This is a genomic window from Leucobacter sp. PH1c, assembly GCF_000633415.1.
GTDB lineage: Bacteria > Actinomycetota > Actinomycetes > Actinomycetales > Microbacteriaceae > Leucobacter.
Map to the genome: position 1 here is coordinate 1 of NZ_AYMV01000010.1, position 57,671 is coordinate 57,671.

General features: G+C 71.8%; 46 protein-coding genes (1 of these 46 running past the window's edge). 26 read left to right on the forward strand and 20 right to left on the reverse strand.

Going from position 1 to position 57,671, the window contains the following annotated elements:
• Positions 1-43: 43 nt before the first annotated feature.
• Together U874_RS0103255 and ppk2 are read right to left on the reverse strand one after the other, a co-directional pair.
• Positions 44-721: a chlorite dismutase family protein gene (locus tag U874_RS0103255; protein WP_025133117.1), complete on the reverse strand. Its 678-nt coding sequence runs from the start codon at positions 719-721 to the stop codon at positions 44-46.
• A 70-nt stretch (positions 722-791) separates the two neighbouring features.
• Positions 792-1,760: a polyphosphate kinase 2 gene (ppk2, locus tag U874_RS0103260; protein WP_025133118.1), complete on the reverse strand. Its 969-nt coding sequence runs from the start codon at positions 1,758-1,760 to the stop codon at positions 792-794.
• A gap of 135 nt (positions 1,761-1,895) precedes the next feature.
• On the opposite strand from ppk2, the gene U874_RS15635 reads away from it, so the two are divergent.
• Positions 1,896-3,410, forward strand: a complete 1,515-nt coding sequence (locus U874_RS15635) for a helix-turn-helix transcriptional regulator (protein ID WP_025133119.1) — start codon at positions 1,896-1,898, stop codon at positions 3,408-3,410.
• A gap of 302 nt (positions 3,411-3,712) precedes the next feature.
• Here U874_RS15635 and U874_RS0103270 read toward each other — a convergent pair whose 3' ends face one another.
• From U874_RS0103270 to U874_RS0103315, 10 genes are all read right to left on the reverse strand, one after another.
• On the reverse strand, positions 3,713-4,027 hold the full coding sequence (locus U874_RS0103270) for a metal-sensitive transcriptional regulator (RefSeq protein ID WP_025133120.1): 315 nt from the start codon (positions 4,025-4,027) through the stop codon (positions 3,713-3,715).
• A gap of 119 nt (positions 4,028-4,146) precedes the next feature.
• A complete protein-coding gene (gene rarD, locus U874_RS0103275) occupies positions 4,147-5,070 on the reverse strand; it encodes an EamA family transporter RarD (RefSeq protein WP_025133121.1) in 924 nt (307 codons plus the stop codon).
• A gap of 6 nt (positions 5,071-5,076) precedes the next feature.
• A complete protein-coding gene (locus tag U874_RS0103280) occupies positions 5,077-5,529 on the reverse strand; it encodes a GNAT family N-acetyltransferase (RefSeq protein WP_025133122.1) in 453 nt (150 codons plus the stop codon).
• Positions 5,530-5,598: 69 nt separating this feature from the next.
• Positions 5,599-6,507, reverse strand: coding sequence for an ROK family protein (locus U874_RS0103285; RefSeq protein WP_025133123.1), 909 nt, complete (start codon positions 6,505-6,507; stop codon positions 5,599-5,601).
• On the reverse strand, positions 6,504-8,030 hold the full coding sequence (locus U874_RS0103290) for a glycoside hydrolase family 3 protein (protein WP_025133124.1): 1,527 nt from the start codon (positions 8,028-8,030) through the stop codon (positions 6,504-6,506). Before U874_RS0103290 ends, U874_RS0103285 begins: the two co-directional genes overlap by 4 nt.
• The gene (locus tag U874_RS0103295) at positions 8,027-8,929 is read right to left on the reverse strand and encodes a carbohydrate ABC transporter permease (protein ID WP_025133125.1); all 903 of its coding nucleotides are present in this window, start codon (positions 8,927-8,929) and stop codon (positions 8,027-8,029) included. The genes U874_RS0103290 and U874_RS0103295 overlap by 4 nt, the downstream gene beginning before the upstream one ends.
• Positions 8,926-9,846 carry a carbohydrate ABC transporter permease gene (locus U874_RS0103300; RefSeq protein ID WP_025133126.1) on the reverse strand — a complete coding sequence of 307 codons (921 nt, stop codon included), beginning with the start codon at positions 9,844-9,846 and terminating at the stop codon, positions 8,926-8,928. The genes U874_RS0103295 and U874_RS0103300 overlap by 4 nt, the downstream gene beginning before the upstream one ends.
• Positions 9,847-9,908: 62 nt before the next feature.
• Positions 9,909-11,255 carry an extracellular solute-binding protein gene (locus tag U874_RS0103305; protein ID WP_025133127.1) on the reverse strand — a complete coding sequence of 449 codons (1,347 nt, stop codon included), beginning with the start codon at positions 11,253-11,255 and terminating at the stop codon, positions 9,909-9,911.
• An 80-nt stretch (positions 11,256-11,335) separates the two neighbouring features.
• Positions 11,336-12,508 carry an ROK family transcriptional regulator gene (locus U874_RS0103310; protein WP_025133128.1) on the reverse strand — a complete coding sequence of 391 codons (1,173 nt, stop codon included), beginning with the start codon at positions 12,506-12,508 and terminating at the stop codon, positions 11,336-11,338.
• A 92-nt stretch (positions 12,509-12,600) separates the two neighbouring features.
• Positions 12,601-13,692 carry an ABC transporter ATP-binding protein gene (locus tag U874_RS0103315; protein ID WP_025133129.1) on the reverse strand — a complete coding sequence of 364 codons (1,092 nt, stop codon included), beginning with the start codon at positions 13,690-13,692 and terminating at the stop codon, positions 12,601-12,603.
• 200 nt (positions 13,693-13,892) lie between these two features.
• Here U874_RS0103315 and U874_RS15885 point away from each other — a divergent pair, with 200 nt between their 5' ends.
• From U874_RS15885 to U874_RS0103335, 4 genes are all read left to right on the forward strand, one after another.
• Positions 13,893-16,466: a LuxR family transcriptional regulator gene (locus U874_RS15885; RefSeq protein ID WP_025133130.1), complete on the forward strand. Its 2,574-nt coding sequence runs from the start codon at positions 13,893-13,895 to the stop codon at positions 16,464-16,466.
• 130 nt (positions 16,467-16,596) lie between these two features.
• A complete protein-coding gene (gene nagB, locus U874_RS0103325) occupies positions 16,597-17,388 on the forward strand; it encodes a glucosamine-6-phosphate deaminase (RefSeq protein ID WP_025133131.1) in 792 nt (263 codons plus the stop codon).
• Between the two features lie 6 nt (positions 17,389-17,394).
• Positions 17,395-18,627, forward strand: coding sequence for an N-acetylglucosamine-6-phosphate deacetylase (locus U874_RS0103330; protein WP_025133132.1), 1,233 nt, complete (start codon positions 17,395-17,397; stop codon positions 18,625-18,627).
• A gap of 127 nt (positions 18,628-18,754) precedes the next feature.
• A complete protein-coding gene (locus U874_RS0103335; protein ID WP_025133133.1) occupies positions 18,755-19,969 on the forward strand; it encodes an NADP-dependent isocitrate dehydrogenase in 1,215 nt (404 codons plus the stop codon).
• Between the two features lie 324 nt (positions 19,970-20,293).
• Here the strand turns inward: U874_RS0103335 and U874_RS0103340 are convergent, their stop codons facing one another.
• Positions 20,294-21,292, reverse strand: coding sequence for a LacI family DNA-binding transcriptional regulator (locus tag U874_RS0103340; protein WP_232755856.1), 999 nt, complete (start codon positions 21,290-21,292; stop codon positions 20,294-20,296).
• Positions 21,293-21,492: 200 nt separating this feature from the next.
• Between U874_RS0103340 and U874_RS0103345 the strand changes: the two genes are divergently transcribed.
• The 6 genes from U874_RS0103345 (at position 21,493) to U874_RS0103370 (ending at position 27,973) form a co-directional block, all read left to right on the forward strand.
• Entirely contained in the window at positions 21,493-23,172 is a 1,680-nt protein-coding gene (locus U874_RS0103345; protein ID WP_232755857.1) for an ABC transporter substrate-binding protein, read from the forward strand.
• Between the two features lie 29 nt (positions 23,173-23,201).
• Positions 23,202-24,152, forward strand: a complete 951-nt coding sequence (locus tag U874_RS0103350; protein ID WP_025133136.1) for an ABC transporter permease — start codon at positions 23,202-23,204, stop codon at positions 24,150-24,152.
• Positions 24,149-25,084, forward strand: a complete 936-nt coding sequence (locus tag U874_RS0103355) for an ABC transporter permease (RefSeq protein WP_025133137.1) — start codon at positions 24,149-24,151, stop codon at positions 25,082-25,084. The genes U874_RS0103350 and U874_RS0103355 overlap by 4 nt, the downstream gene beginning before the upstream one ends.
• Positions 25,084-25,932 carry an ABC transporter ATP-binding protein gene (locus tag U874_RS0103360; RefSeq protein ID WP_025133138.1) on the forward strand — a complete coding sequence of 283 codons (849 nt, stop codon included), beginning with the start codon at positions 25,084-25,086 and terminating at the stop codon, positions 25,930-25,932. Before U874_RS0103355 ends, U874_RS0103360 begins: the two co-directional genes overlap by 1 nt.
• Complete coding sequence (locus U874_RS0103365; RefSeq protein ID WP_025133139.1) at positions 25,929-26,801, forward strand: ABC transporter ATP-binding protein; 873 nt, start codon at positions 25,929-25,931, stop codon at positions 26,799-26,801. The genes U874_RS0103360 and U874_RS0103365 overlap by 4 nt, the downstream gene beginning before the upstream one ends.
• A gap of 107 nt (positions 26,802-26,908) precedes the next feature.
• Complete coding sequence (locus U874_RS0103370) at positions 26,909-27,973, forward strand: C45 family peptidase (RefSeq protein WP_029987542.1); 1,065 nt, start codon at positions 26,909-26,911, stop codon at positions 27,971-27,973.
• Between the two features lie 84 nt (positions 27,974-28,057).
• Here U874_RS0103370 and U874_RS0103375 read toward each other — a convergent pair whose 3' ends face one another.
• Complete coding sequence (locus tag U874_RS0103375) at positions 28,058-29,791, reverse strand: amidohydrolase (RefSeq protein WP_081809873.1); 1,734 nt, start codon at positions 29,789-29,791, stop codon at positions 28,058-28,060.
• Positions 29,792-29,810: 19 nt separating this feature from the next.
• On the reverse strand, positions 29,811-31,061 hold the full coding sequence (locus U874_RS0103380) for an MFS transporter (protein WP_025133140.1): 1,251 nt from the start codon (positions 31,059-31,061) through the stop codon (positions 29,811-29,813).
• 135 nt (positions 31,062-31,196) lie between these two features.
• Between U874_RS0103380 and U874_RS0103385 the strand changes: the two genes are divergently transcribed.
• Entirely contained in the window at positions 31,197-32,156 is a 960-nt protein-coding gene (locus tag U874_RS0103385; protein ID WP_025133141.1) for a LacI family DNA-binding transcriptional regulator, read from the forward strand.
• Positions 32,157-32,195: 39 nt separating this feature from the next.
• Here the strand turns inward: U874_RS0103385 and U874_RS0103390 are convergent, their stop codons facing one another.
• Together U874_RS0103390 and U874_RS0103395 are read right to left on the reverse strand one after the other, a co-directional pair.
• Positions 32,196-33,260, reverse strand: a complete 1,065-nt coding sequence (locus tag U874_RS0103390) for an LLM class flavin-dependent oxidoreductase (protein WP_025133142.1) — start codon at positions 33,258-33,260, stop codon at positions 32,196-32,198.
• 48 nt (positions 33,261-33,308) lie between these two features.
• Positions 33,309-33,674, reverse strand: coding sequence for a DUF2568 domain-containing protein (locus U874_RS0103395; RefSeq protein WP_025133143.1), 366 nt, complete (start codon positions 33,672-33,674; stop codon positions 33,309-33,311).
• A gap of 89 nt (positions 33,675-33,763) precedes the next feature.
• Here U874_RS0103395 and U874_RS0103400 point away from each other — a divergent pair, with 89 nt between their 5' ends.
• The 7 genes from U874_RS0103400 to U874_RS0103430 all read left to right on the forward strand — a co-directional run bounded on the left by U874_RS0103400 (position 33,764) and on the right by U874_RS0103430 (position 43,290).
• Complete coding sequence (locus U874_RS0103400) at positions 33,764-35,038, forward strand: amidohydrolase family protein (protein WP_025133144.1); 1,275 nt, start codon at positions 33,764-33,766, stop codon at positions 35,036-35,038.
• Positions 35,039-35,108: 70 nt separating this feature from the next.
• Positions 35,109-36,686 carry an ABC transporter substrate-binding protein gene (locus tag U874_RS0103405; RefSeq protein WP_025133145.1) on the forward strand — a complete coding sequence of 526 codons (1,578 nt, stop codon included), beginning with the start codon at positions 35,109-35,111 and terminating at the stop codon, positions 36,684-36,686.
• Positions 36,687-36,748: 62 nt separating this feature from the next.
• Positions 36,749-37,876, forward strand: coding sequence for an ABC transporter permease (locus U874_RS0103410; RefSeq protein ID WP_232755858.1), 1,128 nt, complete (start codon positions 36,749-36,751; stop codon positions 37,874-37,876).
• Positions 37,873-40,446, forward strand: coding sequence for an ATP-binding cassette domain-containing protein (locus U874_RS0103415; protein WP_051582783.1), 2,574 nt, complete (start codon positions 37,873-37,875; stop codon positions 40,444-40,446). Before U874_RS0103410 ends, U874_RS0103415 begins: the two co-directional genes overlap by 4 nt.
• 70 nt (positions 40,447-40,516) lie before the next feature.
• Positions 40,517-41,077, forward strand: coding sequence for a hypothetical protein (locus U874_RS0103420; protein WP_025133147.1), 561 nt, complete (start codon positions 40,517-40,519; stop codon positions 41,075-41,077).
• A gap of 27 nt (positions 41,078-41,104) precedes the next feature.
• Complete coding sequence (locus tag U874_RS0103425; protein WP_232755859.1) at positions 41,105-42,673, forward strand: flotillin family protein; 1,569 nt, start codon at positions 41,105-41,107, stop codon at positions 42,671-42,673.
• 5 nt (positions 42,674-42,678) lie between these two features.
• A complete protein-coding gene (locus tag U874_RS0103430; RefSeq protein WP_232755860.1) occupies positions 42,679-43,290 on the forward strand; it encodes a PH domain-containing protein in 612 nt (203 codons plus the stop codon).
• Between the two features lie 96 nt (positions 43,291-43,386).
• On the opposite strand, the gene U874_RS0103435 is transcribed toward U874_RS0103430, so the two are convergent.
• On the reverse strand, positions 43,387-43,941 hold the full coding sequence (locus tag U874_RS0103435) for a YqaJ viral recombinase family protein (protein ID WP_036057734.1): 555 nt from the start codon (positions 43,939-43,941) through the stop codon (positions 43,387-43,389).
• Positions 43,942-44,259: 318 nt separating this feature from the next.
• On the opposite strand from U874_RS0103435, the gene U874_RS0103440 reads away from it, so the two are divergent.
• The gene (locus U874_RS0103440) at positions 44,260-44,994 is read left to right on the forward strand and encodes a response regulator transcription factor (protein WP_025133151.1); all 735 of its coding nucleotides are present in this window, start codon (positions 44,260-44,262) and stop codon (positions 44,992-44,994) included.
• Positions 44,995-45,162: 168 nt separating this feature from the next.
• The gene (locus U874_RS0103445; RefSeq protein WP_025133152.1) at positions 45,163-47,598 is read left to right on the forward strand and encodes an HAD-IC family P-type ATPase; all 2,436 of its coding nucleotides are present in this window, start codon (positions 45,163-45,165) and stop codon (positions 47,596-47,598) included.
• An 11-nt stretch (positions 47,599-47,609) separates the two neighbouring features.
• On the opposite strand, the gene U874_RS0103450 is transcribed toward U874_RS0103445, so the two are convergent.
• Complete coding sequence (locus tag U874_RS0103450; RefSeq protein ID WP_025133153.1) at positions 47,610-48,230, reverse strand: GyrI-like domain-containing protein; 621 nt, start codon at positions 48,228-48,230, stop codon at positions 47,610-47,612.
• Between the two features lie 296 nt (positions 48,231-48,526).
• Between U874_RS0103450 and rplJ the strand changes: the two genes are divergently transcribed.
• Both rplJ and rplL read left to right on the forward strand, forming a co-directional pair.
• The gene (gene rplJ, locus U874_RS0103455; RefSeq protein WP_025133154.1) at positions 48,527-49,036 is read left to right on the forward strand and encodes a 50S ribosomal protein L10; all 510 of its coding nucleotides are present in this window, start codon (positions 48,527-48,529) and stop codon (positions 49,034-49,036) included.
• Between the two features lie 80 nt (positions 49,037-49,116).
• Entirely contained in the window at positions 49,117-49,497 is a 381-nt protein-coding gene (gene rplL, locus U874_RS0103460) for a 50S ribosomal protein L7/L12 (protein WP_025133155.1), read from the forward strand.
• Positions 49,498-49,650: 153 nt separating this feature from the next.
• Here the strand turns inward: rplL and U874_RS0103465 are convergent, their stop codons facing one another.
• The gene (locus tag U874_RS0103465) at positions 49,651-52,041 is read right to left on the reverse strand and encodes a glycosyltransferase family 2 protein (RefSeq protein ID WP_369802345.1); all 2,391 of its coding nucleotides are present in this window, start codon (positions 52,039-52,041) and stop codon (positions 49,651-49,653) included.
• 180 nt (positions 52,042-52,221) lie between these two features.
• Here U874_RS0103465 and U874_RS0103470 point away from each other — a divergent pair, with 180 nt between their 5' ends.
• The 3 genes from U874_RS0103470 to U874_RS0103480 form a co-directional block, all read left to right on the forward strand.
• Complete coding sequence (locus U874_RS0103470; RefSeq protein ID WP_025133156.1) at positions 52,222-53,766, forward strand: chitinase; 1,545 nt, start codon at positions 52,222-52,224, stop codon at positions 53,764-53,766.
• A 148-nt stretch (positions 53,767-53,914) separates the two neighbouring features.
• Positions 53,915-55,651: an ABC transporter ATP-binding protein gene (locus U874_RS0103475; protein WP_025133157.1), complete on the forward strand. Its 1,737-nt coding sequence runs from the start codon at positions 53,915-53,917 to the stop codon at positions 55,649-55,651.
• A protein-coding gene (locus U874_RS0103480; protein ID WP_025133158.1) for an ABC transporter ATP-binding protein crosses the window boundary here: on the forward strand, positions 55,651-57,671 show its 5' portion. It continues 58 nt past the right edge of the window; the window shows 2,021 of its 2,079 coding nt (coding positions 1-2,021); the start codon lies at positions 55,651-55,653; its stop codon lies beyond the right edge, outside the window. Before U874_RS0103475 ends, U874_RS0103480 begins: the two co-directional genes overlap by 1 nt.

Here is a 57,671-nt window from a genome sequence, read left to right on the forward strand (position 1 = left end):
AGTGTCCGCCCGCCGCCCGTTTCGCTTCGTCGACCGGTGCGCGCTACTGGAGCACCTCGACGATCTCGGCGGGCTCGATGCTCCGCCCGGTGTAGCGCGGGTGCACGGCGGCGATGGCCGCGGTCGCGGAGCCGAGCTGGCGCACGATGCGAATGAGCTCGAGCGGATCATCGGACTCGGCGGTCACGAGCCAGTCCGCCTCCGACAGCCCGGCCGCCTCGAACACGCGCAGGGTCGCGTCGGGCGAGCTCAGCGCCGTCAGCCGGGCCTCGTCGGGGATCTCCGCGGTGGCGCAGGCGAGCCAGTCGGCCGGGGCGCCCGGCTCGGCAGCGCGCGCGGCGACGGCGCTCGGGCCGATCTCGGCGCCGATCGCGCTCCAGGCCCGGATCAGTGGGCGGAGCAGTGCGCAGCGCCGCAGCTGACGGAGCCCCCACTGCAGGTCCTCGATTTCGGTGCCCTGGAGCCGCACCATGAGGTCCGCATCGGAGCGGAGGCCGCTCACGTCGTACCAGCCCTGCACGCGCACGTCCTCGTCGGCGAGCGACGCCGTGACGTCCTCGAGCTCCTGGACGATCGCGGGGACGTCGCGCCCGTCGAGCACGACGGGGTGCGACGAGCTCAGCCGGAACACGGCGAGCAGCGTGTAGCTGACTTCCTCGGGGCCCGCGGAGTGGGCCGGGGGTGCGGACGGGGGGCGCGGGGTCTCGGCTGCGTCGCTCATAGACTCATCGTCGCGCCCCCGGTGCGCGAGCGCAAGGGGCAGCGCACGCGGGAGCGCGACGGAGCGCCGCTCAGGACGCGATGACGGGGAAGCCGTTGCTCGGCGTCTCGCCATCGTCGTAGACCGTCGCGGGCGAGCCGATCACGAGCGGGTCGGGGGTGCCGACGACCTCGAGATCCTTGCCCGGGTAATCGAAGCGCGCGAGCACCCAGCGGATCGCCTCGAGGCGGGCGCGCTTCTTGTCGTTCGACTTCACGACAGTCCACGGCGTCTGCGGGGTGTCGGTGTAGAAGAACATCGCCTGCTTGGCGGCCGTGTACTCGTCCCACTTGTCGAGGCTCGCGAGGTCCGTGGGCGACAGCTTCCACTGCTTCACGGGGTCCTGCGAGCGCGACATGAAGCGCTCGTGCTGCTCCGCTTTGCCCACGGAGAACCAGAACTTCACGAGGTGGATCCCGGAGTTCACGAGCATCCGCTCGAACTCGGGGGCCGCGCGCGTGAAGTCGAGGTACTCCTGCGGCGAGCAGTAGCCCATGACCCGCTCGACCCCGGCGCGGTTGTACCAGGAGCGGTCGAAGAGCACGATCTCGCCCGCGGCGGGGAGGTGCTGCACGTAGCGCTGGAAGTACCACTGCGTGCGCTCGCGCTCTGTCGGGATCTCCAGGGCGACGACGCGCGCGCCGCGGGGGTTCAGATGCTCGGTGAAGCGCTTGATCGCGCCGCCCTTGCCCGCGGCGTCACGGCCCTCGAAGAGGATCACGATCCGCTCGCCGCTCTCCTTGACCCAGGCCTGGAGTTTCAGCAGCTCGATCTGCAGGATCCGCTTCTGCTCCTCGTAGTCCTTGCGCGAGATCTTGCTCGCGTAGGGGTAGCCCTGCCGCCAGGGGGCGTCCGGGCTGTTGTTCGCGGGGCGGCCCTTCCCGAGGAGCTCGCCGATCTCATCGATCTCGGGAGTGATGTCGACCTGGCCGGGGGAGGCGAGCTCGAAGCCCTCCTCGGCGGCATCGGTGTGGGCGGGGGGACGGGGTGCTGCTCCCATGTGGGATCCTTCCGATCGCGTACCGTGTGGCCTCGGGTACTCCCAGTCTACGCGCTGGCCCCCTTCGCGGCTGTGTCCTCAGGGCGAGGTCGCTAGGCTGGAACCCGGGGGAACATATCAAGTGTTGGGGCGGACGTGGAGACAAATTCAGGGTATCGACAGCTCGCTGACGCGGTCAGGGAGTTCGAAGCGGCGTGCGCGCAGGACACGATCGATGAGGCGCTGTGCTACTTCGATCTGTACGCGCTCGAAGTCTGGTTCGGGAGCACGCCGAGCCGGCTGCGCGGGCTGCTCGGCGATCTGATCCGGCGCGGAGCACCGCGCTCGAGCGTGGTGGGCGGGGTGTACGCGTTCCTCCTGGGCGACCCCGTCGAGACGCCGCTCACGGCGGCCAGGCAGAACCAGGAGGTACTCCCCGAGGCGGAGCCCTTCGCCCGGATGTTCGAGCACCGGCTGCGCGGGCAGACGCGCGAGGCCGTGCGCGCCGGTGAGGAGATCGTCGCCAAGCGGCTCGAGCCGAACGCGGTGTTCGACCGGCGCGGCGGCTGGGATCTGTTCCTCTCCGTGCAGCTCGGCACGACGGCCATGCTCGCGGGCGACGTCGCCCAGGCGCTCGGCCACTTCACCGAGGCCTGGATGCACCCACCGGCGCCCGTGCTCCGCTGCCTCCTCCGCGAGGCCTACGCGAAGGCCGCGCTCATCGAGGCCTGCGACGGCGACCCCGTGATCGCCCGGCGCTGCGCCGAGCGTGCCGCCGAGATCTCCCGCACGACGAGCTGGCTCGAGCCGGGGATCGACGCGATCCTGGGGCTCGCCTCCGCGCTGCTCGAGGCGGAGCCGGATGCGGCCCGCGCGCGGCTCGACGCGATCCCGCTCGGTCAGGTCGGCGAGATGTGGCCCTTCGGGGCGATCGCGACCAACCGAATCCTCGTGGCGCAGGGCGAGGAGGCCGAGGCGCAGCGGCGGCTCGAGATGTTCGACGGGATGTCGCTGCCCCGCACCGCGGGCGTCGGCTACCCCGGCAGCATGGTCGCGCTGCTCCGGGCGGGGAACATGCTCGCGCGCGACAACGCGCACGAGGCGGAGCGGCTCATCTCGACCGCGGATCCCGAGCTGCCCCGGACGCAGCTCGGAGAGGCGCTCGTGAGCCTCAAGGTGGGCCAGCCGCGCCGCGCGCTCCAGCAGCTCCTGCGCATGCCCGAGATGGAGGCGGGGCTGCGCCGCGTCGCCGTGCTGCGGCACGCGCTGCTCGCCGCGACGCACCTCCGCCTCGAGCAGCGCACGGAGTGCGAGGCCGTGCTCGTGCGCGCGATGCGGCTGCCCGGCCGCTTTACCGCTGAGGACGCCGAGCAGTTCGTGCCCGACGTGCGCCGGATCGCGGAGGGTGCGATCCCGGAGTGGCCCGAGACGGACCCCGCGGCGCTGTCCTCCTTCGCCCGGGCGACGGCCGGCGCCGGCCGCCACCTCACGGAGCGCGAGCTCGAGGTGCTCGCGCTGCTCGCCGGGGGGAGCAGCCGGGAGGAGATCGCGGCGGCGCAGTTCATCTCGATGAACACCCTGAAGACGCAGCTGCGCTCGGTCTATCGGAAACTCGGGGTCTCGCAGCGCAGCGCGGCGGTGCTCGAAGCCGAGCGGCGCGGCCTGATCTGAGCTCGTCCGCCACGGGTGAACGGCGGGTGAAACGGAGGGTGATTTGGCCCGCTCGGCAGGGGGCTTCCCCCCTCGCGCTCGGTAGTGTGAGAGTGGCTCGTCAGGCGACCCGGAGACGGGACGCGGACCGGCGCCACCTCACCGCGGGATGCAGCCCGCGCGGGTGGGCGCTCTCGGGGGAGAGCGCGTTACAAGCACACGGGGGTCGCCTCGTGCGCGTGCAGCAGTGCCGCGCACGAGGCGTTCACGCCCGTGAGGCGCCGCGGTGGGGACCGCGGCGCCTCACGTGTGGCGTGCTCCGCTCAGCGGACGAGGCGCGCGATCGCGGCCGACGCCTCTTCGAGCTTCTCAGCGGCGACCTCGCCGCCATCCGCCGCAGCCGATGCAACGCAGTGCCGCAGGTGGTCGTCGAGCAGCGCGAGCGCCACGCGCTCGAGCGCCTTGGTCGCAGCGGACACCTGCGTCAGGATGTCGATGCAGTACGCGTCCTCCTCCACCATGCGGTGGACGCCGCGGACCTGACCCTCCGCGCGGCGCAGCCGCTTCAGCAGGTCGTCCTTGTGGCCAATGTACCCGTGGGTCTCGTGCTCGCACGCTTCGGCCGTCACATCACTCATGCGAGAACCCTACACGCGAAGCGCGGCGCCGTGGGGCGGGATCGCGCAGGGCGTAGCGGGGGGCGCGAGCGGGCCGGCGAGCGGCCCTGAGAGCGGCCGCCGTCGCAGGTCTCCCGGTCTCAGGAACGGGTGGCCGGGCCGGGCCGCCGGCGCTCGCGCAGCAGGGTGACGACCCCGCCGATCAGGATCACGCCCACCGCCGTCCAGATCGTGCCGTAGGTGAGCCACTCCCCGGCTCCGATGCGCTCGCCGTTGAGCAGCGACGCGACGACGAGCAGCGCCGGCTCGAGGTAGCTGAGCAGCCCGAAGAGGCTGAGCGTGAGGAGCCGTGAGGCGGTGAGGTAGAGCATGAGCGCGACGCCCGTCCACAGGGCGAAGAGCGGTGCCGCCCACCAGAGGGCCGGGTTGGCCGCGGTGGCCTCGCCGATCACGATCTCGCGGATGACGAACGTGCCCGCGATGACCGCGACGGCGATGAACTCCCAGAACATGCCGCCGAGGTGCGCGGTGCCGAGCGCGCGGCGCAGCACGAAGTAGACGGGGTAGCCGAGCGCGACGAGCAGCGTCTCCCACGACACCCCGCCCACCCGGATGAGTTCGAAGGCCACTCCGATCGCGGCGATCCCCGCGGCGAGCCACTGCCACCAGACGAGCCGGTCGCCGTAGAGGAACTTGCCGACTACGACGAGTACGAGCGGCAGGAGGAAGTAGCCGAGGGCGACCTGGAGGCCGCGGCCGTGCATGGGCGCCCAGCTGAACACCCAGAGCTGCGCCGAGACGAGGAGGCCGCAGGCCAGGATCCCGAGTCCGAGCACGGGGCGCATCCGCACGCGCGCGAGGACGTCGGCGGCGAGGTGCCACTGACGCACAGTGATGAGCGCGAGCGCGATCATCGGGATCGTGAGCAGGATCCGGATCCCCCACACGGCCTCCGCGGACGCGGGGGCGAGCATGGGCGTGACGAAGTAGACCCCGGCGAACGCCACGGACGAGGCGACCGAGGCGAGGACCCCGCGCGAGCTCTGGGTGAGGGAGTGAGCCACTCCCGGCTACAGAGTGATGGCGCCGATGACTTCGCCGTACGGGGTCTCCCCGACCGGGACGAAGCCGATGTGCAGGAAGAACTCCTCCGGGCCGTCCTCGCCGCGCTCCCAGAGCACGGTGAGGCGATCGACGCCGCGGCGGCGCGCCTCGTCGATCAGCGCGCCGACGGCGAAGGTGCCGACGCCCGCGCCCTGCGCGTCAGCGTCGACGTTGATGCGCCAGAGCGCCGCACGGAACTCCTCCTGCGCGGCGTCGGGATCGAAGTTGCCGTGGATGAAGCCGACGACCTCGTCGCCGTCCAGGATGACGCGCTGCCAGGCGGTGTGCGCCGGGGTGACCGCGGCGGCTGCCGCGTAGGAGACGGGCGTGATGAACTGCTCCTGGCCGGGCTTCAGACCGAGCGTGTTCACAGCGACGATGGTCGCGGCCGAGAGTTCTTCGAGTCTGAGATCGGTCATACCCTTAGGCTAGCGGCTGCTTCGGGTGGCGCAAGCCCCGAACGAGGGATCCGGAAGAGAACCGTGACCTCAATCGGCGCCCGCGAGGGCCGCGCCGACCGCCGCGGCGGGCGAATCCGCCGCGAGCACCTGGACCCGGCCGCTCAGCTCCAGCTCGGAGAGGAACGGGGAATCGGCGGCCCACGTGTCGAGCGTGGCGCGGATCCCGTCGATCAGGCGCGGGCCGAGCAGGCGCAGCCCGCCGCCGATCACCACGGTGTGCGGGTCCATCGCGAGCACGAGCAGGCGCACGCAGCTTGCCGCCCCGCGGACGAGGTGGCCGAACGCTGCTGCGGCGTCCGGATCGCCCGCGTCGACGGCGCTGAGGAGCACGCGCCCCGGGTGATCGCCGCCCGCCGGCCAGAACGTTCTGAGCGCGGAGCCGCTCGCCACGGTCTCCAGGCAGCCGCGCTGCCCGCAGGGGCACGGCCGCCCGAGCGGGTCGACGGGGAGGTGCCCGATCTCTCCCGTGACGCCGTGCGCGCCGCGCAGGGGCGACCCGTCGACCACGAGCCCGGCCGACAGCCCGGTGCCGAGGTTCAGGTAGGCGAGCGTGCCGCGCAGCTCCATGAGGTGTGCGGCTCCGATCGCGGCGGCCGTCACGTCGTTGTCGAGCGAGATGTCGAGCCCCGTCCGCTCCGCGAGGCGCGCGGCGAGCGGGAGGTGATCGATGCCGATGTTGTAGGCGTGCTTCACGACTCCGGCCGCCCGGTCGATCTGCCCGGGGATCCCGATCCCCACGGCGGCGAACTCGTGCGTCGCCCGGCCGGTCTCCCGAGCGAGCGCCGCGATCGCGGAGCTCGCGGTGTCGAGCACGCCCGCCGCGCCGCCCGTTGTGTGCAGCCGCGTCGTTGCCACGACCCGGCCCGCCTCGTCGAGCGCCACGGCCTCGGTCTTCGAACCGCCGATGTCCATGCCGATGCGGAGCGCGCCGCTCATACGTCCGTCCCCTCGGTGATGCGCAGGAGCGCTGCCCCGGCGAGCGCCGAGGAGCCGAAGCCCGCGAGTTCCGCGAGCCCGCCCGGAGCCCCCGGGGCGTCCGGCCAGCCGAGATCGACCGTGAGCACGGGAGTCCCCGCGGCGCGGAGCTCCGAGATGCCCGCGGCTGCGGCGGAGCGGTGCAGGTCGCGGCCGATCACGAGCACGCCCGAGCCGTCCTCGGGGTGCCCGTCTGAGAGGCCGCCGCGCGCCGCGTCGGACGCGCTCACGGTCCGGATCCCGCGCGCCGCGAACCTCGCCGCCGCCGCGGGTGCGAGCTCCGCCGCCGCGGGGGCGAAGGGCCCCCACGGTGCCGCGCCGATCGCCTGATTGGCCTCGGCGTCGATGCGGATCACCCGTGCGCGCGGGTGCTCCGCGAGCCAGGCCATTGCGTGCGCGCGCCCGGCGAAGCTCGCTGCGACGCGTGCGATCTCGGCGTCGTCGGGGAGCGGCGCGATCGCTGTGCCGGGTCCCGCCGCGCCCGCCTGCGCGGGGCCGACGCCGGCCGCGAGCTCGTGGACCCGCGCGGCGGCTTCGTGGACGCGCGCGGCGTCGAGCCGCCCCGCGGCGATCGCCGCGAGCACCTGGTCCTCGATCTCGCGCACCTCTTCCTCGCCGCTCGCGGTGCCGAGGCAGAGCAGGTCGCAGCCCGCCGCGAGTGCGCGCACGGCGGCCTCCGGGATCCCGATCTCGCCGCTCGCGCCGGCCATGTCGAGCGCGTCCGAGACGATCGCGCCCGTGAAGCCGAGCTCGTCGCGGAGCAGGCCCTGGAGGATCCGGGGGCTGAGCGTCGCCGGGGCCTCCGGATCGATTCGGGGGAGCAGGATGTGCGAGGTCATGATGGCGCGCGCGCCGGCGGCGATCGCGGCGCGGAACGGCGGCAGCTCGCGGGCACGCAGCACGTCGAGGTCCACGTCGACGGTGGGGAGCATGAGGTGCGAGTCCTGCGCCGTGTCGCCGTGGCCCGGGAAGTGCTTCGGGCACGCGATCGCGCCGCCGGCCTGGAGCCCGCGCACCCAGGCCGCCGTGTGCCGCGCCGCGAGTTCCGGCTCCGCGCCGAAGCTGCGCGTGCCGATCACGGGGTTCTCGGGGGTGCTGTTCACGTCCGCGTCGGGCGCGAGCGCGAGGGGGAAGCCCGCGGCGAGGATGTCGGCGGCGACTCGGCGGCCGATCTCCTCCGTGTACGCGGTGTCGTCGATCCGGCCGAGGATCGCAGCGCCGGGGTAGGGCGCGCCGGTGCGGTAGTGCAGCCGGGTGACCTCGCCCCCCTCCTCGTCGATGCCGACGATGGCGCCGGGTGCTGCGGCGCGCAGCTGCGCGCCGAGCGCGGTGAGCTGCTCCCGATCAGAAACGTTCTGGCCGTAGATGCAGACGGCGCGCAGCCCGTCGGCCAGGAGCCCGAGGATCCACTCGGGCGCCTCGGTCCCCGCGAAGCCGGGCATGAGCGTCGCGCGCACCGCGCGCCGGAGCTCGTCCGCGCTCATCCCTTCACCGCCCCGCTCACGAGCCCGCTCGTCATGCGCCCCTGTACGAACAGGAAGAAGATGATCACGGGGACCGCGACGAGCGTCGACGCGGCCATGACCTCGCCCCAGTCGATCGCGCGCGAGGAGGACTGCTGGATGAAGCCGCGCAGCCAGAGCGGCAGCGTCTGCATGCTCGAGTCCTGCAGGATGACGAGCGCGACCGTGAATTCGTTCCAGGCCTGGAGGAAGGCGTAGACGCCGCTCGCGACGAGTCCGGGGGCGAGGAGCGGGAAGGTGATCCGCAGGAACGCCTGCGTGCGGCTCAGCCCATCGACCATGGCAGCTTCCTCGAGCTCCGCGGGGATGCCCGCGACGAAGCCGCGCAGCATCCAGATGGTGAACGGCACGACGGCGGCGATATAGATGATGCTCACGCCGATCACGGAGTTCAGCAGGTTGAGCGAGCCCATCAGCTTGTACTGCGCGATGAACATGCCCTCGGCCGGGAGCATCTGAATGAAGAGGACCGCGAGGACGAAGCTGCGGCGGCCACGGAACCGGAAGCGGCTGATTGCGAGCGCGGCGAGGAACGCGAAGACGAGGCAGCACACGACGGCGATGCCGGCGACCGCGAGGCTGATCCCGAGCGCGCGGAGGAAGCTGCCGTCGGCGAAGACGGCCGCGAAGTTCTTGAGCGATCCCCCGATGGGGAGGAGCGTCGGCCGGGTCTGCTCGAGCACCACGTTCGGGAGCAGCGCCGAGTTGAGCATCCAGTACACGGGGAAGGCCCACACGGCGGCGAGGATCACGGCGAGCGCGCCGAGGATGGTGCGGGTGCGGCGGCGCGGCCGCTCGTGCCCGCGCTGGCGCACGACCGCGAGCGGTGCGGTCATGGATCGGGTGTCTGCGCGGCTCATGGCTGTGCATCCTCCTTGACGAGGTTCCGGACGTAGGCCCAGCTGAGGGCGACGGTGAGGAGCAGGACGAAGATCGACATCGCGCTCGCCATGGCGAAGTCGCTCGAGCCGACGCCGAGCTGGTAGATGTACGTGCCGAGCACGTCGGTCTGGCTGGCGATCGAGCCGCGATCCTGCAGGAGCTTGATCTGCGTGAACACGCGCAGGTCCCAGATGATCTGGAGGAGCATGACGATCCCGAGCACGGGCTTGATCACCGGGATGATGATGTAGCGGAGGCGCTGCCAGGGGGTCGCGCCGTCCATCTGCGCGGCCTCGAGCACCTCACCGGGCACCTGCGTGAGCGCCGCGTACACCGAGAACGCGACGAACGGCACGCTCATCCAGACGACGATGATGAGCGCGACGGCGAAGAAGGAGAGCGGCTCCTGGAGCCAGTTGTGGCCCTGCATGGGGAGGCCGAAGCCCGTGAGGATCCAGTTCACGAGCCCGCGCCGCCAGTCGAAGATCCAGTTCCAGATGGTCATGGCGGCGACGACGGGGGTGGCCCAGGCGAGGAGCAGGGCGATCTGCAGCGTGATCCGCGTCCAGGTGGGGATCGCCTGCATGAGCAGCGCGAGGGCGACGCCGACGACCATCGTCGAGCCGGCGGCGAGGAGGCAGAACGCGATCGAGCGCGCCACGACGAGCCAGGTCGTCGGGCTCGTGAACAGCTCGGCGTAGTTCGCGAACCACACCCACTCGGGCGGCTGCCCGAACTGCTGCGCGAGGCCGAAGTGCTGCATCGACGTGATGACCTGCCACACGATCGGGTACCCGAGCGCGAGCAGCACGATGAGGGTCGCCGGCAGGAGGAGCGCGTACGGGGTGAGCCGGACGCGGCGCCGCGGGCGTGCGGTCGGGGCGCTCTGAGTCATCGTGACCTCTCGGTGGGTGGGTGGTGCGGGCCCGGCCGAACGGCCGGGCCCGCGGTGACCTGCTACTTCTGGTTGAGGAGCGCGTCGAGCTCGGCGTTCGTGTCGAGCGCGAGCTGCTGCAGATCATCGGCATCCCGGATCTGCGCGAAGAAGCCCTCCATGACGTTCTTCGCCTCGACGGCCGCCCAACCGGGCGCGGCCGGCGTCAGCTTCGAGTTCGATGCCGACTCGATGAGCGCCTGCGCGAACTGGTCGTCGCCGAGCGAGGACGCGTACTGCTGGTTCGCCGGGCCGAGGCCGTTCTTGCCGAGCATCGTCTGGTACTCCTCGGAGTAGATGATGCGCAGCAGCTCCTTGGCGAGCTCCGGCTCCTTCGACTTCGCGGAGATGCCGAGGTTCGAGCCGCCCGCGAACACGGGGGCGGGCTCGCCGTCCGTGCCGGGGAGCACGAAGGTGCCGAAGACGGCGTCGTTCCACTCGCGCGCGGGCTCGCCGTCCTCACCGGTCACGAGATCGCCGATCGACCAGTGCGCCCAGCCCGGCGCCATGATCGTCGCGGCCGCGAGTGAGAGGTCGTCGGTGACGTTGCCGTCCTCGTCCTTCACCTGATCCGAGTCGTTCAGGTACTGGTACTGGTTCGCGTCCTTCGCGTCGTTCGGCGCGTTCGAGGCGGTGCGGTAGATCTGCTGCAGCTGCTCGAGGCCGCGGAGCGCCTCCGGCGAGTCGAGCGTCGCGACCCACTTGCCGTCGCGCTGCTCCGCGATCTCGCCGCCGTTGGCAAAGATCCACGAGATGCCGTCGCGCCAGTCCTGGCCGCCCAGGTAGAAGCCGGAGAACTTCTCGATCCCCTTCGGGTTCTTCTCCGCGATCGTCGTCACGGCCGAGTTGAACTCGGCGAGCGTCGTCGGGAGCGCGACGCCGGCGGCGTCCCACACGTCCTTGCGATAGAACATGTAGCGCGAGCCGAAGTAGTAGGGGAGCGTGTAGTTCTTCCCGTCGACCTCGCCCACCTCGACGAAGGAGGGGAGCAGGTCGTCGCCGCCGAGCTCCTCCTTCATATCGCTGATGTCGAGGAACGCGCCGACGTTCGTGAAGGTCGGCGACTGCGTGTTGCCGATCTCGGTGACGTCCGGGGTGTTGCTCGCGTCGGGCAGCGCGGTCGTGAGCTTCGTGACGAGGTCGCCCCAGCCCTGCTCCTCGATCTTCAGGGTCGCACCGGTCTGCTCGGCGAACTCGGTCTTCAGGTAGTCGCGCAGCTCGTCGGGGGTGTCCCCGCCCGCGAGCCAGAGCGTGATCGACTTGCCCTCACCCTCCGTTGCCCCGCCGCCCTGCGCCCCCTGGCTGCAGCCGGTGAACAGCAGCGCCGAGGCCACGGCCGCAGCGGTGAGACCTGTGAGCTTTCTCTTCATGGTGTTCTTCCTTTCGGTGGGCCGCACGCGGGGTGCCGCGTGTAGCGTTCATGGCGCCCGAGGGCGCGGTCCTGTCCGGGTCAGCTGATCCCGAGCTGGGCTTTCACGACGGTCGCCGTCGCACCGCGCAGCACGAGATCCGGTCCCTGCGTGCTCGTGCGCAGCACGAGGTCGCTGTGGGAGTCGGGCATCGTGCGGCGGCGGAGAATCTCGTGGGTCGCGTCGGCGAGCGTGCCGCCGATGAGTTCGAGCGGGCCCGCGAGGACGATCTCGGCGAGGTTCAGCATGCCGACGACGGGGGCGAGCACGATGCCGAGGCGCTGGCCCGCCTCGCGGAGCACACGCTCGCGCTCGGACGCGGAGACCTCGGGACCGGTCGCCGCCGTGAGCGACGGCACCGACAACCAGTGCTCGAGCACCTGGTCGCGGGCGTAGGGCGCGTCGAGGCCGAGGTCGGTGCCGACCATGACCTGGCCGATCTCGCCGGAGGCGAAGCCGCTGCCGGTCACGGGGTGGCCGTCGACGATGAGGCCCGAGCCGACGCCGTGGCCGACGGTGACGAGGATGAAGTTGTCGCTCGAATCGCCGAAGCTGTACTCGGCGAGCGCGGCGACGTTCGCGTCATTCGCGACGACGGTGGGGAGGCCCGTGCGCTCGGCGAGGAGCTCGCGGAGCGGCAGGTTCTCCCAGCCGAGGTTGGGGGCCGTGCGCACGACGCCCTGGTCGTCGACGACGCCCGGCGTGCCGACGCCGACGCCGAGGAGCGGCAGTTCGGCCGCGGCAACGAGCTCGGCGGCGAGCCCGAGCGCGAGCTCCTGGGCGGCCGCGCCCGTCGCCTCTGCGCGGTCGGCCTCGGCGCGCGCGAGCACGGTGCCAGCGATCGTCACGACCGCGCCGCGCATGGTGCGGTGGTCGCTCAGATCGAGCGCGACGACCGCGAACGCGTCGCGGGCGATGTCGACGAGGGTGGCGGGCTTGCCGGGGCGCAGCGACTCGCGGAGCCCGAGCTCGCGGAGCGTGCCCTCCGCGATCAGATCGGCGACGAGGCCGGACACGGTCACCTTCGTGAGCCCTGTCGCGCGGGCAAGATCAGCCCGGCTCTGCGCGCCCGTGTCGTGGAGCGTCTGCAGGATGAGCGTGCGGTTGTGGCGCTTCGCGTCGCCCAGGGTCGCCTTGACTCGAGGGCGGAGCGTGCGGGCGGGGAGCCCGGGCGTGCTGCTCGGGTTCGTGGTGCGCGGCGTTGCGGCGGTCATGGAGTTAGTAAAACTAACGAACTAAAGATTCGCAAGTCCTTCCGGTGACGAATGGGTGGCCCGTAACCGAACTGTGACCGCCGCCGCCCCGCTCAGCCCAGGCGCTCGCCCGTCGCCGCGTCGAAGAAGTGCAGATGCTCGGGCGCCGGGACGAGCGACACGAGCTCGCCCGCGGCCGGGTGCGCGCGACCGTTCACGCGCGCCACCACCTCGGTGCGCGGCGCATCGGCCGCCGCCCCGTGCACGTGGCCGTAGAGGTAGCCATCGGCCCCGAGCTCCTCGACGAGGTCGATCATCACGGGGAGGCCCGCCGCGCCCGCGGGAGCGAGCGCCAGGTCCTCCGGTCGGATGCCGAGCGTCACGCCGGTGCCGGAGGCCGCGGCCCGCACCGCGGGCGGAGCCGCGAGCTCGGCGGCGCCCACGCGCACGAGATCGCCCGCGAGCTCCGCGGGGAGCAGATTCATCGCGGGGGAGCCGATGAAGCCCGCCACGAACACGTTCGCCGGGGTCTCGTAGAGCTCCCGCGGCGTGCCGAGCTGCTGCAGCCGGCCCTCCTTCAGCACCGCGATCCGGTCGCCCATCGTGAGCGCCTCGGTCTGATCGTGGGTCACATAGACGGTCGTCACCCCGAGCCGCCGCTGGAGCGCCGCGATCTGGGTGCGCGTCTGCACGCGGAGCTTCGCGTCGAGGTTCGACAGCGGCTCGTCCATCAGGAACGCCTGCGGCTGCCGCACGATCGCGCGGCCCATCGCGACGCGCTGCCGCTGCCCGCCCGAGAGCGCCTTCGGCTTCCGATCGAGGAGCGCCTCCAGATCGAGCATCCGTGCCGCCTCGAGCACGCGCGCCGCGCGCTCCTCCGCGGGCACGCCGGCGATCTTCAGCGCGAAGCCCATGTTGTCCGCCACCGTCATGTGCGGGTAGAGCGCGTAGTTCTGGAACACCATTGCGATGTCCCGATCCTTCGGTGGGACGTGCGTGACATCGCGGCCGCCGATCAGGATCCGGCCCGAGTCGACCTCCTCGAGGCCGGCGAGCATGCGCAGGGTGGTCGACTTCCCGCAGCCGGACGGGCCGACGAGCACGAGGAACTCGCCATCGGCGACCTCCAGAGAGAGCCCGTCGACCGAGGGGGAGCTGGCGCCCGGGTACACCCGCGAGACGCCGTCGAAACTGAGAGCTGACATGTGATTTCCTCCACCGGCAGGCACGTGCCGGACGATCCGTTGTAGAAGAGGGCGCCCGTCCGGGCACCCGCGCCCGTCGTTGGGCGGGCTCAGGCTAGCACGCGCGCCCGACGCGATTCTGGCGCGCGGCACCCTGGCCGGATACGCTCGGTGGCGAGGTCCCGGCCATCGCCGGAGCAGAACTTCGGGCAGGAGGGCGCATGCGCGCACGCGAAATTCGGGAAATCCAGGCACTGCTCATCGAGGGCTCCTCGGTGCGCATGGTCGGGCCGCGCGAGTCCGGCCGGACCCACCTCCTGGGCGACATCGCGGCGGGCATGGAATCGCGCGGATTCACGGCGTTCCGGGTGACCGGGCGGCGCTCGTTCCGCGAGCAGTCCTACGTCGCGCTGCGCGAAGCCGGGCTCGTGGGGCTCCGCGGCGCCCAGAGCGAGAGCGACATCGCAGCCGAGCTCGACGCCGCCCTGAACGCCGCGACCCGGCCGCTTCTCCTCCTCGACGACGCCGAGCACCTCGACCTGTCCTCCGCGTACCTCCTCGAGCAGGCGCGGAGCGAGCGCGAGATCCCCGCCGTCGTCACGGCGCCCCCGTTCGCGATGCTCGATGCCCACGGCCGCGCGGCCACGAGCAAGATCCGCACCGACGCCCGCCTCGAGCTCACCCCGCTTGGCTACGCCCAGATCAGCCTGCTCGCGCAGAGCGTGCTCGGCGCCCCGGCGCAGCCCGAGGTGCTCGCCCAGGTGCTCGTGATGTCCTCCGGACTCACCGGCATCGCCGTCGCGATCCTCCGGAGCGCCGCACGGGAGGGCCGGATCGTCCGCGAGGACAGCGGCTGGGCGCTCGCCGCGGACACGCTCTGGAACGTGCACCTGCGCACCACCGTCGAGCGCCTCATCTTCGGCCTCGAGCGCGCCGAGTTCCGGGTGCTGCACGCACTCGCGATCGCCGAGAGCATCCCCGTCGAGCGCTTCCACGCGGTCGCGGGAGACATGCTCATCGGGCTCACGCAGCACGGCCTGCTCACGACCTTCGCGGACACCGACGGGGTGTCCTATGTCGCGCCGCGCCCGTCCCTGATCAGCGATTACTTCCAGAATCAGCCGATCGACCCGCTGTACTACGAGGCCACCTCCGTGCTCCGCGAACTCGAGGACGTCGCGGCGCAGGAGCGCGCCAACGCGGGGGCCGCCGAGCAGCTCGCCCGCGCCGAGACCTTCGATCGCACCCACAACCTCGGCACCGGGATCGCGCGCTTCCACCGCTCCGAGCGGGACGCCGAGCTCGCCCGCGCCGCGCGCGAGTGGCGCGCCAAGCCCTCGGTGACGAACGCCGTCATCTACCTCGACCACCTCGTCGCGACCGACGGGTACATCGCGAGCGCCGGCGCCGTCTTCGAGCGCACCCCGGGCGGCGGCTCCGACCCCTGGGCCATCCGGCTCGGCTTCCACCTCGCGTTCTGGGACACGCAGCGCAAGCGCGAGGGCGCCCGCGAACGCCTGCGCGCCTTCGTCGCGGGCGAACCGGATCCCGCCGCGCGCGCGGCCTACGCCGCCTTCGAGGCGTACCTGATCTTCTCCCGCTTCGGCATGCACCCCGACGTCGAGGAGTGGTGGCGCGGATCGGCGGAGCTCCGCGACACGTTCTCGCTCGCGATCCGGCACTTCATCGGCGTCGTCGCGGGCTGGATCCACGGTGAGCTCGACCTCTCCGAGCTCGACCCCGAGCTCGAGCTGTCGCTCGCGATCGCGCAGGTCGGCAACACGATCACGCACTCGCGCGTCCTCGCCCCGGACAGCTACGAGCGCGAGCTGCGCGCCGAGTTCGGCGCCGCGCGCGCCACGCAGGACTACCGCCGCATCACCGTCGCCGCGTACTTCCTCGCGCAGCAGCAGGCCGCCACCTTCCGCGACCGCCTCGCCACCGAGACCGTGAGCACCACTTTCGCGATCGGCAGCCCGAGCCTCGCCTACGCGGACTTCTTCCTCGCGCAGCTGCGCTGGGCGGCGTACCTCCACTACCTCCACGGCGAGCCCGACCTCGCGCGCTCCGTGCTCGCCGAGACGCACCGCTACCCGGGCATCTACGGTCCGCTGCCCGCCATGAACCCGGAGTTCGGGCGGGCCGTGCTGCTCCTCGTCGACGGCGAATCCGACGCCGCGGTCGAGCTGCTCCTCCGCATCGCTCGCGAGAGCCGGGACGCGCAGCTCCCCGACGCCGCCTGGGGGTACGCGGCCATCGCCTTCGTCGAACGTCCGACGCTCGCGGTGTTTGCGCAGCTCGAGGACGTCGCGGCCACGTCGAGCCACGGCTCGCCCCACATCATGGAGATCGTGCGGAGCGCGATCGAGGAGGATCCCGCCCTCCCGCGCTTCGCCCAGCAGCTCTCGATCGACGCCGAGATCGCGATCACGATCACGCTCCTCACCGCCGTGCAGCGCGACCGCAGGCAGCGGAGCGATGCGGCCGACGACGCCTTCGGAACCGCGCTCAACGAGACGCTCCGCGAGCTGCGCACGCTGCTCGCGGCCGACGTCGCGGTCGCCGCCGCGGCCGTCGCGGGGGAGGGGCCTGCGGCCTGCGCCGAGCCCGGGCTCACGAAGCGCGAGCGCGAGGTCTCGCTCCTCGCCGCGACCATGCAGAACCGCGAGATCGCCGAGCGGCTGTCGCTCAGCGTGCGCACCGTGGAGAACCACCTCGCGCGCGCCATGCGGAAGCTCGGCGTCGGCTCGCGGAGCGAGATCGGGGCGCGCCTCGCCGCGCGCCCGCCCGCCTAGGCGGGCCCCTCGGGCGCGCCCGCGCGGCGCGCGCCCCCTATTCTGGTTCTGAACCGCGCCGAGCGACATCCGCCGCTGTGACGCCCAACGCGACGCTTCCGCGTCGCAGCACCGAACGCCTGGAGGAACTGTGGACGTCATCATCGTGGAGGATGCGGCAGCGGTCGCGGAGCGCGCAGCCGCGCAGATCGCCGCCCGGATCGCTGCGAAGCCGAACGCCGTGCTCGGGGTCGCGACGGGCTCCTCGCCCGTCGGCACCTACGAGGCGCTCGCCGCCCGCGTGCGCGACGGCCGGCTCGACTGCTCCGCGGTCAGCGCCTTCGCGCTCGACGAGTACGCCGGACTGCCGCTCACGCACCCCGAGGCCTACCACGAGGTGATCCGCCGCACCGTGACCGAGCCGCTCGGCCTCGACCCCGCCCGGGTGAACGTGCCCGACGGCAGCGCGAGCGACCTGGCCGCGGCGGGCGAGGACTACGAGCGCCGCATCGCCGCCGCGGGCGGCGTCGACCTGCAGCTCCTCGGGATCGGCGCGAACGGCCACATCGGGTTCAACGAGCCCTGCTCCTCGTTCGCCTCGCGCACCCGCATGAAGACGCTCGCCCCGCAGACCCGCGAGGACAACGCACGCTTCTTCGCCAGCCTCGACGACGTGCCGCTCCACTGCATCACGCAGGGGCTCGGCACCATCCTCGACGCCCGTGAACTCCTCCTCGTCGCGCAGGGCGAGGGCAAGGCCGAGGCCGTGGCCGCCATGATCGAGGGCCCCGTCGCGAGCATCTGCCCCGCGAGCGCCCTCCAGTTGCACGCCCGCGCCACCGTGATCATCGACCGAGCCGCCGCGAGCCGCCTGCGTCTCGTCGACTACTACGAGCACGTGCAGCGGCACCAGCCGGCGAACCGCATTCCCGCCGAGGTCTGATCCCTCGTGGACGGGGTCATCGCTGCGGGGCGCGTCGTCACCGGCACGGCGACGCACGAGCCCGGCTGGGTCGAGCACGCGGCCGGCCGCGTCGTCGCAGTCGGCGCCGGGGCTCCACCCCGCGAACCGGTGCATGACCTCGGCCCCGAGACCACGCTCGTTCCCGGCTTCGTCGACATCCACGTGCACGGCGGCGGCGGGGCCGACTACCCGAGCGGCGAGCCCGCGGCCGCGCGCGCGGCGCGGGCGGCCCACCGCGCCCACGGCACCACGCGCAGCATGGCGAGCCTCGTCGCGGCCGCGCCCGAGGCGCTCCGCGCCCAGCTCGCGGCGCTCGCCCCGCTCGTCGCCGACGGGACGCTCGGCGGCGTCCACCTCGAAGGGCCCTGGATCAGCCCCGCGCGGGCGGGCGCGCACGATCCCGCGCAGCTGCGCCACCCCGATCCGGCCGAGATCGATGCCCTCCTCGCCGTCGCCCCCGGCGCCGTCCGCATGGTCACCCTCGCCCCGGAGCTGTCCGGCGCGCTCGACGCGATCGCGCGCTTCCGCGCCGCGGGCGTCGTCGTCGCGATCGGGCACACCGACGCCGACGCCGCGACCGTGCGCGCCGCGATCGAGGCGGGCGCCACCGTCGCGACCCACCTCTTCAACGCGATGCCCCCGCTCCACCACCGCGCCCCCGGTCCCGTGCTCGCGCTCCTCGAGGATCCGCGCGTCACAGTCGAGCTGATCGCCGACGGCACGCACCTCGATCCCGCGCTGGCCCGCTGGGTCGCGGCGCAGGCGGGGCCGGATCGCGTCGCCCTCGTCACCGACGCGATGGGCGCCGCGGGCTGCGGCGACGGCAGTTACCGGCTCGGCGCGCTCGACGTCGTCGTGGGCGACGGCGTCGCCCGGCTCGCAGGGAGCGACACAATCGCCGGAAGCACCGTCACGATGGACGCGCTCTTCCGCGCCGCCGCGGGGTGGGGTGCCCCGGCCGCTGGCGCGGGCGCTGCCTCCCCGGCTGCTCTTTCTTCCGCTGCGCTCTCGGCCGCTGCCCTCCAGGCTGCCGTGCGCATGACCGCGACGACGCCGGCGCGCACCGTCGGCTGGGACGACGTCGGCGATCTCGCGCCCGGCCGCTGGGCAGATTGCGTCGCGCTCGATCCCGATCTGCGGGTGATCCGGGTGTTCTCCCGCGGGGAGGCGCTCCCGAAAAATATCTCGACGCCGAGATACCCAGCAGAACTCGGGTAGAGTGGAGGGTGGTCCTACCGGACCCGACCCGGGCACGCGGCACTCGCCGCGCCCGCATGAATTCAGCGCGTGGCGCACACTGAGCCGCGCGCCTCCGAGCTCACACAATACGACACTGGGAGAAGCGTTGGCGAAGATCAAGGTTGCAGGCACCGTCGTCGAACTCGACGGCGACGAGATGACCCGCATCATCTGGCAGTTCATCAAGGATCGGCTGATCCACCCGTACCTCGATGTGACGCTCGAGTACTACGATCTCGGGATCCAGCACCGCGACGAGACCGACGATCAGGTGACGATCGACGCGGCGAACGCGATCAAGAAGCACGGCGTCGGCGTCAAGTGCGCCACGATCACGCCCGATGAGGCGCGCGTCGAGGAGTTCGGCCTCAAGAAGATGTGGCGCAGCCCGAACGGCACGATCCGCAACATCCTCGGCGGCGTCGTCTTCCGCGAGCCCATCATCATCTCCAACATCCCGCGCCTCGTGCCCGGCTGGAACAAGCCGATCATCATCGGCCGCCACGCACACGGCGACCAGTACAAGGCCACCGACTTCAAGGCCGGCCCCGGCAAGGTCACCATGACCTTCGAGCCCGCTGACGGCTCGGAGCCCCAGCAGTTCGAGGTCGTCACGCTCCCCGAGGGCGGCGGCGTCATCCAGGGCCAGTACAACTTCAACGACTCGATCCGCGACTTCGCGCGCGCCTCGTTCAAGTACGGCCTGTCGCGCAAGTACCCCGTCTACCTCTCGACGAAGAACACGATCCTGAAGGCCTACGACGGCCAGTTCAAGGACATCTTCCAGGAGGTCTTCGACGCTGAGTTCAAGGCGCAGTTCGACGAGCTCGGCCTCACCTACGAGCACCGCCTCATCGACGACATGGTCGCCTCGGCCATGAAGTGGGAGGGCGGCTACGTCTGGGCCTGCAAGAACTACGACGGCGATGTGCAGTCGGACACCGTCGCGCAGGGCTTCGGCTCGCTCGGCCTCATGACCTCCGTGCTGATGACGCCGGACGGGCAGACCGTCGAGGCCGAGGCCGCGCACGGCACCGTGACGCGCCACTACCGCCAGCACCAGCAGGGCAAGCCGACCTCGACGAACCCGATCGCCTCGATCTTCGCCTGGACGCGCGGCCTCGCGCACCGCGGCAAGCTCGACGGCAACCAGGAGCTCATCGAGTTCTCGGAGACCCTCGAGGACGTCGTCATCAAGACGGTCGAGTCGGGCAAGATGACGAAGGACCTCGCGCTCCTCGTCGGCCCTGAGCAGGCATTCCTCACGACCGAGGAGTTCCTCTCGGCCATCGACGAGAACCTGCAGGCACGCCTGGCCTAGGCTCGGCCCGCGGATCGCAGCCCGCCCCGCCGCCCCTCGTGGGCGGCGGGGCGGGCTGCGTTGTGCGTGGGGAGTGTGGTGCGGGTCCGGCGCTCCCCACGCGGAATCGGCGGGTGCATCCGACAGTCGCTGGCCTCGGATCCGACAGACACTGGCCTCGGATCCGACAGTCGCTGGCCTCGGATCCGACAGGAGAAATCTGAAATCTCGGACCAGAACCCCGAATAGGCTCCGAGATTCCAGATTTCTCCTGTGGAAACGGAGGGGAGCGGTGGCATACGGGGTGGGAACTGAGCGAGCAGCGCCCCCGCGAACCGCGAACCGCTAGTCGCGGGCGCGGCGCGTCGAGTCGCGCACGTCGAGCGTCGCGTGCGGCACCTCGAGGGGGCCGCGCGGGGTGCGCCCCTCGGCCAGCTCGACCGCGACCTCGACCGCGCGCGCCGCGATGCCCTCGGGGTGCAGATCGAGGGTGGTGACGCTCGGCGTCGACATGCGGTTCTGGATCGCGCCCGATCCCGCGGCGATCAGGAGGTCGTCGGGTACGCGGATGCCGCGCGCCGCGACCGCCGCGTTCAAGCCCGCGGCGTGCCGGCCGGTGAGGCAGAAGATCGCGTCGGGGTGGGTGCCGCCCGCGCCGAAGAAGCGCTCGGCCGCTGCCGCGCCCACGCGCTCGCCCTCGACCTCGGGGAACGCCGCGAGGTCGACCCGCTGCCCGTGGCGGGCGCACCATTCGCGGTAGGCGTCCTCGGACTCGCGGTTCCAGGCGTTCTCGTCGGTTCCCGTGAGCAGGGCGACGCGCGAGGCGCCAGCGGCGCGGAGGTGGTCGAGCACGAGGATCGCCTCCTCCCAGTCGCGGGTGGCGAGCTCGACGAACTGGCCCGGTCGTGCGGGATCGGAGCCGACCGAGACGACCGGGATGTGCCGCTCCGAGAGCAGCGTGAGCACGGGATCGTTCGCGAAGGGCTCGGTCACGATGTAGGCGTCCGCGGCGGTCGCGCTCAGCGGGGCATCGGGCCGGGTGGGATCGTCGACGAGCATCATGCTGTAGCCGTGCTCCATCGCAGCGAGCGAGGCGGCGCCCGCCATGCGGAGGAAGTAGTCCACGCCCTCGGGGAGGAACGTGTCGAGGCTGTGGAGGGGGCGGATGACGAGGGCGAGCAGCCCGAGCCGTGAATTCTGGAGGCCCTGGGCGATCGGGCTGGGGCGGTAGCCGATCTCGTCGGCGACGCGCTCGATGCGCTCGATCGTCTCGCGCCGCACCACGCCCTTGCCGTTCAGGGCGTGCGACACGGTCGTCGGAGACACCCCGGCCGCTTTGGCCACGTCTTTGATCGTCGGTCTGCCCCTGCGCTGCACCTCGCCAGGATAGCCGGAGCCGGGTGTGCGGCGGGGGTGTTGGCGGGGGTGGCGGGGGTGATCCGTTACCGAAACGTGAGAACCAAACCGTTTTGCACAAATCGTTTTGGGTGTTAGCATCCTGCGTGGGTCTTTCGTCCGGCGTCGCGTCGGGCCAAGGAGATTCAATGACGAAACTTCGAATGGAGAACAACGTGAAACTCGCACCGATGCGGGCATCGATCGCCCTCTTCGCCATCGCGGGCCTTGCGCTCACCGGCTGCGCCTCGGGTGCCCGCGGCGGAGACGCCGGCGGCTCGAAGGCCGAGGACGCCCTGCTGCAGACCACCCCCGTCCCCGCTGCCGACGCCGAGAAGGTCAGCTGGAACTCCACCTACGGCGAGCTCGCGAGCCTCGACCCGGTGAAGGCCTTCAACTACCCCGAGAACACGATCGTCGCAAACCTCTGCGAGCCGCTGTTCCAGATGCAGCCCGACTTCTCCGTGCAGCCGAACCTCGCGACCGAGGCGGACACCGAGGACGGCAAGACCTGGACGCTCGGGATCCGCGACGACGTGACCTTCTGGGACGGCTCCGCCATGACCCCGCAGGACGTCGTCTTCTCGATCAACCGCCACATCGATCCCGCAGAGGGCAGCTACTGGGGCGGCGGCGTGGTCGCGAACATCGCCTCGGTGCAGGCCACGGGCGACGCCGAGGTGACGATCGAGCTGAAGACGCCCGATTACACCCTCCCCTCCTCGCTCAGCACTATCATCGGCGTCGTCGTGCAGGAGGCCCAGCGCACGGCCGCCGGCGAGAACTACGGCAACCCCGAGACCGGCGTGATGTGCACCGGCCCGCTGCAGTTCACCCCGGGCAACTGGAAGCAGGGGCAGTCGATCACACTCGACCGCTACGACGGCTACTGGAACAGCGACAAGCAGGCGCACGCGAAGCAGGTGGAGATCGGCTTCGTCGTCGATCCGACCGCGATCGCGAACGGCCTCGCCACCGGTGAGATCCAGGGCTCCTACGACGTTCCGCTTCCCGCGCTCGGCCAGCTGAAGAGCAGCACGAGCGGCACGCTCTTCGCGGGCCAGGGCATGCAGGACATGGCCATCATCTCCACGGGCGAGGGCCTCTTCGGCGACCCCGTCGTGCGCCGCGCGCTCACCCGCGCGACCGACCGTCAGGCGATCGCCGACACGGTCTACGAGGGCACGGGCACCGTGGCCCGCTCGGTCGTGCCGCAGTCGGCATGGGACGCGATCTCCGGCGTCGCCGAGCTCCGCGACGAGCAGCTCCCCGACCTGAGCCACGACATCGAGGCCGCGAAGGCCGAGCTCGAGGGCACCGATCTTGACCTCTCGAAGCCGATCAAGATCGCCTACCCGTCGGAGCGCAGCTTCTACGCCGACATCCTGAACGAGATGGCGAACGGCGCGAAGGAGCTCGGGATCACCCTCGAGCCGACCGGCGTGCCGAGCGCGCAGTTCGGCGCGTTCTTCTCCGACCCCGAGGCGCGCAAGGGCTTCGACGGCTTCGTCACCACGAACTACCTGAGCGCTCCGGATCCGCTGCTGCACCTGATCAGCGTCGCGAAGACGGGCAGCGACCAGAACTACGCGCAGTTCTCCGACCCGAAGGTCGACGCCGCGCTCGATGCCGCGATCGCCGAGCCCGACGAGCAGAAGCGCGCTGAGCTGACGGTCGAGGCCGAGGCGCTCATCATGGCCGCGCAGCCGTGGGTGCCGATCAACGACCTGGCCGTGCGCATGTACATGGACGACAGCATCACGGGCGCCCCCGCCTCGTTCGTCTACCTGTACTACCCCTGGGCCGCCGATCTCGGCGCAACGGCCTAGCGCGTGACCGCAGCAGGAAGGGATCGTTCATGATCTACCTCGGAAAACGGCTCGCCGCCCTCGTCGGCGTGCTCATCGTGTCCAGCTTCATCGTGTTCGCCGGCATGTACCTCGCACCGGGCAGCCCCGAGCAGTTCCTCGTCCAGGGACGCACGGTCACCCCGGAGGTGCTCGCCGCGATCCGCGAGCAGTACGGTCTGGACGACCCCTTCCTGCTGCGCTACTGGCACTGGCTGCTCGACGTGCTGCAGGGCGACCTCGGTCGCTCGCTGCTCACGCAGCAGGACGTGACGACGCTCGTCGCCTCGCGTCTGCCCACCACCCTCTCGCTGGCGCTCTACGCCGCGATCCTCATCGTCGTCCTCGGCGTCGGGCTCGGCGTGCTCGCCGCGACCAAGTCGGGCGTCTTCGAGAAGCTCGTCGTCTTCGGCTCCAACCTCGGCTTCGCCGTGCCGACCTTCTTCGCGGCGCTCGTGCTCATGTTCCTCTTCGGCTCGAGCCTCGGCTGGTTCCCGGTCTCCGGATCCGGCGAGGGCTTCGTCGACCGGCTCTGGCACCTCACGCTCCCCGCGATCGCGCTCGCCTTCCCCGGCATCGCCGTCGTGGCCCGCATCACGCGCACCGCCGTGCGCGAGGAGCAGGGATCCGAGCACGTCGTCATGGCGATCGCCCGCGGCGTGCCGAAGCAGCTCGTGCTCTGGCGGCACACGATCCGCAACTCGATGCTCCCCGTGTCGACCGTGATCGGCACCCAGATCGCCGGCCTCCTCGCGAGCGCCTTCGTGATCGAGTACGCGTTCACGCTCGACGGCATCGGCTCGCTTCTCGTGAACTCGGTGCAGAAGAAGGACTTCGCGGTCGTCCAGGCGATCGCCCTCATCATGGTGCTGGCCTTCGGCCTCATCAACCTCATCGTCGATCTGCTCTACGCAGTGATCGACCCCCGTGTCCGGCTGAGCCAGGGAGTGGCAGCGCGATGACCGAGCAGAACTTCACCCGCGACCCCGGCACCAACACCCGCGCGCAGGACACGGTCGCCGTCCAGCTGCTGCGCAAGCACCGCGGCGACGTGCCGACCACGGGCTGGCAGCTGCTTCGGCGCCGGCTCGGCCCGGTCGGCCTCGTGAGCCTCGCGATCATTGTGCTCGTGGTGCTCATGGCGCTGCTCGCCCCGGTGATCGCCCCCTACGACCCCTTCGAGGGCAGCGTGACGGCGCGGCACGAGGCGTGGAGCCTCGCGCACCTCATGGGCACCGACCAGTCGGGGCGCGACATCCTCTCCCGCATCATCTGGGGCGCGCGCACGAGCCTCATCGGGCCCACGATCGTGATCGTCATCACGGCGTTCCTCGCCACGACGCTCGCGCTCACGGCCGTCTGGTTCGGCGGCAAGGTCGACGCGATCATCAGCCGCGTGCTCGACGTGCTCTTCGCGTTCCCGAACATGCTCCTCGCGATCCTCGCGGTGGCCATCTTCGGCCCCTCGCTGCTCACAGCCTCGATCGCGCTCGCCATCGGCTTCACCCCCTACTCGGCGCGCGTGATCCGCTCGGTCGCGCTCCGCGAGCGGAACCTGCCCTACGTCGCCTCGGCCCAGCTCCAGGGCATCTCGGGCTTCCTCATCACGGTGCGCCACATCCTGCCGAACGTGCGCACGCAGATCCTCACCGGCATGACGATCAACTTCGGCTACGCGATGATCGAGCTCGCCGCGCTCTCCTTCCTCGGACTCGGCGTGCAGCCGCCAACCCCCGACTGGGGCCTCATGGTCTCGAACGGGCAGGCGTCGCTGCAGCAGGGCTTCTGGGAGCAGAGCATCTTCGCTGGCCTCATGATCGTGATCACCGTCGCCGCGTTCGGCTACGTCGGCGAACAGCTCGGCGGCCGCCGCGCCGCAGGAAGGACCCGCTGATGCTCACCATCGCAGGACTCGTCCTCACCGTCACCGACCCGGACACGGGCCGGGAGACGGAGATCCTCCACGGCAACTCGTTCACGCTCGGCCAGGGCGAGGCGCTCGGCCTCGTCGGCGAGTCGGGCTCCGGCAAGTCGATGACGCTGAAGTGCATCCTCGGCATCGAGCCGGGCGGCGCCCGGGTCGACGGCCGGATCGAGCTCGACGGCACCGACCTCCTCGCCACCTCGGGGGAGGAGCTGCGCCGGATCCGCGCTGAGGATCTCGCGCTCATCGCGCAGAACCCGCACGGCGCGCTCAACCCCGTGCTGCCCGTCGGCCGCTTCCTCGTCGAGGGCATGGCCGATGCGCGGTCGATGAGCCGGGCCGACGCCGAGGCGAAGGCCGCGGAGCTGCTCCGCTCGGTCGGGATCGCGGACACGGAGCGCGTGCTGCGCTCCTACCCGCACCAGCTCTCGGGCGGCATGCTGCAGCGCGTGGTCATCGCGGGCGCGATCTCGGGTTCGCCGAAGCTGCTGCTCGCCGACGAGCCGACCACCGCGCTCGACGTCACGACGCAGGCGGAGGTCGTCGCGATCCTCGACGAGATGCGCCGCGAGCACGGCCTGTCGATGATCTTCGTGACCCACGATCTCGACCTCGCCGCCGCGGTCTGCGACCGGCTCGCGGTGATGAAGGACGGGGAGATCCTCGAGATCGGCACGCCCGATGAGATCCGGGACCACCCGAAGACCGAGTACACGCGCAACCTCATGGCGGCCCGGCCCATGCTCTACCCCGCGGGCCACCCGGCCGCGCGAGCGGGCGCCCCCACCCACCCCCGCACCGAGGAGGCCGGCGCATGAACTCCACCCCCATCATCGAGGCCACCGGTCTGCGGCGCACCTTCCACCTGAGCCGCAAGGCGAGCGTCACCGCGCTCGACGACGTCACCTGCGAGCTGCGCGCGGGGACCTGCCTCGCCGTGGTCGGCGAATCCGGATCCGGGAAGTCGACGCTGGCCCGCGTGATCGTGGGGCTCGAATCGGCCGACGCCGGCACCGTGCGGATCGGCGGCACCGAGGTGCAGCCGACCACCGCGCGTCGCGAGCTGCGTAAGCGCGCCAAGCTCGTGCAGATGGTGTTCCAGGACCCGCAGGGCTCCCTCAACCGATCGCTCCCCGTGAGCGCGACGATCGACGAGATGCTTCGCGCCCACCGCCCCGATCTCGACCGGGCCGGCCGCCGGGCGCGCGTGCTCGAGCTCTTCGCCGAGGTGGGGCTCACCGAGCGCCACGCGGACGCGAAGCCGGCCGCCCTCTCGGGCGGGCAGAAGCAGCGCGTCGCGATCGCGCGTGCGCTCGCCGCCGAGCCCGAGATCATCGTGCTCGACGAGGCGGTCTCCGCGCTCGACGTCTCGGTCCAGGCACAGGTCCTCGCGCTGCTGAAGCGCCTCCGCGAGGAGCACGGCCTCTCCTACCTCTTCATCACTCACGACCTCTCCGTGGTGCGCGACATCGCGGACGACGTGGTCGTGATGCGGCAGGGGCGGATCATCGAGCGGGGCACGGTCGACGAGGTGCTCGACTCCCCGCGCGATCCCTACACCCAGCTGCTCATCGCCTCGGCCCCGCGCCCGGGCTGGAAGCCCCAGCGCGGGCTGCGCGACGCGCTGCTCGGTGCGAGCGAGCCGTCGGGCGGCGCCGCGGGAGCGGGGGCGGCCCCCGCCCCCTGATCGCCCGCACTTCCGACCCCGGGGTGCGCCGCCCGGCGCGGCGCACCCGCACTTCCGACCCCACGGGTCTCTCACCCGTGCCCAGCGACACCAGAAAGAACCAGCACATGACCGAGAAGACGAGCCGAATCCACCTGGATCTCCACGGCGCGACGCGACGCGAGCTCGGCCTCGCGCGCGGCACGGCGCTGCGCGGCACGCTCCCCGCCGCCGTCGAGCAGTACACCGAGCTGTTCCGCATGATCGAGGTCAGCCCCGAGCGCGAGCAGGCCGGCGTGGAGCGGATCCTCGCCACCCTCACCGCCTGGCGCCCCGAGCTCGTGGAGGAGCTGACGGGTATCGCGGAGGGCGCGGGCGTGCCCCTCGCCGCCGTCGTCGCCCTCAACGCACGCACCGAGATCCTCGCGCTCGGCAACCGCGCCGCGCACGAGTGCTCCACCGTGACCGCCGAGATCGACGGGCACCGCTTCGGCGTGCAGACCTGGGACTGGCACATCGAGTTCGACGAGCTCTGGCACACGCACGCCGTCTCCGGCCCGGGGTACCGCTACGCGGGCCTCACGGAGCAGGGCATCATCAGCAAGATCGGCGTGAACGAGGCGGGCCTCGGGCTGCACTTCAACATCCTCGGGCACGCGGACGACCGGCCGGAGGGGGTGCCCATGCACGTGCTCTCGGGTGTCGTGCTCAGCGAGTGCGCCACGATCGCCGAGGCGCTCGAACTGATCCGCAGCGCGCCCATCACCTCGTCCTCCGCGTTCACGATGGTGGACGCGAGCGGCGCCGTCTCGGTCGAGATGAGCCCGGCCGGAGTGTTCCCGATCCCGGAGATCGCGGGATCGGTGCAGCGCACGAACCACTTCCAGCACGAGACGCCGCTCGGCGCGCAGAAGACCGAGCTCTATGAGCCCGACTCGTCGGAGCGCCTCGCGCTCGTGCGCGAGCGGCTCGCGGCCGGGTTCCCGGACGCTCCCGACGCCATGGTGCGCCTGCTCCTCTCGGGCGAGGGGCAGCCGCCGCTCACCTGCGTGCCCGACATGACGAAGGCGTTCGGGGAGCGTTGGGCGACGCTCGCGACGATCATTACGGACCCGGATGCGCGCACCATCCGCATCCTCGACGGCATGCCGCCCGAGGCCGAGACGGGCGAGTGGCGGGTGCTCACGGCGTAGCCGGACGCACCCGCAGCGGGTGCTGAGACGGCTGGGGGCCGGGGCGCATGCGCGCCCCGGCCCCCAGCCGTTCGTGCGGCGGTGCTAGACCCGAGTGCCGTCCACGTAAGTGGCGAGCACGGGCGTCTCCGCGAGCTCCTCGGGAGAGACCGCGAGCGGATCGGCGGCGAACACGGTGAGCGCGGCACGCGCGCCCGGGCGGATCGCGCCCTCGTCGGCGACCCCGATCGCGCGCGCCGCGTGCACCGTGTACCCCTCGAGCGCCTCGAGCGGGGACAGCGCCTGCTCGGGCTGCACGGGGAGCAGCTCGGGGCGCGCGAGCGGCACCCGGAGGATCGTCTCCGCCATCATCGCTCGCGGATCGAAGGGGGTGACGGGCCAGTCGCTGCCGAGCGCGAGCACGGCGCCCGCATCGCGGAGGTCCTTGCAGCGCCAGCCGTGCGCCGCGCGCTCCTCGCCGAGCCGCACCGACCAGTTGTCGCTCCGATCGGCGCGCGTGTGCCGCGTGCCGTGGATGGGCTGCATGCTCGCGGCGACCCCGAGGGCGGCGAAGCGCGGCACGGTCTCGTCGGGGATCGTCTCGATGTGCTCGATCCGGTGCGCGGCGCGGGCGCGCAGCTCGCCGAGCGACTCCAGCGCGTCGAGCACGAACGACACCCCGCGGTCGCCGATCGCGTGGGTCGCCGTGGGGATCCCCTGCTCGGCGAAGAAGCGCAGCGCCCGGCGGTACGCCTCGGGGTCCGTCCAGATCGAGCGGAGCCCCTCGCCGTAGCAGTCGGGCTCAGCGAGCCAGGCCGAGCCGTTGTCGACGGTCCCGTCAATCATGAACTTCACGCCGTCGACTCGCCAGCGCCGGCCGTGGAGGCCCTGGAGCTCGGCGATCCCGCGGAGCGCCGCATCGTCCGAGCCGGGCGGCACCATGGGGGAGAAGCGCAGCCGGAGCGGCAGCTCGCCCCGCTCCTCGAGGAGCTCGAGCACCTCACGGCTCCCGTCGTGGAAGTCCATCACGTGCGTGCCGGTGATGCCGCTCGCCGCCATGCCGGCGAGCACCTCGGTGAGACGGTCCGCGCGCCGGTCGAGCGGCTCGGGCGGCACCCGCTCGAGCACGAGGTCCATGGCGGCGAGCTCGAGCAGGTAGCCCGTCGGACTCCCGTCGGCGTCGACCCCCACGGCGGATTCGTCGGGGAAGCGCTCGGCACCCGTGAGGCCCACGTGCGCGATCGCGGCGCTGTTGACGACGGCGGAGTGCGCGTCGCGCATCCGGAGGAAGAGCGGGCGCCCCGCCGTGACGTCGTCGAAGATCCGGCCCGAGAACCCGCTCGCGGCGAAGATGTTCGGGTCGACGCCCCAGCCGAAGATCCACTCGCCCTCGGGGGTTGCCGCCGCGGCCGACGCGAGCGCGGCGCGCACCTCGTCGAGCGGGCGGTCGGTGAGCTGCACGCCGCGGGTGAGCTCGAGCCCGAACACGATGTGCGTGTGGCCGTCGATGAGGCCGGGCACGATCGTGGCGCCCGGGAACTCGTCGACGATGGTCTCGGGCCCGCGGAGCCCGGCGAGGGACTCGGGGGTGCCGACCGCGAGCACCCGGCCCGCGGCGACCGCGACCGCCGAGGGGGCGTCGGACGACAGTGCGTCCGCCGACGGCGCGTCCGCCGACGGGGCGCTGTCGGAGCGGCGCTCGGCGAGCGCATGGACGCGCTCGCCCACCACGATGCGCTCGGCGCGCGGGGCGACGGGCGGGGCGACGGGTGGGGCCACGGGCGCCGCCCCGGGCGCGGGGGGAGCGGGGAGATCAGCGGGTCGCTGCTGCGCGGGCATGGGAATCCTTCCTTCGGGGTTACGCGCGCTCGGCGACGGGCGCGGCGACGGGGAGCGCGGTCGTGTTGCCGTCTTCGAACTTGCGCCGGGAGCGCGAGATGAGGAAGAGGGCCGCGCCGAACACGATGCTCGGAGCGGTGACCACGAGCGCGTACTGGACGGGGCTCAGCACGCCGACGAGCTGGCCGCCGATGAGCGGGCCGAACGCGACGCCCGCCAGGTAGAAGCCGGAGACGATGACGCCGACCCGGCCCGTGACGTCCATCACGGCGGCGAGGCCCGTGACGAGCACGAGGATCGCGCCGTACATGACGCCCCAGATGACGATCGAGACGCTGTAGGCGATCGCGGAGCCGCTCGTGATCATGATGAACTTCGTGATCGTGCTGATCGCGATGATGATGACGAGCGACCAGCTGCGGCCGATCCAGCGGAGGGCGAGCGGCGCGAGGAGGGCGCCGAGCAGGCCGCCGCCGACCTTGCCCGCGAGGAGCGCGCCGGAGACCTCGGGCGTGAGGCCCGCCTGATCCGCGAGCACGCTGGTCATCGAGTAGACCATGTCCTCGGTGAGCGACCAGAGGCACATCGAGACGGCGAGCACGAGCGCGGTGATGGTCACGGTGCGCGAGGCCGCGGCCGGGGCGGTGTCAGCGGCAACGCCGGATCCCGCATCGCGGGGGAGGCCCGCGCCGCTCGCGGGGAGGTTCGGGAGGCCGCCGGCGAGGAGCAGGCCGAGCAGGCCGAGCGCGGCGATCACGATGAGCACGGAGCGCAGGTCGTTGTGGAAGAGCGGCGCGATCGCGAGGAGCGCGGTGGCGCCGATCCGGTTGATCACCATCACAGTGGTGACCGTGCGGTCGGGGTTCTGCGTCGAGGATGCGGCCGCCGTGCCGGTCGCGATCATGATGCCGGCGCCGATCCCGCCGAGCATGAGCCCGCCCATCACCGCCGGGGTCGTGAGCAGGGCGGCCGCGATCCCGTAGCCGAGCACCATCGCGAGGAGGCCGAGGCGTCCGAGCCGGGGGCGATCGGCGGTGGCAATGAAGCGGGTGGTGATGAACATGGCGAGCGCAGAGCCCGCGGTCATCCCCGTGGCGAGGGCGCCCGCGGTGGCGATGTCGACGCCGAGATCCTGCACCATGGCGGCGATGAGCACGGGCACGAGGTTCGCGGCCATGAGCGCGATCACCCAGGTGCCGACGAAGCCCATGATGACCTTCCCGGTCAGCGCGGCGAGGCCGGCGGGGGCTGCGGGGGTGGCTGTGGACACGGGTGACTCCTTTGTCGAGTGGGCGGCGCGGCCGCGGGATCAAGTGCGGGAACGTTCCCGCACTGCGTAAATATACGTGCCGGGCCGGGCGCGCGCAACTGCGGGTCGCCGCGGGGCGGCCCCTATGCTGGAGCTATGGCTGCTTCCGGAGTGACGATCGTCGACATCGCCCGGGCGCTCGGCATCTCGAAGACGGCCGTCTCCTCCGCGCTCCACGGCCGCGGCCGGGTGTCCGAGGAGACGCGTCAGCGCGTGCTCGCGCAGGCCGAGGCGATGGGCTACCAGTCGAACCGCGCGGCGCAGCGCCTCCGCGGCGGGCAGCACGGGGCGATCGGCCTGCACCTCCCGGCCGACCTCCGCGAGCTCGCCTTCTACATGGAGTTCACCTTCGGTGTCGCCGACGTCGCGGCCGAGCGCGGGCTCGATCTCCTCCTCCGCACGGCCGCCGCGGGGGGCTCTCCCCGCCCCGGAGTGGACGGCCTGCTCGTCGTCGACCCGACCCCCGACACCTTCCCCGACGCCGTGCGCGGGCTCGGGGAGGCGCCCGTGGTCGCCGTCGGCGAGTACCGCGGACCGGGGAGCGCTGCCGTCGCCGCCTCGATCGCGGCCGACCACCGCGGACTCATCGGGCAGGTGCTCGACGTCCTCAGCGAGCGCGGCGCCGAGCGCCCCGCCCTCGCCGCGCTCGAGGAGCAGCGCGAGCCGCTCTGGGCGAGCGACGTCGTCGCGGGGTACCGCGACTGGTGCGGCGCGCACGGGGTCCAGCCGCTCGTGCTGCGCGTCCCGGTGGCGCCCACGGACGCCGAGATCGAGCGGGCGCTCGCCGAGGTCGAGGCTGCCGGACGCGATGCGCTCGTCTGGGTGGCGCAGAGCGTCGTGCCGCACGCCCTCGCGCTGCAGGCCCGCGGATACGGCGCCGGGATCCAGCTCGGCACGATGGCGGTGGACCCGGGAGCCGCGCGCGCCGTCGGGGTCGACCTCCGGCCGCGCGCCTACGGGCGGGCCGCCGCCGAGCTGCTCCTCGGGGTGCTCGCGGGCGCGGTCGACGCCGGCGCGCACGAGGTGCACGCGGCGCGGCTCGTCGGCCCGGCCTGAGCCGCGTGTCCGGAGCAGGCACCCTGCGCGAGCTGCGAGCTAGCGCAGCAGCTCGCGGACGCGCGGGATCACGGTCGTGCCGTAGAGCTCGATGCTCTGCATGAGCTGCGCGTGCGGCATGGTGCCGTTCGCGTACTTGAGGTCGAAGCGGTCGGCGCCGAGCGTGCGCACGGTCTGCGCGATGCGCTGCGCGACCGTCTCGGGGGAGCCCACGTAGAGCGAGCCCGTGTCGGCCTCGCGCTCGAACTCCGCCCGCGTGGTCGCGGGCCACCCGCGCTCCGCGCCGATCCGGTTCCGGTTGCGCTCGAAGTGCGGCCAGAGCTGATCGCGCGCCTCGGCGTCCGTCTCGGCGACGTGCCCGGGGGAGTGCACGCCGAGCGGCATCTGCTCGCGGCCGAGCTCCTCCTGCGTCTCGCGGTACAGCTTCGCGAAGGGGAGGAAGCGGGCGGGATCGCCGCCGATGATCGCGAGCATCATGGGGATGCCGACCTCGACGGTGCGGAGCACGGAGTGCGGGCTCCCGCCCACGCCGATCCACGCATTCACGCCGTGAGGCTGCTCGGTCTTCGGGTACACCTCCTGCTCGACGAGCGCGGTGCGGTGACGCCCGGACCAGGTCACGGGGCCCTCGGAGCGCAGGCGGGCGAAGAGCTCGAGCTTCTCGGAGAACAGCTGGTCGTAGTCCTCGAGCCGGTAGCCGAAGAGCGGGAACGACTCGGTGAAGGAGCCGCGGCCGAGGATCACCTCGGCGCGCCCCGAGCTGACCGCGTCGAGCGTGGCGAAGCGCTCGTAGACGCGGACGGGGTCGTCGCTCGAGAGCACGGTCACGCCCGTGCCGAGCAGGATCCGCTCGGTCTGCCCGGCGATCGCCGCGAGCGCGATCTCGGGGGAGCTCAGCGCGAAATCGTCGCGGTGGTGCTCGCCGAGCGTGATCGCGTCGACGCCGAGGCGGTCGGCGAGTGCGGCCTGTGCGACCACGTCGCGGAGCACCTGCGCGTGCGAGGAGCGGGTGCCGTCGGCGGCGAGGGTGACGTCGCCGAAGGTGTCGAGGCCGAGGATGAGCTGGTCGGCGGAGGCGCCGGCGACCGTGCGCGGATGTGTCATGCCCGGTGCAACAGCGGCGCGGGCCGGGCTATTCCGCGCGGGCCCGCGCTAGCGGGTGCGGCGCGAGGTGAGGTAGCCCACCACGGCGCCCGCGACGCCGAAGAGCGCCGGCCAGAGCCAGAAGACGCCGAGCGAGAGGAGCGCGGCAACGGCGGCCGCGAGGAGCATGAGCTCGAAGAGCGCAGCCGCGAAGTAGTCCACGCGCAGCACCGGGCGCGGGGAGAGGAAGAGCGCCCACAGGAGCACGGACAGCACGAGCAGCCCGAGGCCGGTGAAGATGCCGGGGAACGGCAGCGGCCACGACAGGAAGCCCCACACCGTGATCACGATGATGGCGACGAGGTGGAACAGGCCGCGGGCGAGCTGGAACCGGGCGGCCGTGCGCGCGGACTGGGGGGAGGTGGTGCTGGTCACCCGCCCAGTCTACCCGCTGCGCTGTGCGGGTGGTTCAGCGGAGCGTGCGGCAAGTGGTCCATTGAATCGATCCTGGCTACCGTAATGACATGGACCAGGCGCGGCACGCTGCCGGGCCCGTGATTCCGGGAGCCCCCGGCGCGGGCGCGGTCGTCGGCGTGCGCGCGCTCGACGAGCGCGGGGGCTTCGGCGCCCCCGGCACGCTGCGCTGGGCGCAGGGCCGCTTCGTCGCCGCTTCGGATCCGGTCGCTCCGGTTGATCCGGCCGTTCCGGTCGCTCCGGCGATGGCCGGCACCGAGCTCTGGGCGATCCCAGGCCTGGTCGACGCGCACGTGCACGCCGCCTGGCACGCCTTCGACGCGGCAGACCGGGAGCGCGCGAGCGCCGACGAGCGCCGCGCAGCGACGGCCGACGGGCTGGCGCGCACGCTCGCGGCGGGCATCACGAGCGTGCGCGACGCGGGCGGCCTGAGCGCCGCCGAGCTCGCCGCGATCCCGGCCGCCGAGCGCCCGGCCGTGCAGCTCTCGGTGCGCCTGCTCGATCGCGCGGCGGCCGACGCCGCGGGCGGCCTCGACCGCGCCGTCGAGGGGGTGCTCGCCGAGGGCGCGCGCTGGGTGAAGCTCGTGGGCACCGCGGGCGTCGCGAGCCCCGCCGGGACCGGCCTCGACCCCGTGTTCTCGGCTGCCGAGGTGCGCGACGCGGTCTCGCGTGCCGAGCGTGCGGGCGCCGCCGTCATGGTGCACGCCTGGGGCGGCGCCGCGATCGACGATGCGATCGCGGCGGGCGCCGCGAGCATCGAGCACGGGATCTTCCTCACCGACGCGCAGGCCCGTGCGGCCGCCGCGGCGGGGCTCACGCTCGTGCCCACCCTGCGGATCTACCGGCTTGTCGCGGACATGATCGATGCGGGCGCGCTCCCCGCGGCGTTCCGCGCACGCGTGTCCGAGGCGGTCGGCGCGCACCCCGAGGCCGTCCGCCGCGCGCGGGACGCCGGCCTGCCGATCGCGGTCGGCACCGACTCGGGCACCCCCGAGCAGCACGGCTCGGCGCGGCTCGAAGTCGACGCGCTCCGCGCTGCCGGCCTGAGCGCGGAGGAGGCGCTCCTCGCGGCCACCCGCTCGGGGGCGGCGCTCCTCGCGCGCGCCGAAGCCGATCCGGATCCCGAGCCGCGCACCGGAGGCACGCTCGCCCCCGGAGCGCGCGCCGATGCCCTGCTCCTCGCCCGCGATCCCCGCGAACCCGGCGCCCTGTCCGCGCCCGGGGCCGTCGTCGGCGTGCTGCGCGGCGGCGTGTACCGGCCCGCAGGCCCGCTTCCGGCGTCCCCGCCCTCTGCGGCGCCTCCTCCGGCACCCCCGCCGCGCTGACCTCGCTGGCCGCCGGCTCCCCGGCCGCCAGGATCCCCGACTGCTTCCACCCCCTGAAAGGACCCATCCCGTGCACACCCCATCCCGCGCGAGGCGCCGCCTCGCGACCGCGGCAACGGCGCTCGCCGCCGCGCTCCTCCTCTCCGCCTGCGCCGGTGGCGCGGCTCCCGGCGACGGCGCCGCGAGCGGGGACCCGGTTTCCGGCGGCACGCTGATCTTCGGCCGCGCCGCCTCCGCCGACAACCTCGACCTGAACCAGCAGATCACCGCGAACAACGCGTTCGCGATCGACAAGATCTTCGAGCCGCTCGTCAGCTTCGACGAGTCGGGCGCCCTCGTGCCGTGGCTCGCCGAGTACACCGCCAACGACGCGGGCACGGAGTACGTGTTCACCCTGCGCGAGGGCCTGCAGTTCTCCGACGGCAGCCCGGTCGAACCGGCCGACGTCGTGTTCTCGCTGAACCGCCACATCGACGTCGGCGGCCCGCTGCCGCTCACGGCCCCCATCTCCGCGATCGAGGAGACGGGGGCACGCGAGGTGACGATCACGCTGAGCGCCCCCTACACCCCGTTCCTCTCGGAGCTCGCGAGCTTCTCGAACGGCATCTTCCCCGCTGACTTCGGCGGCGCGAGCGAGGACGACTTCTTCCGGCAGCCGATCGGCACCGGCCCCTTCGCCGTGCAGAGCTTCGACCCCAACGGCGACCTCGTCTTCGTGAAGAACGAGCACTACTGGCAGGAGGGGAAACCCTCCCTCGACGGGCTCGAGTACCGCGTGGTCGCCGACGACGCGCAGCTGCGCCAGCAGCTCGCCGCGGGCCAGCTCGACGCGATCGATATCGTCCCCGCGGCGAACGCGGCCGAGGTCGACTCTGCCGCCGACACCGTGCTCTCGCAGACCCCCGGCTGGTCGACCGAGCAGGTCTTCTTCAATACCCAGCGGCCCGAGCTCGCGGATCCGCACGTGCGCCGGGCAATCGCGCACGCCCTCGACCGCGAGGGCATCACCTCGGCGACGACGTTCGGCACGGCCGAGGTGGCGAATGCACTCCTGCCGCCGACCATCACCGACTCCGCGAACGACACGGTCACCCCGCTCGACTTCGACGTCGACGCGGCGAAGGCCGAGCTCGCGAAGTCGGCGTTCCCCGACGGCTTCTCCACCACGCTGCTCATCGCGAGCGGCAACGCCCAGCGCGCCCAGATCGCCCAGATCGTGCAGGAGTCGCTCGCGAAGATCGGGATCACGGTCTCGATCGAGCAGCTCGACATCGCGGTGTTCCGCGAGCGCTTCTTCGCCTACGACTTCGACATCATGCTGAACAGCGGGCAGTCGGACGCGCCGGATCCGAACGGCTTCATCACGTTCCAGGCGGATCCGGAGGGCTTCAGCAAGTCCTACTGGACGCACTACACGAACGATCGCGTGACCGAGCTCATGCACGAGGGGCGCACGACCGCCGAGGGCCCCGAGCGCACGAAGATCTACGGCGAGATCCAGCAGATCCTCGCGGACGATGTGCCCTACATCCCGCTGTTCTTCCCCGCGAACCTCAAGGCGACGACGAGCGATGTGCAGGGCTTCACGGTGCTGCCGAACGGCAGCGTCCGCTTCGAGGACGCCTGGCTCGCGAGCGTCGGGAAGTAGCGGCCCCGAGCGGGACGCGTGCGCGCGGGGCCCACGGGCCCCGCGCGCACTACAGTGATGACGTGGTGACGAGGAACGGGCGAGCGCAGGAGCCGGGCAGCGCAGTGCGCGATGCCGCGGGCGCCCGGGCGGCGACGGCCCCCGGCCTCGCGCGGCGGATCGCGCGCGAACTCGGCCGGGTGCTCGGCCGCGTCGTTCCCGTCATGATCGGCGTCGTCGTCGCCGTCTTCTTCCTGCTCCGGATGGTGCCGGGGGATCCCGCCGCGATGATCCTCGGCGAGCGGGCCACCCCCGAGTCGATTGCGGCCCTCCGCGCCGAGCTCGGCCTCGATCTCCCGCTCTGGCAGCAGTTCACCCACTTCGCGGTCGGGCTGATCACCCGCTTCGACACGGGGGACTCGCTCGTGACCGGGGTGTCCACCCGCGAGCTGATCCTCGCGAAAGCCCCGATCAGTCTGGGCATCGTCGGCCTCGCGGTCGTGCTGGCCGTGCTCATCACGGTGCCGCTGGCGCTCGCCGCAGCGCGCCGCCAGGACGGCTGGATCGATCACGTCGTGCGGATCATCCCGGCCGTGGGCATGGGAATGCCGCTCTTCTGGATCGGCCTGCTCCTCATCATCGTCTTCGGCGTGCAGCTGCGCTGGTTCCCGGTGGGCGGTGTCGGCACGGGGCCGGGAGAACCGCTCAGGAGCCTCTTCCTCCCCGCGCTCGCGGTGGCGCTCGGCATGGCTCCGCCGCTCATCCGCTCGCTGCGCGCGCAGCTCATCGACGTGCTCGCGGCCGACTTCGTGACGACGCTCCGCGCCGCGCGGATCCCCGAGCGGCGCATCCTCGCCCGGCACGTGCTCCGCAACGCGGCGCTGCCGACGCTCACGCTCCTGAGCGTCAACACCGCGACCCTCATCGGGGGCACGCTCGTCGTCGAGAAGGTGTTCGGGATCAACGGGCTCGGCGCCCTGCTCTTCCAGTCGATCGGCAGCCGGGACTTCCCGGTGGTGCAGGGGATCGCGCTGTACTGCGCGCTGCTCGTGGTGCTCGTCACGACCGTCGCAGGCGTGCTTGCCGCGGCGCTCGACCCCCGGCTCCGCGCCGGCGACCCGGTTGCCGAGCCCGCCGCGGGCCCGGCCGCCGGGCGCGGGAGCGAGGCCGCAGGCGGCCCCGTGGGCGCCGCGCAGGGAGACCCCCGATGAGCGCCGCGCGGCGGGCCCTCACCTCGCCCGCGTTCGTGGCCGGCGCCCTGCTCACGCTCGCGCTCGTCGCGGTCGCCTGGGCCGCCCCGCTCCTCGCCCCGGCCGATCCCGCGGCGCAGGATCTCACGGGCGGGCTCCAGCCGCCCTCTCCCGAGCACTGGCTCGGCACCGACCAGCTCGGCCGCGACGTGCTCTCGCGGATCCTCTTCGCCGCGCAGACCGACCTCCGGCTCGCGGTGCTCGCCGCCCTCGCCCCGTTCGTGATCGGCGTCGCCGTCGGCCTGATCTCGGGCTACTTCGGGGGCGCGGTCGACTGGGTCGCCTCGCGCGCGACCGACACCGTGATCGCATTCCCCTTCTACGTCATCGTCATCGCGATCGTCTTCGCCGTGGGAGCCGGGGAGCGAGGGATCGTGCTCGCCTTCGCGCTCGTCGGCTGGGTGGGGTACGCGCGGGTGCTGCGCGCCATGACGGCGGCTCTTCGGGAGACGGGCTGGGTGCAGGCCGCGCGCGGCGGCGGGCTATCGCACGCGCGGATCCTGGTGCGCCACGTGCTGCCGAACGTGCTGCCGCAGGCGATCGTGCTCCTCGCCTCCGAGATCGTGCTCATCATGGTCGCGATCGTCACGCTCGGCTACCTCGGGCTCGGGATCCAGCCGCCCACGCCCGACTGGGGCACGATGATCGCCGACTCGCAGCAGTTCATCACCACGCACTGGTGGCTGCCCGCGTTCCCGGGCCTCGCCGTGGTGCTCACGGGCGTCGCGTTCTCGCTCCTCGGCGACGGGGTGGGCGACGCGCTCCGAGTCGGCGGACGGCGCCGCGGCCGCGCGCGAGGCGGTCGCCCGCGCAACGCGCGCCGGGGCACCGTGCTTCCTGGTGTCGTGCCGTCCGGCGCCGTGCCGTCCGGGGCCATGCCGCCCGGCGCCGTGCCGCCCGGCGCCGTGCCGTCCGGGGCCGTGCCGCCCGGCGCCGTGCGCGTGCGCGGGCTGCGCGTGCACGGCGCCCGGGCGGCCGGAGAGGCGGGGCGCGAACTCGTCTCGGGCGTCGAGCTCGACGTCGCACCGGGCGGCGCGCTCGGCATCGTCGGTGCATCGGGCTCGGGGAAGAGCCTCACGCTGCGCGCCCTCCTCGGCCTCCTCCCCGCGGGGGTCGACGCCTCGGCACGGGAGCTCTCCGTCGGCGGGCCCGTCGGCATGGTGTTCCAGGATCCGCTCACGGCGCTCGACCCGCTCACCCGGGTGGGGAGCCAGCTCCGAGCCGCGGTGCAGGCCGCGGCGGCGTCCGGCGCGCCCGAGCGCGGCCGCGCCGCCGCCGACGCCCGCGTGCGGGAGCTGCTCGCCGACGTCCGGCTGCCTGATCCCGCGCGGATCGCCCGGTCCTACCCGCACGAGCTCTCCGGCGGCCAGCGTCAGCGCGCGGTGATCGCCCTCGCCCTCGCGGGGGATCCCGCCGTGCTGCTCTGCGACGAGCCCACGACCGCGCTCGACGTGACCGTGCAACGGGGCGTGCTCGAGCTCCTCGCGGAGCTTCGGCGCGAGCGGGGCATGACGCTCGTGTTCGTGAGCCACGACGTCGCCGTCGTCAGCGAGCTCTGCGACGAGCTCATCGTGATGAGCGACGGGCGCATTGTCGAGGCGGGGGCGACCACGGAGGTGCTCGCGGCCCCGCGCAGCGGGGAGGCCCGCGCGCTGCTCGCCGCCGTGCCGCGGCTGCCCGCGCTCGCCCCGCTCACGGGGGCGCAGCCGTCCGCAGACCCGGCGGAAGACCGCGCCGCCCCACCGAGCGACGCACCGAGCGACGCACCGGGCGACGCACCGGGCGCGGAGGCCTCCGGGCTCGTGCTGCGCGATGTGCGCCTGCGATACGGGCGCACGGTCGTGGTCCCCGGCGCGAGCTTCGCGGTTCCCCGGGGCCAGGCGGTCGGTCTCGTGGGCGAGTCCGGCTCGGGGAAGACGAGCCTCGCGCGCGCCATCGCGGGCCAGCTCCCGCTCGCGGGCGGGGAGCTCCGCTGGGGCGGCGAGCGGCTCGGTGCGCGGCGCTCACCCGAGCAGCTCCGCGCGATCCAGCTCATGCCGCAGGATCCCGCGTCCTCGCTCAACCCGCGGATGACCGTCGGTCAGACGCTCGGCGAGCTGTTGCGCGTGCACCGGATCGTGCCGCGTCGCGCCGTCGCGGATCGCGTCGCGGAGCTCCTCATGAGCGTGCGGCTCGATCCCGCGCTCGCCGCATCCCACCCGCACGCGCTCTCGGGCGGGCAGCGCCAGCGCGTGGCGCTCGCCCGCGCCCTGGCGCTCGGCCCGAGCCTGCTCGTCGCCGACGAGCCCACGAGCGCCCTCGACGTCGCGGTGCAGGCGCAGGTGCTCGAGCTCCTCGCCGAGCTCCGCGCGGAGCTCGGCCTCACGGTGCTGCTCGTCTCGCACGACCTCGGCGTCGTGCACGAGTTCTGCGAGCGGGTGCTCGTGATGCGCGCGGGAACGCTCGTCGAGACGGCGGGGCCCGGCTTCTTCACGGCGCCCGCCTCCGCGTACGGGCGCGAGCTCCTCGCGGCCGTGCCGCGCCTCCCCTGACGCGATTTCGCTCGGCCGCGGCGGCCCGGCTTGCTACGCTCCCAGTACAGGCGTTGAGAGGAGGTGCCGAATGGACGGCATCATGAGCTGGCTGGATCGACTCGTGGACGGCTCCCTCATCGCGGGGGGCGTCTTCCTCATCATCGGCATCGTGGGCGGCGTGCTGCTGCTCATCTCGCTCGTGCTCGACGGGATCTTCGATGCCTTCGACTTCGGCGACGGGCCGCTCAGCCTCACGACGATCGCCGCCTTCACCGCGATCTTCGGCTTCACCGCCTTCGCCCTCGTCGGCGCGGGGCTGCCGACGCCGCTCGCGGGAACGCTCGGCGCCGTGGCCGGCGTGATCGGCGGGGCCGCTGCCTGGTGGCTCAGCCGGCTCATCCGCAGCGCGGAATCCTCCACTGCCGTCTCCGGCGAGGAACTCGTCGGCAGCGCAGCGAGCGTCGTGCTCGCGATCCCGGCCGGCGGCCTCGGCGAGGTCGCGCTCGTGCGCCACGGCGAGCGCGTCTCGCTCGCGGCGACCGCCGACACCGCGATCCCGCGCGGCGCCCAGGTGCGCATCGCACAGACCATCACGGCGACGTCGGTGCGGGTCGAGCCCGCGCCCGCCGCCGCCCCGCCCACCCAGTAACCCGAAACGGGAGAGGACATGTTCTTTATGACCCCCGCAATTGTCGGAGTGTTCGGCGCAGTCGTCGCGCTCGTGCTCATCGCCCTCGTCATCATCAAGCGCTACCGCATTGCGAAGCCCGATGAGGCGATCATCGTGACCGGTGGCAAGGGCAAGGAAGTGAAGACGGCCGACGGCGGCACCGTCCGTGACATGTCGGGCCAGAAGGTCGTCACGGGCGGCGGCGTGTTCGTCCTGCCGTTCGTGCAGAAGTCCTTCACCATCTCGCTGCGCTCGCGCCGCCTCTCGATCACCACCGAGGCGCAGACCACCGACGGCATCACGATGCAGGCCCAGGCCGTGGCCGTCGTGAAGGTGGGCGGCTCGCAGGAGATGATCCGCGCCGCCGCCCAGCGCTTCCTCTCGAACTCGGACGAGATCGACGAGTCGACGCAGGAGGTGCTCTCGGGCTCGCTGCGCTCGATCATCGGCGGCCTCACGGTGCTCCAGATCATCCGTGACCGCGCCGTCGTGGCCCAGAGCGTGCTCGAGGCCGCCGAGGAGGCGCTCACGAAGCAGGGCCTCGTGGTCGACACCCTGCAGATCCAGGAGATCCGCGACGGCGCCGACTACATCACGAACATCGGGCGCCCCGAGGCCGCGAAGGTGCGCCAGGCCGCCGACATCGCCGAGACGAACGCCTACCAGGCCTCCGAGGAGGCGAAGATCTCCGCGGAGAAGGTGCTGCTCGACCGCAACCGCGAGCTGAAGCTGCGCCAGGCGGAGATCCAGGCCGAGACGGACAAGGCGAACGCGCAGGCCCAGGCCGCCGACCCGCTCGAGCAGGCGATCCAGCAGCAGGCCATCGTCGAGCAGCAGCAGATCACCGCGCAGAAGGAGGTCGCGCTCCGCACCGAGAAGCTGAACGCCGACGTGCGCGCCGTGGCCGAGGCCGAGGCCTACCGGGTCGAGGCGCTCGCCAAGGCCGAGGCCGCCGCCTCCGTGTCCGCGGCCGAGGGCCGCGCGCAGGCCGTCGAGCGCGAGGGCGTCGCGAGCCGCGCCGCCCGTATCGCCGCGTCCGAGGCACTCGCCGCCGAGGGCCGCGCCGAGGCCGAGGCGATCCAGGCGAAGGGTACGGCAGAGGCCGCGGCCATCGACGCCCGCGCCCGCGCGCTCGAGACGCAGTCGCAGGCGGTGCTCGCGCAGGAGCTCATCCACCTGCTGCCGCAGATCGCGAACGAGTACGCGCAGGCGATTGGCGCGATCGACAGCATGACGGTCGTCTCGGCCGACGGCACCTCGAAGGTGGCCGGCGAAGCTATGGGCAACATCAAGGGCCTGCTCGAGATGGCGAAGGACACGGTCGGCATCGACCTCGTCGGCATGCTGAATGGCGCCGTGAGCGGCGGTGCCGCAGGCGCGGCAGCCGGGCGCGCGGCGACCGCGTCCGCCCGCGACGGGCAGGGCGACGCGCTGCTCGCGTCGCGCCCGAGCGCTGTCGAGACGCCTGCGGCCGACGAGGTCGTTCCCGCGCACGCCGCGGCCGACGCGCCCGAGCCCGCTGCGGAGCCCGGCCAGGCCGCGGCGGACGAGGTCCAGGTGGAGCGGGCAGAATAGGGAGCATGGCTTCCCGTTCCGCGCGCTCGATGACCGCGGAGGTCGACTCCTTGATGGGGCCGGCCCCCGCGAGTCACGCGCAGCCCGAGGTGATCGTGCTGCGCTTCCGCAGACACGGACGCCGGCTCCTGCTCCCCGCGCTCGCGCTCATCGCGATCGCGGCGGTCGCCGGGTTCTGGGTGGGGCGGCTCCCCGCGGGCTGGGCGAATCTCGCCGCGGCGCTCGTCGCCGGGGTGCTCGGCTTCGTGCTCGGAGTGCTGCCGATGCTCGCGTGGCTCGCGGGCCGCACGACGGTGACGACGCGCCGGGTGATCGTGCGCCGCGGGCTCTTCGTGCGCCAGCGCGCCGAGCTGGCGCTCGGCCGGGTGCGCGAGGTGCGGCAGCGCCGCAGCCTCGGGCAGCGGCTCTGGGGTTGCGGCAGCATCGAGCTGCTGTACGGCGCGGAGAAGCTGGTGCTCGAGGATGTGCCGGGCTTTGCGCTCACCGCCGAGGCCCTCCAGGAGCTCATGGAGCGCAGCTACGCGCAGGAGAGCCGGGTGCAGCAGACGCTCGGGGCCGCGCAGCTGCCGTTCGGCGCGGGCGGGCTCGGCCCGGGCGCCGCGCCCCCGCAGTTCTGACCCCGCGAATCTCACCCCGCGGGTTGAGCCCCGAGACGCTGACCCCGCGATTCGGGCCCGCGGTTCCGCGCGCAGGACGCGCCGAGCCGCGACCGCTCAGCTCGTGCGGGCGATGAGCGTGTTGATGAGCTCGCTCGCGAGGGAGACGAGCCGCGCGATCTCGTTCTCGTCGCGGTCGATCCAGCGGCACTCCGGATCCCCCACGGGGACGAAGTTCTCGTGCCGCTCCCACACCATGAGCGTGCGGTCGGCGCCGAGCACGTACTGCTGCCACCACACCTGCCGGAGGTAGTGGCGGGGGATCGTGCGCCACTCCTTGTTCGTGGTCTTGATCTCCGCGAGCTCGATGGAGCCGCCGTCGCGGAGCACGAGCCCGTCGGGCGTGGCGAGGTGGCGCAGATCCGCCGCGGCGTGGAAGAGCGCCTGGCTCGGCGCGATGCCGTGCTCGCGGAGCACCCAGCTGGCGATCTCGGGCTCGCGGGCCTTGCCGTGGTCGGTGTAGACGTTGCCGCTGAAGCGGCTGCCGTGGAGCTTCTCGTGCGCCGCGTTCTCGATCGAGCGCGGGGTGGAGAGCTTCGCGACGTCTGTCGCGGTGATGCCGCGGGCGCGGGCGCGGAGCCACGCTACTCGGTCGGTGCCATCCGTGACCATGCGGGACAGATAATGCGGTGTAGAATCGGTCACTCGTCCAGTCTCCCACGGACTTCGTCGTGGTGCGGACGTCGCCATAGGGGGATGACGTCATCCGTGACCCGGCCCCGAGACCGACTGCACGCTTGCATTCACACAGGATGCACTCAGTGACCTCTATGACGGGAATCAGGCAGCAACAGTAGGCTCACAGCGAGCTGTCGCCGAGGTTCCGTCGAGCGGTCACGACAACCGATTTCATCGGGGTATGGACGAAGCCCGAGCGCAGAGCGCTCGCGACCCCAACCCGCGCAGAGCCGAGAGGAAGAGACAAGAGCAATGGATTCACAGAATCTGACGCGCGCCGACGGGGGCAAGATCCGGGCGCTGGTCGTCGACGACGAAGCATCGATCACGCAGCTGATCGCCATGGCGCTCCGGTACGAGGGATGGGAAGTGGAGACGGCCGCCACCGGCCAGGAGGCCAGCGACAAGATCCGCAGCTTCCGACCCGACGTCGCCGTGTTCGACATCATGCTGCCCGATTTCGACGGGATGCAGCTGCTGTCCCGGGTGCGCGGGGAGGGAGACATGTTCCCCGTGCTCTTCCTGACCGCGCTCGACTCGGTCGAGGACCGCGTCAACGGGCTGACCGCGGGAGGCGACGACTACGTCGTCAAGCCGTTCAGCCTCGAGGAGCTCATCGCCCGCCTGCGCGGCCTCGTGCGCCGCTCGCAGATCACGCTCTCGCAGCAGCCTGACCCCGTGCTGCGCGTCGGCGACCTCACGCTCAACGAGGACAGCTACGAGGTGGAGCGCGGCGGCGAGCCGATCATGGTCACCAACACGGAGTTCGAGCTGCTGCGCTACCTCATGCGCAACCCGAACCGCGTGCTCTCGAAGGCGCAGATCCTCGACCGGGTCTGGGCCTACGACTTTTCCGGGAAGTCGACCGTCGTCGAGCTGTACATCTCCTACCTCCGCAAGAAGGTCGACGCGGGCCGCGCGCCCATGCTGCACACCGTGCGCGGCGCCGGCTACATGCTGAAGGCGGCGGCCGAGCCCGCAGCCTGAACCGCGAGCTGAGCGAGCAGCCGCCCCGCGCACGCCGAACGGCGCGCGCGGGGCGGCTGCGCGTTTCGGGGCCGCCGATTCGGGAAACCCGGAAAACTTCGGCGGGATCCCCACGATTCTCCCAGGAATGCCAGGGAGACCTCGCCGGGGTCTTCTAGGCTGTTCCGCATGGAAATCACCGGGATCCGGGGGCTCACCGCCGCCGAAGCGGAGCGCAGGTTCGACGCGGGGCAGGGCAACGCCGCCCCCGACGGATCGAGCCGCTCGCTGTGGGAGATCCTCGCGGCGAACGTGTTCACGCTCTTCAACGGGATCGTGTTCGCGGGCTTCGGGATCCTGCTCGCCCTCGGCCGGTGGCAGGACGCCCTGTTCGGCCTGCCCGCGCTCTTCAACACCGTGATCGGTGTCGTGCAGGAGTTCAACGCGAAGCGCACCCTCGACCGGCTCGCCGTGCTCAACGCGCCCACCGCGCGCGTGCTGCGCGACGGGAGCGCCGTCGAGATCCCGCTCGACCGGGTGGTGCTCGGCGACGTGCTCGTGCTCCGCATGGGCGACCAGATCACCGCGGACGCCCGCGTGGTCGACACGGACCACAGCGGCCCCGCCGGGCTCGAAGTGGACGAATCCCTCCTCACGGGCGAGTCGGACCCGATCCGGAAGCGCACGGGCGACGAGGTGCTCTCCGGCTCCAGCGTCGTGGGCGGTACGGGGCTCGCCGAGGTGGTGCGTGTCGGCGGCGACTCGTACGCCGCGAAGCTCACCGCCGAGGCGCGGAAGTTCTCGCTCGTCCGCTCCGAGCTGCGCGGCAGCATCGACCGCCTCCTGAAGTGGATTACTTGGGCGCTCGCACCCATGATCCTCATCGTCGCGAACGGGCAGATGCAGGCGCAGGGCGGCTGGGAGGCCGCGCTCGCGAGTGGCGCCTGGCGCGAAGCGGTCGTCGGGGCCGTCGCCGCCGTGATCGCCATGGTGCCGCTCGGCCTCGTGCTCGTGACGAGCATCGCCTTCGCGGTGAGCGGGGTCACGCTCGCGCAGCGGCAGGTGCTCATCCAGGAGCTCCCCGCCGTCGAGGGGCTCGCCCGCGTCGACGCGCTGTGCCTCGACAAGACCGGCACGCTCACCACGGGGGAGATGCTCTTCGACCGCGCCATCCCGCTCGCCGAGGTTCCCGGCTGGCGCGGCGTGCTCGGCCACCTCGGCAGCGCGGACGACGCGAACGGCACGGCCCGCTGCCTCGCGGCCCCGTTCGGCGAGGCCCCCGGCCCACTCGATCCCGAATCGATCCCCTTCAACTCCGCGCGGAAGTGGAGCGCCCTCATCGTCGGCGACGACGCAGCGGACCGTCCCGCCCCGGGCACGTGGGTGCTCGGCGCACCCGAGTTCGTGCTGCCCGCGGCCAGTGGGGCCGAGGCGGCCGACGCGATCGCCCAGGCCGGCGCGCTCGCCGAGGCCGGGGCCCGCACGCTGCTGCTCGCGCACAGCGCCGAGATCGCCCCGCCCGCCGAGCACCCGGAGCTGCCCGGCGGCCTCCGCCCCGTCGCGCTCCTCACGTTCCGCGAGCAGGTGCGCGACGACGCGGCGCAGACCCTCAGCTACTTCGCCGAGCAGGGCGTCGACGTGCGCGTCATCTCCGGTGACGACCCGCGCACCGTCGCCGCCGTGGCCCGCACCGTCGGCCTCGACTGCCCGGAGGGCCGCGATGCGCGAACGCTCCCCGATGACCTCGACGAGCTCGGCGAGATCCTCGACCGCGAGCGGGTGTTCGGCCGCGTCACGCCGCACCAGAAGCTGCAGATGGTGCACGCGCTGCAGCGCCGCGGCCACGTCGTCGCGATGACCGGCGACGGGGTGAACGACGCGCTCGCGATCAAGGAGGCCGACCTCGGGATCGCGATGGACACCGCCGCGCAGGCCACGAAGGCCGTCGCCCGTCTCGTGCTCCTCGACGGCCGATTCGATCGCATGCCCGGCGTGGTCGCCGAGGGGCGCCGCGTGATCGCGAACATCGAGCGGGTCTCGATGCTCTTCCTCACGAAGACGAGTTACGCCTTCGCGATCGCCGTCGTGTTCGGCCTCCTGGCCTGGAGCTTCCCGTTCCTGCCGCGCCAGCTCTCGATCACCGACGGGCTCACCATCGGCATCCCCGCGTTCTTCCTCGCGCTCATGCCGAACGCGGCGCGCTACCGCTCGGGCTTCCTGAAACGCTCGCTTGCCTTCGCGATCCCGGCCGGTCTCGTCGTGACCCTCGGCCTCGTCGCCCTGCACCTCGGCGCGGAGCGGCTCGGCGGCTTCAGCTTGATCGAGCAGCAGTCGGCGGCCACGCTCACGCTCGCGGGCATCGCGCTCTGGGTGCTCGCAGTGCTCGCGCGGCCCGTGCACCCGTTCCGCGTGCTCATCGTGCTCGCGATGTACGCGGGGCTGGGGCTCATCTGGCTGATCCCGATCGCGCGCGACTTCTTCCAGGTCACGTGGCTGCCGAACGATCTCGGCCTGCTCGTGATCGGGATCGTGGCGACGGGCATCGTGATCATCGAGCTGCTCCGGGCCTGGCACCTCCGCTTCATCCGCCACCAGGAGCCCGCGCCGCAGCTCGTCACGGCCTGAGCGTCACGGCGCTAGGCCGGCGTGATTGGCTGGCGGAGGATCGTGCGCATGCGCTCGGGGGCGGTACGGCGGCGGTCGCTCAGGTAGATCTCGTGGTGCGTCCCCGTGAGGCGGGCGCCGAGGCCGGGGATGATCTCGTCGTGCAGCCGCGCGAGGGTCTCCGCCTCGGCGTCGAAGCTCCCCACGTGCAGGGTCTGCACGCAGCGCCCCTCGTCGAGCCATTCGAGCCGCACCTCGTCGAGGCGCTGCGGCGGCTGCTTCCCCGCGGCGACCGCCGCGGCCGTCGCGGCGACGAGTTCGGGCGTGATCCACTCGGGGACGAGCAGCATGAGCGTCCAGCTCCACCGCGACTTGTCGCGCGACGAGGTGAACGCCGACATGTCCTCGGCCCACCAGAGCCCCTCGAGCGGCGGGACGACGTAGTCGTGGCCGAGCTCGCGCTTGCTCGCGAACTTCAGCGCGTAGGCGAGCGGGTAGAGCGCGGCGACGGCCTCGGCGAACGCCGGCGCGGTGTTTGGATCGCCGTGGCCGTCGATCATCAGGTAGCGCATCGGCGGGACGATCAGCTCGCGGAACTCCCCGCGCCGCGCGGCGTAGCTCGCGAGCGTCTTCGTGAGCGTGATCTTCTCCACGTCGCCTCCCTCTCGCGCGGGATCGCCGCGCGTCTTCCCCGCAGCGTATCGAGTGCGGGGGAAGTGTGCTAGAGTTATCGACGGCCAAAGACCGCCGGTAGGGTTCGCAAGAATCCCGGAACGTCTGCGAGAGCAGAGACCAGCGCAGGTGCAGAACTCCTTGACCGGCGGGTTTCCCCCGGATTCATGAAGCTCCGTGCGTGCGCGCCGGAGCTTTTTTCGTTTCACGATGAGCTCCGACAGGCACGGCCCTCGATCGGCATCCGCCGCTCGGGTACAACAAGCTAGGGAGCGCCATGGCTACGAAGGACGCTACGGTCGCCGATCTTCAGCAGAAGTTTGAAGAGTCGGGCGCCGTTCTGCTGACTGAGTACCGCGGTCTCACGGTTGCTGAGCTGCGGGAACTCCGCAACAGCATCCGCGAGCACGCGACGTACGCTGTGGCGAAGAACACGCTGACCAAGATTGCGGCCAACAACGCCGGGATCACCGCATTCGATGACGAGCTCGCCGGTCCTTCGGCTCTCGCCTTCGTGCACGGTGACACCGTCGCGGTCGCCAAGGCTCTGCGTGACTTCGCCAAGGCACACCCTCTTTTGGTGGTAAAGGCTGGCTACTTCGATGGCAAGCCGCTTACCGCCGCTGAGGTAGGCAAGCTCGCCGATCTCGAGAGCCGCGAGGTGCTGCTGGCCAAGGCCGCAGGCGCCATGCAGGCCTCGCTCGTCGGTGCAGCACAGCTGTTCGCTGCCCTGCCCGCCAAGGCCGCACGCGGCTTCGGCGCGCTGCAGGAGAAGCAGGACGCGTAAGGAACGGCTCACGCCGTTTCACGTACAAAAACCCCGCCTGAGGCACGTCAGTGCCTGGGCAAACATCAAGGAGATACATCATGGCTAAGCTTTCGACTGAAGAGCTGCTCGAGCAGTTCAAGGAGCTCACCCTCATCGAGCTCTCCGAGTTCGTGAAGGCCTTCGAGGAGACCTTCGACGTCTCGGCTGCCGCTCCGGTTGCGGTTGCTGCTGCTCCGGCTGCCGGCGCTGCTGAGGCCGTCGAGGAGAAGGACGAGTTCGACGTCGTCCTCGAGTCGGCTGGCGACAAGAAGATCCAGGTCATCAAGGTCGTGCGCGAGCTGACCGGCCTGGGCCTGGGCGAGGCGAAGGCTCTCGTCGAGGAGGCTCCCAAGAACGTGCTCGAGGGCGCGAAGAAGGATGCCGCCGAGGAGGCCAAGGCGAAGCTCGAGGAGGCTGGCGCGGGCGTCAAGCTCGTCTAAGCTCTTCGCGATACGCGAATAGGGGGTCCGCTCTTCGGAGCGGGCCCCCTTGTGCATGTCCGGGGCCGGATCGGCGCCGCGCTGCCGCTCGGAGCTCGGAGCTCGGAGCTCGTCAGCGTCGGACCCCCGGCGGGGGACGAACCCCTGCTCGGACTACTCGGCGCGGGTCGCGTGGCGCGCAGCGCGGCGCCGGGCGCGGCCGGTCGGCTGCTGCGGCGGCACCTCGACGGGCGCGCTGTGATCGTGCACATCGGCGCGCACGCTGCTCAGCCGGCGGCGGCGGTCGCTCGTGCGCGCGAGGTCGCGGCGGAGGCGGCGATCGCCGTGGTAGAGGATCGCCTGCCAGTTGACCGTCGCGGTGGGATCGACGAGCGACTCCTGCTTCGCGCGCTTCGGCTTGATCGGCACGTAGAGCCAGCCGACGAGCCCGAGGCTCGCGTCGGCGATGGCCGCGCGGATGCCGATGTACGCGACGATCGCCCAGGCGGCCATGATCGCGTTGAAGGTGGCAAAGGCTGCGTTGCCCCAGTTCCCCACCGCGGAATCGCGCACCGCGGTGAGCACGGAGAAGCCCACGATGATGAAGGGCAGCGTGACGTACAGGCCGGGCGCCGCCGTGCGGCCCACGACCTTGGGCGTGCGCGCGAACGGGATCTTCGACCCGGTCGCGCCCTGCTGGAGCGACTTCAGCACGCCGGCGAGGTTCACGGGGAGCAGGATCAGGTTGAAACCGTAGATCCGGAAGATGTCGCCGAAGCGGTGCCCGCTCGCGCGGAGGTCGAGGCCCATCGAGATGAAGTACGGCAGCGCGGCCGCGATCACGAGGGGGCTGAGCAGCCGCGAGTCGAACGGGAAGAACAGCAGGAACAGGAGCCCGAAGCTCGCCCACGCGAGCGAGGACATGTAGTTGCTGCGCAGCAGCTTCTCCGTGAGGCGCACGCGGTCCGGGGTGTGCTTGCGCGCACGGATCATCTCGAAGAACTTCGGCATGATGAGCAGGCCGCCGTTGGCCCAGCGACGGCGCTGCACCACGAGCGAGCCGAAGTCGGGCGGCGTCGCACTGTAGCTCAGCCGCTCGGGATAGTTCTCGAGCGTCCAGCCGTGGAGTCCGAGGTCGATGCTCGACTCGGTGTCCTCGATGACGGTGCGATCCTGCACGTAGGTGGTGATCTCGAAGCCGCCGACCGTCTGCGTCACCGCGATGTCGTCGAGCGCGGCCGTGCGGATCACCGCGTTGGCGCCCACCCAGAAGGTCGCGCCGAAGTAGGTGAGGCCCTGGTGCTGGATGTGCTGCAGATCGGTCGTCGCCCCCGCGATCCGCTCGATGCGCGTGCTCGCGCCGCGGAACGAGGAGTACGGCGTCTGCGTCACCGCAACCCGCTCGTTCTCGGGCTGCTCGAGCAGGTACACGAGCCGCAGGCAGTACTCGCGCAGCAGCTGCGAGTCGGCGTCGAGCGTCAGGAGGTAGCGCGAGTCGGGGATCACGAGGTCGGCGCTCGCGGGATCCTCATCGACGCCGAGCTCCTCGAGGATCTGCTCGCCCGTCTCGCGCGCGATCCGGTAGTTCCCACCCATGAGCGAGATGTACGAGTTCAGGTTCATCGCCTTGTTCGGCTCCTGCGAGAGGGAGGCGTACTGCTTCCGCTCGAAGGAGCCGAGCTCGGCGCTGAAGATCCACACGAGGCGCTGGTGCAGCTGGCGCAGCCGCTCCCAGTCGGGCGCCGCGCCCTGATCGTGCGCGGCGTCGAGCGCGAGCCGCGTGAGGCGCAGGTCGTTCGAGAGCCCCAGCAGCACGTGCTCGGCGAAGAACTCGCCCATGTGCTCGTCGATCTCCTCGGTGCCGGCGAACGTGTCGAGCCAGGTCGCGGCGTCCGCGTAGGCATCGGCCGCCCGCTTCGCGTCCGCGGGGCTGGGCGTTGCTGGCGCCTCAGCGAGGAACGCGTCGAGCGCCGCCTGCGCTGACGCACGCGGCTCCTCGAGCTCCGCGGCGATCTCCCCGAGCAGGGAGCGCGTGCGCTCGAGGCGCGCGAGCGGCTCGCCCGTGAGTCCCTCGGCGCGATCGTCGATGAGCAGCACGATCCGGATGTCGGGGAACTCCTGGAGCGCGGCCGACCAGAGCGTGTACCGCACGACGTCGGGTTCCTCGTCGTAGCTCGGGATGAGCACCGTCACACGGTCGTCCGAGCGCGCGAAGTGCTCGTCGAGCAGGGCGCGCTCCACGCGGCGGTGCTCGCGGAACCGCACGAGCGCGCCGTAGCGCGCGGTGAGGTACATGATCGCCGAGAACGTGAGCGCCGTGACCGTGAGCCCGTAGACCCAGGTCTGCAGGTGGAAGACGAACGACTCCTTGGGGCCCTCGATGACCATGCGGATGATCGTCGTGAGCATGTAGAGGAACCAGGAGACGACCGTGATCACGATCGCGAGGCGCGCCCAGACGACGGCGGCGGGCGAGGGCCGCGAGGGCACGATCGCGAGCGGCTCGGCGCGGTGCTCCGCACCCCATTGCCTCCGGCGGGCACGCTGCTGGGACGATTCTGGCACGCGAACTCCTCCATCCCCAGCGGTGGCGCGCCACTCTCCCCGTGGCGCGACGCGCACTCGGGGGAAACCTGCCGATTCCGGGCCCGAGTGTGTCACCATGATCTTATCCGGGAGGCTGGCGATCGGGCGCCACCGAATATCTCCGGGGGTCCGGTCCCGATGTCCAAGCGGTGGGGAAGAATGTCGAAGTGGTTTCCGGGGCGACGGCTGTCGTGGCTGCGCCTGTCCATCCTGATCGTCGTGGTCGCCGCGCTCGCGTTCGGGGCCGTGTTCGGCTGGGGCTGGTGGCAGGATCAGCGCGAGGCGAGCGAGCAGCAGCCCTGGAGCGACGGCTACGTCGATGTCACGGCGACGCCGAGCTTCGCGTTCGAGAGCCCGGGCAGCGACGGGCCGAAGAACGTCGTGCTCGCCTTCGTCGTGGGCGATCCCGATGCGGCGTGCCGCCCCGCCTGGGGCGGGGTGTACGGCCTCGACGAGGCTGAGGACATGCTCGACCTCGACCGGCGGCTGGCGCGTCTGCGGAACCTCGGCGGCTCGGCCATGGTGTCGTTCGGCGGGCAGGCGAACTCCGATCTCGCGCTCGAGTGCACGGATGCCGGGAAGCTCGCCGACGGGTACCGCTCCGTGGTCGACCGCTACGAGCTCGCGAGCATCGACATGGACCTCGAGGGTGAGATGCTCGCCGACGCGGCCGCGGTCGAGCGCCAGGCGCGCGCAATCCGCGAGGTGCAGGCGGGCGCGAGCGACGGCCTCGACGTCTGGCTCACGCTGCCGGTGGCGCCCGACGGGCTCACGGCGGAGGGGCTCGACGCGGTGCGCAGCTACCTCGACGCCGGGGTCACCGTCGCGGGAGTGAACGCCATGACGATGAACTACAACTCCGGGCTCGACGAGCCGCTCATCGACACCGTCCGCGGAAGCCTCACCGCGATGCACGCGCAGCTCCGCTCGCTCGCGCAGGCCGCCGGCGTGCCGATGGGGGAGGCTACCGCGTGGAGCCGGATCGGCGCGACGCCCATGATCGGGCAGAACGACGTGCGCGACGAGGTGTTCACGCTCGCCGACGCCCGCGCGCTCTCGGCTTTCGCCGCGGAGAACGGGCTCGGCAGGCTCTCGATGTGGTCGCTCAACCGCGACCGCAGCTGCGACGCGAACTGGCCCGATCCGAAGCAGGTCTCCGACTCGTGCAGCGGCGTCGACCAGGGCGACGAGCGCTTCGCGCGCACGCTCGCGGGGGAGCGCCACGGTGCGATCGCGCAGATCGCGCCCTCCCCGCAGCCGGAGGCGCCCGCGCGCGGCGAGGTCGTCGACGATCCCGAGACGAGCCCCTACCCCGTCTGGAACGCCGACGCCGCGTACCCCGCCGAGACCAAGGTCGTGTGGCGCCGCAACGTCTACGAGGCGAAGTGGTGGACCCAGAACGAGCAGCCGGACGAGCCGACCGAGAGCGGAGCGCAGCCCTGGCGCCTCCTCGGCCCCGTGCTCCCGGGGGAGAAGCCGATCGAGCGGCCGCAGCTGCCCGCGGGCGTCTACCCGGCGTGGGACCACGGCACGGAGTACCGCCAGGGCGATCGCGTCATCTTCGACGGGATCGGCTACGAGGCCCGCTGGTGGACGAAGGGGGAGAGCCCGGACGCCGCGCTCGTGCTCCCGCAGAACTCGCCGTGGCGGGTGCTGAGCGATCGCGAAGTCGCCGAGGTGCAGTCGGCCGCCGCGGGCGAGTAACCGGGGGCGAGCGGGGGGATCCCGCGAATCGCGGCGGGAGCCTCGCATCCCGGGCGCGTCGGTGGTAGTGTTTTCGCCTGCTCCGTCGATCGCTTCCGTGCCCGCCCTGCGTGGACCGCGTCGATCCGTGCGCGACGAAAGGATCCTCGTGGCCCTCATCTCCCTGACCCTCCGGCACGCGAAACGGTACTGGCCGTTCGTGGTCGCCGTGCTCGTGCTGCAACTGCTGTCGACCATCGCCGCACTGTGGCTGCCGAGCCTGAACGCCCAGATCATCGACGACGGCATCGCCAAGGGCGACACCGGCTTCATCTGGCGCACGGGCGGCTTCATGCTCATCGTGTCGCTCGGCCAACTGCTCACCGCCGTCGTCGCCGTGTACTTCGGTGCGCGCACCTCCATGGGGATCGGCCGCGACCTCCGCCGCGAGGTGTACCGCAAGGTCGACTCGCTCAGTACGCTCGAGGCCACGAAGTTCGGCGCGGGCACGCTCATCACCCGCGGTACGAACGATGTGCAGCAGATCCAGATGCTCGTGCTCATGGCGCTCAACTTCATGGTCTCGGCGCCGATCATGGCGATCGGCGGCGTCATCATGGCGCTCCGCGAGGACGCCGGGATGTCGTGGCTCGTCTGGGTCTCGGTCGCGGTGCTCGCGGTGATCGTGAGCTTCCTCGTGTGGCTCCTGCTCCCGCTCTTCCGCACGATGCAGGACCGGGTCGATGCGATCAACAGCGTGCTCCGCGAGCAGATCATGGGCATCCGCGTCGTGCGCGCGTTCGTCCGCGAGAACTTCGAAGCCGATCGCTACGAGACCGCCAACCGCAACATCACCGACGTGTCGGTGCGGGTCGGCAACATCTTCGTGCTCATGTTCCCCGTGATCATGATGGTGCTCCACGTCGCGACCGCCGCCGTGCTCTGGTTCGGCGGGCACCGGGTCGAGGCCGGCATCGTACAGGTCGGCTCGCTCACCGCCTTCCTGCAGTACCTGCTGCAGATCCTCATGGCCGTGATGATGGGCGTCTTCATGACGATGATGATCCCCCGCGCGGTGGTGTGCGCCGAGCGCATCCGCGAGCTTCTCGACACCGAGTCGACGCTCACCTTCCCGACCGCCGAGACGCAGCCGACCCCGCAGGCCGGGCGCATTGAGTTCTCCGGTGTGAGCTTCGGCTTCCCGGGGGCCGAGCAGCCCGTCATCCGCGATGCGAGCTTCGTCGCCGAGGCGGGGAAGACCACCGCGATCATCGGCTCGACCGGCGCGGGCAAGACCGTGCTCCTCAACCTCATGCTGCGTCTCTACGATGCGCAGGACGGCTCGATCACGATCGACGGCGCCCCGGTCTCGGCGCTCACCCGCGCGCAGCTCGCGGAGACGATCAGCCTCGTGCCGCAGCGGCCCTACCTGTTCTCGGGCACGATCGCCTCGAACCTCCGCTTCGGCAAGGCCGACGCGGAGGATGAGGAGCTGTGGCACGCGCTCCGCGTCGCGCAGGGCGAGGACTTCGTCCGTGAGAAGGAGCTGGGACTCGAGGAGCCCGTCTCGCAGGGCGGCACGAGCGTGTCCGGCGGCCAGCGCCAGCGCCTGTCGATCGCGCGGGCGCTCGTCGCGAAGCCGCACGTGTACCTGTTCGACGACTCGTTCTCCGCGCTCGACGTGGCCACCGACGCCCGACTGCGGGCGGCGCTGCCGAGCGCGACGCAGGGGGCGACCACGATCATCGTGGCGCAGCGCGTCTCCACGATCACGGAGGCGGACCAGATCCTCGTCGTCGAGGCGGGGGAGATCGTCGGACGCGGCACCCACGAGGAACTCCTCGAGACCAACGGGGTGTACCAGGAGATCGTTCGATCGCAGCTCGAAGAGGCGGAGGCGGCGTAATGGCCACGAAGGACCGGAAGTCCGCGAAGTCCGCGGCCGTCGAGGAGTTCGAGCTTCCCGACGATTACCAGCCCGACAACGACGACTGGACGGGCGGCCAGCCCACGAAGAAGGCGAAGCACTTCTGGCCTGCGGCCAAGCGCCTCGTCGGCCTGCTCGCACCCGAGAAATGGCTCTTCGCGCTCGTGGTGCTGCTCGTCATCGGCTCGGTCGTGCTCACCGTGATCGCTCCGAAGATCCTCGGCCAGGCGATGGACGTGATCTTCAACGGCATCCTCGGGAAGGACCTGCCGAGCGGCGTGCCGCTCGACCAGATCATCTCGGTCGCGCGCGACCGGGGCGAGAACCAGTTCGCCGACATGCTCGAGGGCTCGGGCGTCGTGCCCGGCCAGGGCATCGACTTTGGGCTCCTTGGCCGCCTCATCCTCGTCGTGCTCGGACTCTACCTCATTGCGTCCTTCCTGATGTGGCTCCAGGGCTTCCTGCTGAACAAGCTCGTCATGCGGGTCGTCTACCAGCTCCGCCAGGACATCGAGGCGAAGATCAACCGCCTCCCGCTGAGCTTCTTCGACGGACGCCAGCGCGGCGACGTGCTCTCGCGCGTCACGAACGACGTCGACAACATCCAGCAGGCGCTGCAGCAGGCGCTCTCCCAGCTCGTGCAGTCGCTCCTCACCGTGATCGGCATCACCGCCATGATGTTCGTCGTGTCGTGGCAGCTCGCCCTGATCGCCCTGATCGCGCTGCCCCTCTCGGGGATCATCGCGGGCGTCGTCGGCGTGCGCGCGCAGAAGCTCTTCGTGGCGCAGTGGAAGTACACGGGCGATCTCAACGGGCACATCGAGGAGTCGTTCACCGGCCACGAGCTCGTGCGCATCTTCAACCGTGACGCCGAGATGACCGAGGAGTTCGACCGCCGCAACGAGGGGCTCTTCGCCGCGGCGTACCGCGCGCAGGCGCTCTCCGGCACGATCATGCCGGCGATGCAGTTCGTGCAGTACCTCAGCTACGTGCTCATCGCGGTGGCGGGCGCGCTCCGCGTCACGGCCGGTCAGATGACGCTCGGTGACGTGACCGCGTTCATCCAGTACTCGCGCGAGTTCGCGCAGCCCATCGGCGAGATGGCGGGCATGGCGAACATGCTCCAGTCGGGCGTCGCCTCGGCGGAGCGCACCTTCGAGCTGCTCGACGCCGATGAGCAGGATCCCGACACCGCCGAGGCGGATCTGCCGGAGCGCACCGACGGGCACGTCGTGTTCGACGGCGTGAGCTTCAGCTACGACCCCGAGCAGCCGCTCATCGAGGACCTGTCGCTCGAGGCGAGCCCCGGGCACACGGTCGCGATCGTCGGGCCGACGGGCGCGGGCAAGACCACCCTCGTGAACCTCGTGATGCGCTTCTACGAGCTCGACGGCGGGCGGATCCTGCTCGACGGTGTGGACATCACGAAGCTCTCGCGCGCGGAGCTCCGCGGCCACGTCGGCATGGTGCTCCAAGACGCGTGGCTCTTCGACGGCACGATCCGCGAGAACATCCGCTACGGGCGGCTCGACGCGAGCGACGAGGAGGTCGTCGCCGCGGCGCAGGCCACCATGGTCGACCGCTTCGTGCGCCAGCTCCCCGAGGGCTATGACACCGTCATCTCGGAGAACGGCTCCTCGCTCTCGGCGGGCGAGCGGCAGCTGCTCACGATCGCGCGCGCGTTCATCGCGAACCCGTCGCTGCTCATCCTCGACGAGGCGACCTCCTCGGTCGATACCCGCACCGAAGTGCTCGTGCAGCAGGCGATGAGTGCGCTCCGTACGGACCGCACCTCCTTCGTGATCGCGCACCGGCTCTCCACGATCCGCGATGCCGACACGATCCTCATGATGGAGCGCGGCAAGATCGTCGAGCAGGGCACGCACGAGGAACTCCTCGCGCGGCGCGGCGCGTACTACGCGCTGCACCAGGCGCAGTTCGCGGGAGAGGTGGACGAGACGCACCTCGAGGAGCAGCTCACGGGGAGCGTGGCCGTGGT

What these genes read in the sequence shown, in the direction of transcription:
- U874_RS15885 (WP_025133130.1), top strand. Translation starts at nt 13,893, where the DNA reads ATGCGCGCACGCGAAATTCGGGAAATCCAGGCACTGCTCATCGAGGGC.
- U874_RS0103375 (WP_081809873.1), bottom strand. Translation starts at nt 29,791, where the DNA reads ATGCCCGCGCAGCAGCGACCCGCTGATCTCCCCGCTCCCCCCGCGCCC.
- U874_RS0103270 (WP_025133120.1), bottom strand. Translation starts at nt 4,027, where the DNA reads ATGAGTGATGTGACGGCCGAAGCGTGCGAGCACGAGACCCACGGGTAC.
- U874_RS0103315 (WP_025133129.1), bottom strand. Translation starts at nt 13,692, where the DNA reads ATGTCAGCTCTCAGTTTCGACGGCGTCTCGCGGGTGTACCCGGGCGCC.
- U874_RS0103290 (WP_025133124.1), bottom strand. Translation starts at nt 8,030, where the DNA reads ATGAGCGCGGACGAGCTCCGGCGCGCGGTGCGCGCGACGCTCATGCCC.
- U874_RS0103425 (WP_232755859.1), top strand. Translation starts at nt 41,105, where the DNA reads ATGACCCCCGCAATTGTCGGAGTGTTCGGCGCAGTCGTCGCGCTCGTG.
- U874_RS0103470 (WP_025133156.1), top strand. Translation starts at nt 52,222, where the DNA reads ATGTCGAAGTGGTTTCCGGGGCGACGGCTGTCGTGGCTGCGCCTGTCC.
- U874_RS0103440 (WP_025133151.1), top strand. Translation starts at nt 44,260, where the DNA reads ATGGATTCACAGAATCTGACGCGCGCCGACGGGGGCAAGATCCGGGCG.
- U874_RS0103445 (WP_025133152.1), top strand. Translation starts at nt 45,163, where the DNA reads ATGGAAATCACCGGGATCCGGGGGCTCACCGCCGCCGAAGCGGAGCGC.
- U874_RS0103285 (WP_025133123.1), bottom strand. Translation starts at nt 6,507, where the DNA reads ATGAGCGGCGCGCTCCGCATCGGCATGGACATCGGCGGTTCGAAGACC.
- U874_RS0103385 (WP_025133141.1), top strand. Translation starts at nt 31,197, where the DNA reads ATGGCTGCTTCCGGAGTGACGATCGTCGACATCGCCCGGGCGCTCGGC.
- U874_RS0103360 (WP_025133138.1), top strand. Translation starts at nt 25,084, where the DNA reads ATGCTCACCATCGCAGGACTCGTCCTCACCGTCACCGACCCGGACACG.
- U874_RS0103370 (WP_029987542.1), top strand. Translation starts at nt 26,909, where the DNA reads ATGACCGAGAAGACGAGCCGAATCCACCTGGATCTCCACGGCGCGACG.
- U874_RS0103390 (WP_025133142.1), bottom strand. Translation starts at nt 33,260, where the DNA reads ATGACACATCCGCGCACGGTCGCCGGCGCCTCCGCCGACCAGCTCATC.
- U874_RS0103305 (WP_025133127.1), bottom strand. Translation starts at nt 11,255, where the DNA reads ATGAAGAGAAAGCTCACAGGTCTCACCGCTGCGGCCGTGGCCTCGGCG.
- ppk2 (WP_025133118.1), bottom strand. Translation starts at nt 1,760, where the DNA reads ATGGGAGCAGCACCCCGTCCCCCCGCCCACACCGATGCCGCCGAGGAG.
- rplJ (WP_025133154.1), top strand. Translation starts at nt 48,527, where the DNA reads ATGGCTACGAAGGACGCTACGGTCGCCGATCTTCAGCAGAAGTTTGAA.
- U874_RS0103430 (WP_232755860.1), top strand. Translation starts at nt 42,679, where the DNA reads ATGGCTTCCCGTTCCGCGCGCTCGATGACCGCGGAGGTCGACTCCTTG.
- U874_RS0103365 (WP_025133139.1), top strand. Translation starts at nt 25,929, where the DNA reads ATGAACTCCACCCCCATCATCGAGGCCACCGGTCTGCGGCGCACCTTC.
- U874_RS0103435 (WP_036057734.1), bottom strand. Translation starts at nt 43,941, where the DNA reads ATGGTCACGGATGGCACCGACCGAGTAGCGTGGCTCCGCGCCCGCGCC.
- U874_RS0103255 (WP_025133117.1), bottom strand. Translation starts at nt 721, where the DNA reads ATGAGCGACGCAGCCGAGACCCCGCGCCCCCCGTCCGCACCCCCGGCC.
- U874_RS0103345 (WP_232755857.1), top strand. Translation starts at nt 21,493, where the DNA reads ATGACGAAACTTCGAATGGAGAACAACGTGAAACTCGCACCGATGCGG.
- U874_RS0103420 (WP_025133147.1), top strand. Translation starts at nt 40,517, where the DNA reads ATGGACGGCATCATGAGCTGGCTGGATCGACTCGTGGACGGCTCCCTC.
- rplL (WP_025133155.1), top strand. Translation starts at nt 49,117, where the DNA reads ATGGCTAAGCTTTCGACTGAAGAGCTGCTCGAGCAGTTCAAGGAGCTC.
- U874_RS0103280 (WP_025133122.1), bottom strand. Translation starts at nt 5,529, where the DNA reads ATGACCGATCTCAGACTCGAAGAACTCTCGGCCGCGACCATCGTCGCT.
- U874_RS0103355 (WP_025133137.1), top strand. Translation starts at nt 24,149, where the DNA reads ATGACCGAGCAGAACTTCACCCGCGACCCCGGCACCAACACCCGCGCG.
- U874_RS0103310 (WP_025133128.1), bottom strand. Translation starts at nt 12,508, where the DNA reads ATGACCGCCGCAACGCCGCGCACCACGAACCCGAGCAGCACGCCCGGG.
- U874_RS0103300 (WP_025133126.1), bottom strand. Translation starts at nt 9,846, where the DNA reads ATGACTCAGAGCGCCCCGACCGCACGCCCGCGGCGCCGCGTCCGGCTC.
- U874_RS0103350 (WP_025133136.1), top strand. Translation starts at nt 23,202, where the DNA reads ATGATCTACCTCGGAAAACGGCTCGCCGCCCTCGTCGGCGTGCTCATC.
- U874_RS0103400 (WP_025133144.1), top strand. Translation starts at nt 33,764, where the DNA reads ATGGACCAGGCGCGGCACGCTGCCGGGCCCGTGATTCCGGGAGCCCCC.
- U874_RS0103295 (WP_025133125.1), bottom strand. Translation starts at nt 8,929, where the DNA reads ATGAGCCGCGCAGACACCCGATCCATGACCGCACCGCTCGCGGTCGTG.
- U874_RS0103415 (WP_051582783.1), top strand. Translation starts at nt 37,873, where the DNA reads ATGAGCGCCGCGCGGCGGGCCCTCACCTCGCCCGCGTTCGTGGCCGGC.